The 57671-nt window shown below is 40.5% G+C and carries 63 protein-coding genes (2 of these 63 running past the window's edge); 2 read left to right on the forward strand and 61 right to left on the reverse strand.

Going from position 1 to position 57671, the window contains the following annotated elements:
- The 36 genes from WFI24_RS26245 to WFI24_RS26420 form a co-directional block, all read right to left on the reverse strand.
- Positions 1-556 carry the 5' portion of a MinD/ParA family protein gene (locus WFI24_RS26245; RefSeq protein WP_076208891.1) on the reverse strand. Its footprint begins 332 nt before the window's first position, so only the first 556 of its 888 coding nucleotides appear in the window; its start codon is at positions 554-556; the stop codon falls past the left edge of the window.
- On the reverse strand, positions 553-1905 hold the full coding sequence (gene flhF, locus WFI24_RS26250; RefSeq protein ID WP_336764925.1) for a flagellar biosynthesis protein FlhF: 1353 nt from the start codon (positions 1903-1905) through the stop codon (positions 553-555). The genes WFI24_RS26245 and flhF overlap by 4 nt, the downstream gene beginning before the upstream one ends.
- Positions 1902-3935, reverse strand: coding sequence for a flagellar biosynthesis protein FlhA (gene flhA, locus WFI24_RS26255; RefSeq protein ID WP_336764926.1), 2034 nt, complete (start codon positions 3933-3935; stop codon positions 1902-1904). The genes flhF and flhA overlap by 4 nt, the downstream gene beginning before the upstream one ends.
- Before the next feature lie 25 nt (positions 3936-3960).
- The gene (gene flhB / locus WFI24_RS26260; protein ID WP_336764927.1) at positions 3961-5043 is read right to left on the reverse strand and encodes a flagellar biosynthesis protein FlhB; all 1083 of its coding nucleotides are present in this window, start codon (positions 5041-5043) and stop codon (positions 3961-3963) included.
- A 23-nt stretch (positions 5044-5066) separates the two neighbouring features.
- Positions 5067-5855 (reverse strand): flagellar biosynthetic protein FliR, encoded by a 789-nt coding sequence (gene fliR / locus WFI24_RS26265; protein ID WP_336764928.1) that lies wholly within the window; start codon positions 5853-5855, stop codon positions 5067-5069.
- Positions 5856-5865: 10 nt separating this feature from the next.
- Positions 5866-6135 (reverse strand): flagellar biosynthesis protein FliQ, encoded by a 270-nt coding sequence (fliQ, locus tag WFI24_RS26270; RefSeq protein WP_076330675.1) that lies wholly within the window; start codon positions 6133-6135, stop codon positions 5866-5868.
- Positions 6136-6160: 25 nt separating this feature from the next.
- Positions 6161-6916 (reverse strand): flagellar type III secretion system pore protein FliP, encoded by a 756-nt coding sequence (fliP, locus tag WFI24_RS26275; RefSeq protein ID WP_145318890.1) that lies wholly within the window; start codon positions 6914-6916, stop codon positions 6161-6163.
- Positions 6913-7449, reverse strand: a complete 537-nt coding sequence (locus WFI24_RS26280) for a flagellar biosynthetic protein FliO (RefSeq protein WP_336765005.1) — start codon at positions 7447-7449, stop codon at positions 6913-6915. Before WFI24_RS26280 ends, fliP begins: the two co-directional genes overlap by 4 nt.
- Before the next feature lie 11 nt (positions 7450-7460).
- Entirely contained in the window at positions 7461-7826 is a 366-nt protein-coding gene (locus WFI24_RS26285; RefSeq protein ID WP_017689175.1) for a response regulator, read from the reverse strand.
- 28 nt (positions 7827-7854) lie between these two features.
- Positions 7855-9126, reverse strand: coding sequence for a flagellar motor switch phosphatase FliY (gene fliY, locus WFI24_RS26290; RefSeq protein ID WP_336764929.1), 1272 nt, complete (start codon positions 9124-9126; stop codon positions 7855-7857).
- On the reverse strand, positions 9116-10114 hold the full coding sequence (gene fliM / locus WFI24_RS26295; RefSeq protein WP_145318898.1) for a flagellar motor switch protein FliM: 999 nt from the start codon (positions 10112-10114) through the stop codon (positions 9116-9118). The genes fliY and fliM overlap by 11 nt, the downstream gene beginning before the upstream one ends.
- Before the next feature lie 39 nt (positions 10115-10153).
- Positions 10154-10612: a flagellar basal body-associated FliL family protein gene (locus tag WFI24_RS26300; protein ID WP_145318901.1), complete on the reverse strand. Its 459-nt coding sequence runs from the start codon at positions 10610-10612 to the stop codon at positions 10154-10156.
- Positions 10612-10833 (reverse strand): flagellar FlbD family protein, encoded by a 222-nt coding sequence (locus tag WFI24_RS26305; RefSeq protein ID WP_024630220.1) that lies wholly within the window; start codon positions 10831-10833, stop codon positions 10612-10614. Before WFI24_RS26305 ends, WFI24_RS26300 begins: the two co-directional genes overlap by 1 nt.
- A gap of 66 nt (positions 10834-10899) precedes the next feature.
- Positions 10900-11715 carry a flagellar basal body rod protein FlgG gene (gene flgG / locus WFI24_RS26310; RefSeq protein ID WP_145318904.1) on the reverse strand — a complete coding sequence of 272 codons (816 nt, stop codon included), beginning with the start codon at positions 11713-11715 and terminating at the stop codon, positions 10900-10902.
- A gap of 81 nt (positions 11716-11796) precedes the next feature.
- On the reverse strand, positions 11797-12126 hold the full coding sequence (locus WFI24_RS26315) for a TIGR02530 family flagellar biosynthesis protein (protein ID WP_440131260.1): 330 nt from the start codon (positions 12124-12126) through the stop codon (positions 11797-11799).
- Positions 12127-12176: 50 nt separating this feature from the next.
- Positions 12177-12734 carry a flagellar hook capping FlgD N-terminal domain-containing protein gene (locus WFI24_RS26320; protein WP_336764930.1) on the reverse strand — a complete coding sequence of 186 codons (558 nt, stop codon included), beginning with the start codon at positions 12732-12734 and terminating at the stop codon, positions 12177-12179.
- A gap of 19 nt (positions 12735-12753) precedes the next feature.
- On the reverse strand, positions 12754-14142 hold the full coding sequence (locus tag WFI24_RS26325) for a flagellar hook-length control protein FliK (RefSeq protein ID WP_336764931.1): 1389 nt from the start codon (positions 14140-14142) through the stop codon (positions 12754-12756).
- A 38-nt stretch (positions 14143-14180) separates the two neighbouring features.
- Positions 14181-15122, reverse strand: coding sequence for a MotE family protein (locus WFI24_RS26330; protein WP_336764932.1), 942 nt, complete (start codon positions 15120-15122; stop codon positions 14181-14183).
- Positions 15123-15165: 43 nt separating this feature from the next.
- Positions 15166-15618, reverse strand: a complete 453-nt coding sequence (gene fliJ, locus WFI24_RS26335) for a flagellar export protein FliJ (RefSeq protein ID WP_307413693.1) — start codon at positions 15616-15618, stop codon at positions 15166-15168.
- An 11-nt stretch (positions 15619-15629) separates the two neighbouring features.
- Positions 15630-16949: a flagellar protein export ATPase FliI gene (fliI, locus tag WFI24_RS26340; protein ID WP_036609365.1), complete on the reverse strand. Its 1320-nt coding sequence runs from the start codon at positions 16947-16949 to the stop codon at positions 15630-15632.
- Positions 16936-17799 carry a FliH/SctL family protein gene (locus WFI24_RS26345; protein WP_336764933.1) on the reverse strand — a complete coding sequence of 288 codons (864 nt, stop codon included), beginning with the start codon at positions 17797-17799 and terminating at the stop codon, positions 16936-16938. The genes fliI and WFI24_RS26345 overlap by 14 nt, the downstream gene beginning before the upstream one ends.
- On the reverse strand, positions 17792-18808 hold the full coding sequence (gene fliG / locus WFI24_RS26350; RefSeq protein ID WP_047842476.1) for a flagellar motor switch protein FliG: 1017 nt from the start codon (positions 18806-18808) through the stop codon (positions 17792-17794). The genes WFI24_RS26345 and fliG overlap by 8 nt, the downstream gene beginning before the upstream one ends.
- Positions 18809-18819: 11 nt before the next feature.
- Positions 18820-20409: a flagellar basal-body MS-ring/collar protein FliF gene (gene fliF / locus WFI24_RS26355; protein ID WP_336764934.1), complete on the reverse strand. Its 1590-nt coding sequence runs from the start codon at positions 20407-20409 to the stop codon at positions 18820-18822.
- Positions 20410-20545: 136 nt separating this feature from the next.
- A complete protein-coding gene (fliE, locus tag WFI24_RS26360; RefSeq protein ID WP_145318929.1) occupies positions 20546-20857 on the reverse strand; it encodes a flagellar hook-basal body complex protein FliE in 312 nt (103 codons plus the stop codon).
- Positions 20858-20916: 59 nt separating this feature from the next.
- Positions 20917-21366: a flagellar basal body rod protein FlgC gene (gene flgC / locus WFI24_RS26365; protein ID WP_336764935.1), complete on the reverse strand. Its 450-nt coding sequence runs from the start codon at positions 21364-21366 to the stop codon at positions 20917-20919.
- A 5-nt stretch (positions 21367-21371) separates the two neighbouring features.
- Entirely contained in the window at positions 21372-21779 is a 408-nt protein-coding gene (gene flgB / locus WFI24_RS26370) for a flagellar basal body rod protein FlgB (protein ID WP_145318935.1), read from the reverse strand.
- 986 nt (positions 21780-22765) lie between these two features.
- Positions 22766-24166: an ATP-dependent protease ATPase subunit HslU gene (hslU, locus tag WFI24_RS26375; RefSeq protein ID WP_062833787.1), complete on the reverse strand. Its 1401-nt coding sequence runs from the start codon at positions 24164-24166 to the stop codon at positions 22766-22768.
- 116 nt (positions 24167-24282) lie between these two features.
- Positions 24283-24825 (reverse strand): ATP-dependent protease subunit HslV, encoded by a 543-nt coding sequence (gene hslV / locus WFI24_RS26380; protein ID WP_062833786.1) that lies wholly within the window; start codon positions 24823-24825, stop codon positions 24283-24285.
- A 26-nt stretch (positions 24826-24851) separates the two neighbouring features.
- On the reverse strand, positions 24852-26189 hold the full coding sequence (gene trmFO / locus WFI24_RS26385) for an FADH(2)-oxidizing methylenetetrahydrofolate--tRNA-(uracil(54)-C(5))-methyltransferase TrmFO (protein WP_145318937.1): 1338 nt from the start codon (positions 26187-26189) through the stop codon (positions 24852-24854).
- A gap of 55 nt (positions 26190-26244) precedes the next feature.
- Positions 26245-28344 (reverse strand): type I DNA topoisomerase, encoded by a 2100-nt coding sequence (gene topA, locus WFI24_RS26390; RefSeq protein WP_336764936.1) that lies wholly within the window; start codon positions 28342-28344, stop codon positions 26245-26247.
- Positions 28345-28449: 105 nt separating this feature from the next.
- On the reverse strand, positions 28450-29580 hold the full coding sequence (gene dprA / locus WFI24_RS26395; protein WP_336764937.1) for a DNA-processing protein DprA: 1131 nt from the start codon (positions 29578-29580) through the stop codon (positions 28450-28452).
- Positions 29581-29824: 244 nt separating this feature from the next.
- Complete coding sequence (sucD, locus tag WFI24_RS26400) at positions 29825-30754, reverse strand: succinate--CoA ligase subunit alpha (RefSeq protein WP_036609382.1); 930 nt, start codon at positions 30752-30754, stop codon at positions 29825-29827.
- A 63-nt stretch (positions 30755-30817) separates the two neighbouring features.
- Positions 30818-31978, reverse strand: coding sequence for an ADP-forming succinate--CoA ligase subunit beta (sucC, locus tag WFI24_RS26405; RefSeq protein WP_336764938.1), 1161 nt, complete (start codon positions 31976-31978; stop codon positions 30818-30820).
- Positions 31979-32223: 245 nt separating this feature from the next.
- Positions 32224-32679, reverse strand: a complete 456-nt coding sequence (locus tag WFI24_RS26410; protein ID WP_145318947.1) for a MarR family winged helix-turn-helix transcriptional regulator — start codon at positions 32677-32679, stop codon at positions 32224-32226.
- A gap of 592 nt (positions 32680-33271) precedes the next feature.
- On the reverse strand, positions 33272-34951 hold the full coding sequence (locus WFI24_RS26415) for a recombinase family protein (protein ID WP_336764939.1): 1680 nt from the start codon (positions 34949-34951) through the stop codon (positions 33272-33274).
- Between the two features lie 346 nt (positions 34952-35297).
- Entirely contained in the window at positions 35298-35471 is a 174-nt protein-coding gene (locus tag WFI24_RS26420) for a hypothetical protein (protein WP_336764940.1), read from the reverse strand.
- Positions 35472-35556: 85 nt separating this feature from the next.
- On the opposite strand from WFI24_RS26420, the gene WFI24_RS26425 reads away from it, so the two are divergent.
- Positions 35557-35904, forward strand: a complete 348-nt coding sequence (locus WFI24_RS26425; RefSeq protein WP_124113431.1) for a hypothetical protein — start codon at positions 35557-35559, stop codon at positions 35902-35904.
- A gap of 87 nt (positions 35905-35991) precedes the next feature.
- Here WFI24_RS26425 and WFI24_RS26430 read toward each other — a convergent pair whose 3' ends face one another.
- From WFI24_RS26430 to WFI24_RS26440, 3 genes are read right to left on the reverse strand one after another with little or no spacing between them, the layout of a single operon-like run.
- Complete coding sequence (locus tag WFI24_RS26430; protein WP_336764941.1) at positions 35992-36429, reverse strand: hypothetical protein; 438 nt, start codon at positions 36427-36429, stop codon at positions 35992-35994.
- A gap of 32 nt (positions 36430-36461) precedes the next feature.
- On the reverse strand, positions 36462-36833 hold the full coding sequence (locus tag WFI24_RS26435; RefSeq protein WP_336764942.1) for a hypothetical protein: 372 nt from the start codon (positions 36831-36833) through the stop codon (positions 36462-36464).
- Complete coding sequence (locus WFI24_RS26440; RefSeq protein ID WP_336764943.1) at positions 36826-37194, reverse strand: hypothetical protein; 369 nt, start codon at positions 37192-37194, stop codon at positions 36826-36828. The genes WFI24_RS26435 and WFI24_RS26440 overlap by 8 nt, the downstream gene beginning before the upstream one ends.
- A gap of 166 nt (positions 37195-37360) precedes the next feature.
- Here WFI24_RS26440 and WFI24_RS26445 point away from each other — a divergent pair, with 166 nt between their 5' ends.
- Entirely contained in the window at positions 37361-37981 is a 621-nt protein-coding gene (locus WFI24_RS26445) for a hypothetical protein (protein ID WP_336764944.1), read from the forward strand.
- 114 nt (positions 37982-38095) lie between these two features.
- On the opposite strand, the gene WFI24_RS26450 is transcribed toward WFI24_RS26445, so the two are convergent.
- The 22 genes from WFI24_RS26450 to WFI24_RS26555 form a co-directional block, all read right to left on the reverse strand.
- Positions 38096-38362, reverse strand: a complete 267-nt coding sequence (locus WFI24_RS26450) for a hypothetical protein (protein ID WP_336764945.1) — start codon at positions 38360-38362, stop codon at positions 38096-38098.
- A gap of 21 nt (positions 38363-38383) precedes the next feature.
- The gene (locus WFI24_RS26455) at positions 38384-38521 is read right to left on the reverse strand and encodes a hypothetical protein (RefSeq protein WP_336764946.1); all 138 of its coding nucleotides are present in this window, start codon (positions 38519-38521) and stop codon (positions 38384-38386) included.
- Positions 38522-38956: a hypothetical protein gene (locus WFI24_RS26460; protein ID WP_336764947.1), complete on the reverse strand. Its 435-nt coding sequence runs from the start codon at positions 38954-38956 to the stop codon at positions 38522-38524.
- A gap of 278 nt (positions 38957-39234) precedes the next feature.
- On the reverse strand, positions 39235-39804 hold the full coding sequence (locus WFI24_RS26465; protein ID WP_336764948.1) for a hypothetical protein: 570 nt from the start codon (positions 39802-39804) through the stop codon (positions 39235-39237).
- Between the two features lie 583 nt (positions 39805-40387).
- Positions 40388-40795: a hypothetical protein gene (locus tag WFI24_RS26470; protein ID WP_148089713.1), complete on the reverse strand. Its 408-nt coding sequence runs from the start codon at positions 40793-40795 to the stop codon at positions 40388-40390.
- A gap of 1 nt (position 40796) precedes the next feature.
- Entirely contained in the window at positions 40797-41210 is a 414-nt protein-coding gene (locus WFI24_RS26475) for a hypothetical protein (protein ID WP_336764949.1), read from the reverse strand.
- Between the two features lie 22 nt (positions 41211-41232).
- Positions 41233-41559, reverse strand: a complete 327-nt coding sequence (locus WFI24_RS26480; RefSeq protein ID WP_336764950.1) for a hypothetical protein — start codon at positions 41557-41559, stop codon at positions 41233-41235.
- A 3-nt stretch (positions 41560-41562) separates the two neighbouring features.
- A complete protein-coding gene (locus tag WFI24_RS26485; RefSeq protein ID WP_336764951.1) occupies positions 41563-42126 on the reverse strand; it encodes a hypothetical protein in 564 nt (187 codons plus the stop codon).
- Complete coding sequence (locus WFI24_RS26490; RefSeq protein WP_336764952.1) at positions 42126-42293, reverse strand: hypothetical protein; 168 nt, start codon at positions 42291-42293, stop codon at positions 42126-42128. The genes WFI24_RS26485 and WFI24_RS26490 overlap by 1 nt, the downstream gene beginning before the upstream one ends.
- A 51-nt stretch (positions 42294-42344) precedes the next feature.
- Positions 42345-42632, reverse strand: a complete 288-nt coding sequence (locus tag WFI24_RS26495; RefSeq protein WP_336764953.1) for a hypothetical protein — start codon at positions 42630-42632, stop codon at positions 42345-42347.
- Positions 42633-42635: 3 nt separating this feature from the next.
- Positions 42636-42950 carry a hypothetical protein gene (locus tag WFI24_RS26500; RefSeq protein WP_336764954.1) on the reverse strand — a complete coding sequence of 105 codons (315 nt, stop codon included), beginning with the start codon at positions 42948-42950 and terminating at the stop codon, positions 42636-42638.
- Complete coding sequence (locus tag WFI24_RS26505) at positions 42931-43386, reverse strand: YkyB family protein (protein ID WP_336764955.1); 456 nt, start codon at positions 43384-43386, stop codon at positions 42931-42933. Before WFI24_RS26505 ends, WFI24_RS26500 begins: the two co-directional genes overlap by 20 nt.
- 61 nt (positions 43387-43447) lie before the next feature.
- Positions 43448-43672, reverse strand: a complete 225-nt coding sequence (locus WFI24_RS26510; protein ID WP_336764956.1) for a hypothetical protein — start codon at positions 43670-43672, stop codon at positions 43448-43450.
- 126 nt (positions 43673-43798) lie between these two features.
- Positions 43799-44182 (reverse strand): type II toxin-antitoxin system PemK/MazF family toxin, encoded by a 384-nt coding sequence (locus WFI24_RS26515; protein ID WP_336764957.1) that lies wholly within the window; start codon positions 44180-44182, stop codon positions 43799-43801.
- Between the two features lie 332 nt (positions 44183-44514).
- Positions 44515-44835 carry a type II toxin-antitoxin system PemK/MazF family toxin gene (locus WFI24_RS26520; protein WP_336764958.1) on the reverse strand — a complete coding sequence of 107 codons (321 nt, stop codon included), beginning with the start codon at positions 44833-44835 and terminating at the stop codon, positions 44515-44517.
- 25 nt (positions 44836-44860) lie between these two features.
- Positions 44861-45007, reverse strand: a complete 147-nt coding sequence (locus tag WFI24_RS26525; protein WP_336764959.1) for a hypothetical protein — start codon at positions 45005-45007, stop codon at positions 44861-44863.
- Positions 45008-45269: 262 nt separating this feature from the next.
- The gene (locus WFI24_RS26530) at positions 45270-46037 is read right to left on the reverse strand and encodes a stalk domain-containing protein (protein ID WP_336764960.1); all 768 of its coding nucleotides are present in this window, start codon (positions 46035-46037) and stop codon (positions 45270-45272) included.
- A gap of 74 nt (positions 46038-46111) precedes the next feature.
- Positions 46112-49615: a phage tail spike protein gene (locus WFI24_RS26535; RefSeq protein ID WP_336764961.1), complete on the reverse strand. Its 3504-nt coding sequence runs from the start codon at positions 49613-49615 to the stop codon at positions 46112-46114.
- Positions 49616-49674: 59 nt separating this feature from the next.
- Entirely contained in the window at positions 49675-56367 is a 6693-nt protein-coding gene (locus tag WFI24_RS26540; protein ID WP_336764962.1) for a phage tail tape measure protein, read from the reverse strand.
- Positions 56368-56436: 69 nt separating this feature from the next.
- Positions 56437-56886 (reverse strand): hypothetical protein, encoded by a 450-nt coding sequence (locus WFI24_RS26545; RefSeq protein WP_336764963.1) that lies wholly within the window; start codon positions 56884-56886, stop codon positions 56437-56439.
- 105 nt (positions 56887-56991) lie between these two features.
- Positions 56992-57237, reverse strand: a complete 246-nt coding sequence (locus WFI24_RS26550; protein WP_336764964.1) for a hypothetical protein — start codon at positions 57235-57237, stop codon at positions 56992-56994.
- Positions 57238-57327: 90 nt separating this feature from the next.
- Positions 57328-57671, reverse strand: partial view of a hypothetical protein gene (locus WFI24_RS26555; RefSeq protein WP_336764965.1) — the final stretch only. Its footprint extends 466 nt past the window's final position; 344 of the gene's 810 nt are visible here — the last part of the coding sequence; its start codon lies off the right edge, out of view; it ends in the stop codon at positions 57328-57330.

Consider the following 57671-nt stretch of genomic DNA (forward strand, 5'->3'; position numbering starts at 1 on the left):
GCATAACTTTGACTAAAGCATAAGCATCGGTTATTGAAGTCGGTTCAGGTGTAGTTATAATCAGGCATTCATCAGCAGCACCGATGAACTTCATATTCTCTCTGGAGAGTCCTGCCCCAGTGTCAAAGATGACATAATCCATTTCCTGGGCAATATCCTCGACTTGACTGGCGAAGAACTCCAGATCACGATCAGACAATGAGAACAACTCTTTCATGCCTGATCCCCCAGCAATGTAAGGCAAGCCACTGGCACCCAGTTGTATGATTTCCCTTATGGATTTATGTCGGTACAACAGGTGGTAAAGATTATAGGAAGAAGACGTACCCATAAGAACATCAATATTAGCCATTCCAATATCAGCATCAAATACAAGTACCTTTTGCCCCAAAGCCTGCAATGCCAAGGCGAAGTTCAGTGTGAAATTGGATTTACCAACACCTCCCTTACCACTGGCCACAGTAATGATTTTCGAGGATCGAATATCTCGCTCAATGCCTTCCAATTCCAATGGCGCGGAGACCATACTTCGAAGTGCAGCTGCCTGATCCTTCATTGTGACCATTCTCCCAGCAACTGTTTAGACAACGAATCTGCATCCGGCTTCAACAAATCGTCCGGAACATTTTGTCCATTAGCCACATATGCGAGCTTGAGTGGAAAACGATGCAACAGGTTAAATAACGGACCACAGCTTCCGGTCTCATCCATTTTGGTGAAAATCACCTTGTCCAGACCATATTTACTGAAATGTTCGGTGATCTGAACCATATCAGCACTTTTGGAAGTCATACTCATCACCAGAAAAGTTTCACTATTCTCTACAGGAGCAAGCAAACTTTGCAGTTCAGAGACAAGTAATTCATTTCTGTAGTTTCTACCTGCAGTATCCATAAAGATTAAGTCACAATTCCCTAATCGAGAAATTGCACGCTGCGTATCACCGGGCGATTGTACCACCTCAAGTGGTACATTCAGAATGGATGCATAGGTTCTAAGCTGTTCTACTGCCGAGATCCGATACGTATCTGATGTAATAAATCCAACTTTACGCTGTTTTTTGAACATCTGTTCAGCAGCCAATTTCGCTATTGTCGTGGTTTTTCCTACACCGGTTGGTCCAGCTACGTAGACGATTCGTGTGGTAGGTAGAATACCCTCTTCGATACGTTGTTCCAAAAAGTGCATGACCTCAAGTTTTACCGCTTGTTCTGCTTCCTGTTCATTCAATCCATCCTCAGAAAATTTTGCCTGAATCGAATCGAACCATGATTCCCATACTTCAGGCCAAACATCTTGTTCTGTCAAACGTTCTCTGATTGATTGCAATGCTTCTGGCACAGGGTCCGCAGAAGTACCTTGCTTGGAAAGCTTGGTTACCATTTGTTTAAGATCCTGCAATTCAGTCATTAACTTATCCTGCTGCAGATCTGAGCCCGTTTGCTTCGTGGCAGTAGTTAAACCCGAAAAATCCGCCCCTTGCGGTCGCGGTTTATGATCCGTACTCGAAGAACCTGAGCCGCTGTCTATGTTTGAACCAATATTACTCGATTCAAACATAGACGGCGCAGCCACAGATTTTTCCTGAGCATTCTGATCAGCTGTATTCGTTGTAGCCGACTCATCAGAAGCCGCAACAAACGAACGAGCTGTTTGCCGATAGGCCTCAGGTACAAATGCACGAGGTACAGGTGTAAAGTGATTTTGTACTGGCTTCGTCGTTTGCTTGTTTTCTTCTTTATCCACTGCAGCTACAACTTCGATCCGTTTTTTGCGGAACATTCCCATCACACCGCCCACCTTAATCTCTTTGGTGGACAGAATGACGGCATCACTTCCCAGGTCTTTGCGAATTTGAAGCATAGCTTCGGGCATGGTCTCAACAACGTATTGTTTTACTCTCATAAGTTCACCACCCCGATACTTTGAATTTCAACATTCGGCTCCAACTCGCTGTAGGAAAGTACAGGAATGTCCTGCATAGTACGTTCAATAACCTGACGCAGATACATCCGAATGGTTGGAGAAGTTAATACAACAGGTTGCTGCCCCGATTGAATCAAACGGTTCACTTGTTCACTTAGCTTCTGATACACACTCTGTGTAGATACAGGATCTAGCGCAAGATAGCTTCCTTGATCCGATTGTTGTACACTTTCAGCAATTTTCTTCTCAAGACCAGGTCCAACCGTGATCACGCGAAGTGTCTCACCTTTTTGTGAGAACTGCTGAGTAATCTGACGTGAGAGGGATTGTCTGACATATTCAGTCAACACATCAGGGTCCTTTGTATACGTTCCGTAGTCAGCCAGTGTCTCGAAGATGGTTACCATGTCACGGATCGATACTTTCTCACGCAATAACTTGGCAAGTACTTTTTGCACATCACCAATGGAGAGTAGAGAAGGAATCAGTTCATCCACCAGCGCAGAATAGTTTTCTCTGAGATTATCAACAAGTGCTTTCGTCTCTTGTCTTCCAAGCAGCTCATGTGCATGTTTCTTAATCAGTTCCGTCAGATGGGTAGCAACAACAGAAGGTGGATCTACGACTGTATATCCTGCAAGTTCCGCTCTGTCTTTGGTTACTTCATCAATCCATAGTGCCGGAAGCCCAAACGCCGGCTCTGTCGTTTCAATCCCCGTCACAGACTCCTCTTCATAACCAGGACTCATGGCAAGGTAATGATTCAACAACAGTTCTCCGCCGCCTACCACATTACCCTTGATTTTAATAACATACTCATTGGGTCTGAGCTGGATATTATCCCGAATCCGAATCACCGGAACGACCAAGCCCAGTTCAAGAGCACACTGTCTGCGAATCATAATGATCCGATCCAATAAGTCCCCCCCTTGCTGGTTATCAGCGAGCGGGATCAAACCATACCCAAATTCAAACTCAATAGGGTCAACCTGAAGCAGGTTAATTACACTTTCAGGACTTCTGACCTCTTCAATCTGCTGTTCTTCTTCCAACTGTTCTTCCGCTTCCTGTTTCAAGTTCAGATTATTCTGCATGCGCCATGCGGCAAATGCCAACACACCCGCCAACGGAAGTGTAGTCATAACATGGATCGGTGTGAAGAAACCGAGCATGGCAATAACGAAAGCTACAATGTAAATGAGGATCGGGTATGTAAACAATTGCCCCGTAATATCATCTGCCAAGTTTCCTTCTGACGACGCTCTGGTGACGATAAGCCCTGCTGCTGTGGAAATAAGGAGAGCAGGAATTTGGCTTACCAACCCATCTCCAATAGTCAAAACAGAGTACGTTGACATTGCATCTGCAAAAGCCATCCCATGTACAGTCATACCGATAATAAATCCACCAATGAGGTTGATCAGGAGGATGATAATACTTGCAATTGCGTCGCCTTTGACAAATTTGCTTGCTCCGTCCATTGCTCCGTAGAAATCGGCCTCGCGTTCTATTTTGGAACGACGTTCACGAGCTTGTTGTTCGTTGATCAGGCCCGCATTCAGATCGGCATCAATACTCATTTGTTTACCTGGCATCGCATCAAGGGTGAATCGGGCTGCTACTTCAGCTACACGCTCCGAACCCTTGGTGATAACGATAAACTGAACGACAACCAGGATCAAAAACACGATAAATCCAATCGCAATTTGCCCACCAGCAATCCAGCTACCAAAGGTTGCAACTACAGCTCCGGCATCCCCATCACCAAGGATTAATTTGGTTGTCGAAATGTTCAGTGCCAGTCGGAATAGTGTAGTGATCAACAGCAAAGCTGGAAAAATAGAAAACTGCAACGCTTCCTTGCTGTTCATGGCAACAAGGAGTATCATCAGAGCAATTGAAATATTCACGACCAGCAACAAGTCCAACAGCCAGGGCGGGATCGGGAGAATCATCATTAACACAATGCCAATGATACCCGCAAGGACAGCTATATCTTTAATTTTCAATGAATGTACGGCCTCCGATCCCCTTTTATTTCGTTCTGCCCTTTAGTTTATATACATAAGCCAGCACTTCGGCTACCGCTTGAAACAAATCGGACGGTATGGCGTCACCAATCTCGGCTCTCTGGAACAAAGCCCGTGCCAACGGCTTGTTTTCCATCGTAATAACACCGTTTTCTTTGGCAATTTCCTTAATACGCAAGGCGACATAATCCTGACCTTTGGCAATAATCTGCGGAGCCTCCATCTCGGAACCTTCATACTTTAACGCAACCGCAAAGTGGGTCGGGTTCGTGATGATTACATCCGCATTCGGCACTTCCTGCATCATACGCTGCATAGCCATACGACGCTGGCGTTCCCGAATTTTACCTTTGATCAGCGGATCACCTTCCATTTTCTTGTACTCATCCTTAATGTCTTGCTTGGACATTCGGAGTTTTTTCTCATTATCATACTTTTGATACATGTAATCGAATATCGCAAGTATGATAAGTGCAGCAGCAATTTTAACACCTAGACTTAACGTGATGGTAGCAGCAAAGTGTAAAATAGCATCCAATGAAAAGTGAGACAGTGAGGCAATATCAGATTGGTAGCTAATAATTGTGCTGTAAACAAGATAGCCGATAATGGACATTTTCAAAATGGACTTAGCAAACTCAACCAATGAACGCATAGAGAAAATATTTTTGAATCCTTTGATCGGATCCAACTTTTCCAGTTTCGGCTTCAGTCCTTCGCCCACAAGAAGAAAACCAACCTGCATGTAGTTAACGATCAAGGCAACTACTACCGCTCCCAACAATACAGGAGCAAGCAGTAACATCACTTCAATACCATAACGCATCATAAGCGTCATTACATTCTCACTGTTAATATCCATACTCAGCCGATTGATAAAGATATCCGTGAACAGCCGAACTGTACGTTCCTTGTAAAAATCACTGAAAACTGTCAAGATCAAAAACGAGAACAGGAGAATCGAAGCACCGGATATCTCCATACTTTTGACAACCTGTCCTTTTTTACGTGCATCCTGTCTCTTTTTCGGGGTAGCTTTCTCCGTCTTCTCCCCTGAAAACAACTGGAGGTCAAGTTGAAGTTTCATCCGAATCTTATCCTCCGTTTCACTCAGCCCGGCCTTTGTCCAATGGTTCCAAGCAATTTTTCCATCGATCTAAATATCGCTTCGAACAATTGACCAAATACAAAGGAGAAACTGGGAACCAGCAAAAGCAAAATAGCAAGACCAACGAGTAACTTAAGCGGTAATCCGACAGCAAATACATTAAATTGAGGAGCTGTTTTGGCCAAAAAACCCAAACCCACATCCGTCAAAAACAACGCAACTACAATCGGAGCCGACATCTGGAAAGCTAACATAAAGGATTGCCCTAATGTCCGAACCAAAAATTCAGCAATGCTTCCGTCTGCCAACCGTAGGAAAAATACATTCGATAACGGAACCCACCGGTAACTGTAGACTATCGCGTCCAACAAATAATGGTGTCCATTCATCGTTAGAAACAGTAGCATGGCAAATGCATACTTCAAGTTACCCGTAAGTGGTGCTGAGGCTCCTGTCATCGGATCAAATACATTGGCCATACCAAACCCAATCTGAAGATCGATAAAAGTCCCTGCAGTCTGTACAGCCGTCATCAATAGATAAGCCACAAAACCTAAGATCAAACCAATTAGAATCTCTCTGATGATCAGCAAAACATAACTCAGGTCTGTCGGCACCTTCTGGTCTATTCCATAGATCAGATAGACAGATAATGTTACAAATGCAGAGATACCAATCTTAACTGAAGTTGGCACATTTCGAGCTGAGAACACCGGTGCGGTTACAAAAAATGATGTAATTCGACAAAACATAAGCAGAGCGACAGGGAAACTTTGCAACAATGTCTCCATCTGCTAAAGCCTACCCTATGTATCTGTATAGATTATCGAGGATGTTGTACGTAAAATCGACTAAAATATTCAAGATCCATGGTCCAAACAAAAGTACTGCCAGAAGTACGGCAACAATCTTGGGTACAAAAGCTAGTGTTTGTTCCTGAATTTGAGTGGTCGCTTGAAAAATACTGATTGCAAGTCCTACAACCAGAGCTAGTATAAGCATAGGTGCACTGGCCAGCAATGAAGTGTATACCGCTTTCCCGGCCAGACCGATAATAAATTCCGAAGTCATGACCGTCCTCCTTTAACTTTCCGGCTCAAGTGTTAAAACTCAGCAACAGTGACTTGACTACCAGATACCACCCGTCCACAAGGACAAAAAGTAGTATTTTAAAAGGTAATGAAATCATGACCGGCGGAAGCATCATCATCCCCATTGCCATGAGTGTACTCGCGACAACAATATCTATAACCAGAAACGGAATGAAAATCATAAACCCCATCTGGAATGCTGTCTTCAACTCACTGATTACATATGCCGGTACCATAACCGTAATTGGAATATCCTGATAGGTTTCGGGCTGTTCAGTCTGATTATATTTCATAAACAGCAATAGATCCTTTTCTCTCGTGTGAGTAAACATAAATTTCTTTATGGGATCCGCTGCTTTTTCTAGCGCCTCCGTTTGTGTAAGTTCTCCCTGAAGGTAGGGCTGAAGCGCTACCTGATTTATGGAAGACAACGTGGGCGACATAATGAAAAGTGTCAGAAATAGCGCTAAACCGACTAGCACCTGATTGGGTGGCATTTGCTGTGTACCTAAAGAGGTACGTACAAAACCTAGCACAATCACAATCCGAGTAAAACTGGTCATCAGCACTAGCATTGCCGGTGCAATGCTGAGCACCGTAATTAACAGAATAATGGACAGTGAACTCGTGCTTGGTGTCCCACCATCACCATTTCCGATTTGAATATCAATATTCGGAATGGGTTCGGCAAAGGCAACCGTGACCGATGCCAGACTGATAAGTCCCATCAAAAAACACGCTAACCAAATCTTTTTCTTCATGAATCCCTCGACCGATCTGTAGTATTGTCTTTATCCAGGAGCTTCTCCATCTTCTCTTTACGGTTAGGCATCTGCCGAAGTTTGGATTCAAACATTTCGTGAAAAGAAGTTGTGTCCTCCAGTTCCATTTCCCGCGGCGGTTCATCTTTACGGAAGCGTTTTGCGAGCTTGGTAATGAGAGGCGAGAGATTCCCTTGTTGAGCAGCAGCATCTCGTTCGAATGATTCAATGATTCTTTGCGCCTCTTCCAGATCCGAAACCTTATCTATCAACTGGATGTCTTCACCTACACCAAGCAGATATACACTTCCACCAATTTCTAAAATTTGCAGCGACTTGTTTTGTCCCAGTCCAACCCCGCCCAAGGTACGAATTGTGCCGTGCCGGAACATTTGCTGATTCCGTTTGTTTAAAAAACGGATCAGATAAACAATAAGGACCAGGATGACGGCCAGGACAACAATCACCCATACAAGCTGTAAATAATAATTGGCTCCCGCGCCAGCTCCTTCTGGAAAATCACCCTGAGCCATCATCATGTCTCTTAAACGCCCAGTGTCTTGCTAATTGCTTCGATAACCCGATCAGATTGGAAAGGTTTAACGATGAAATCTTTGGCCCCTGCTTGAATGGCGTCAATTACCATCGCTTGTTGACCCATCGCAGAGCACATAATCACTTTTGCGTTAGCATCAATCTTCTTGATTTCTTTCAATGCTGCAATGCCATCCATCTCAGGCATAGTAATATCCATTGTGATCAGATCCGGACGAAGCTCTTTAAATTTCTCAATTGCTTGTGAGCCATCCTGCGCCTCACCAACAACCTCATAACCATTTTTGGACAGAATGTCCCGGATCATCATTCTCATAAATGCAGCGTCGTCTACGACTAAAATTCGGTTTGCCATCTTGATTCAAGTCCTCCCTAAATTGTGCTTATTGTAATTTCTGAATTCGGTCCCATTGGCTAACGATATCTATAACACGAACACCAAAGTTTTCGTCAATAACGACAACTTCTCCCTTGGCAATCAGTTTGTTATTCACCAAAATATCGACAGGTTCACCGGCCAACTTATCCAGTTCGACAATTGATCCCTGTGACAGTTCCAATATATCTTTAATTTGCTTCTGGGTCCTTCCTAATTCTACGGTGACTTTAAGGGGAATGTCCATCAATAAATTCAAATTGTTTTCGTCTACCTGACCATACGCTCCATTTTGTAAATTGGCGAATTGAACTGGCTGTACGTTAACATTCCTATTTGGCATTCCACCGTAATGTTGAGGTGTACCATAAGGTTGCTGCGGCGGCATGCCATACGGCTGCTGTGGCGGCATTCCTTGCGGCATACCCATTGGAGCCTGTCCATATCCGTTGTAGTCCTGAACAGGCTGTTGTGGAGCCTGTGGAGCCTGTTGCTGAACGGGTGGTTGCTCCGCAACCGGTGGTGGCGTTGCTGGTACAACAGCTGGTGCAGGTTCAGGTGTTGATGCCACTGGTGCGCTGGCAGTTGACTCCTGAGCGCCTCCAATCAGCATCTCAACCATGTTTTTGGCAAAATGCACGGGAAGCAACTGCATCAGATTGGAATCAATCAGGTCTCCGATTAACAAACGGAATGAAACTTGAATCAGGGTTTCATCTTCTGGAAGATTACTTACACCCTCGCCACTCTCCAAATTAAGAATATCGATTCCCGGAGGCGAGATATTCACAAAACGATTGAAGATCGTAGACATAGAAGTAGCGGATGAACCCATCATCTGGTTCATCGCTTCCTGTACGGCACTTATATGGATTTCATTCAGTTCTTCATCAACCGGATTTCCTTCCCCACCCAACATCAGATCAGCGATGACTTGAGCATCTCTCTTCTTGATGACCAGCGAGTTAATACCTTCGAATCCATCCACGTAATTCACATGAACGGCAACATGCGGCTTGGGAAACGCTTCTTCAAACTGCGTTCGACTAATGATGGAAACCTTAGGTGTTGTAATATCTACTTTTAGGCCCAATAGCGTGGACAAAGCTGTTGCCGCGCTACCAAATGTAATGTTACCAATCTCCCCCAAGGCGTCCTGTTCCAGCTCGGTCAAAAAATCATCAACCGTCTTCTCAGCAGGTTCCGAGCTGTTTATCGATTCCGATTGCCTCAGCAAAGCATCGATTTCTTCCTGGGATAAATAATCCTTACTCGTCAAATTCTTCAACTCCTTCGGTGACAATCTCGTCTATTTGCACAGCCACACGGTCCTTGATTGTTCCCGGACTGCCCATGTACTTCAGTTTGTCACCCACTTTAATGGAAAGCCCCTCATCAACTGGTTTGTTCAATGTAATGACATCACCAACAGACAGACCCAAAAATTCTGCAATTGAAATTCTGGATTCTCCCAATTCCGCTACGACGGGTAATTTGGCTTTGTTCACACGCTCGCGTAGAGCTTCATATTCTTCCGGAGCTCTCGTTTTCTTTTCCGAAACAAACCACTGATGAGTTGACAACCGTGACATAATAGGTTCAAGAACGACATGCGGTATACATAGATTGATCATGCCTGTCGTGTCACCAATTTTGGTACTGAGCGAGATCAGAGCAATGGTCTCATTGGGAGATACAATCTGCATAAATTGCGGATTCGTCTCCAGCGCTTCCATCCTCGGGGAAATATCTAGCACGGTCTTCCATGCTTCCTGCAAACTCTCAAACGCACGGCTGAATATCCGCTCCATGATGGTCGTCTCAATCTCCGTCATCGATGCGATCTTGGTCGGAGCACTTCCGGTTCCACCAAGCAGGCGATCCAACATTGCATATCCCACATTGGGATGGACTTCCATCACCATTCGTCCCTGTAGTGGCTCCGCTTCAAAAATATTCAATATCGTCATTTTAGGAATAGAACGGATAAACTCATCATAAGGCAACTGTTCGACCTGAACGACATTGATTTGAACGAACGTCCGCAGTTGGGCTGAAAAATAAGTGGTGAGAAAGCGTGCAAAGTTTTCGTGAATACGAGTCAAGCTTCGAATATGGTCTTTGGAAAAACGCACTGCCCGCTTAAAATCGTACGATCTAATTTTCTTCTGAGTTTCTTCCTTCTTCAATTCTTCTGCGTCCATTTCACCAGAAGAAAGGGCTGCTAATAGGGCGTCAATCTCATTTTGTGATAATACATCCACCATGTTCTCACCCCCTTACAGGTCTACAGCGTGTTCTGTTCATTACATTGGCGCCATCACAAAAGCTGAAAAACTTGTGCTGCTCAACTTGCCTTCAGGTAAAGCTTCATTAATAAGTCCGGTCAATCTCTCATTAAATTGTACTCTGCCCTTCGCTGTAGCGAGTTCCTCAGACTTGGTATCCGCAAACGTCTGAATGATAATAGGCTTCACCGTAATTTCTTTGATTTTCTCAAAATCTTCCTTGGCTTTTACGTCAGACAACTTGAATGAAAAGCTGACGACTACAACATGGTCTGTATCAGCCAAATTGGTTTTAATTTCACCAAGCTCTGAGGAAACTTCTACAATCTCATCCGCAGTCATCTTCTTGGGTTCAGAAGCTGCAGCAGTATGTGTGTCATTCTTCGAATTCTGTCCTTGCATAAATACAAATACAACCACCACAATGAGTGTTATTGCTAACAACATCGTTGCTAGCCAGGGCATCATCTTTTTCATCAGGATTCCTCCGTTTGCTGCACTTTGATAGTGGCTGCCTGAACCCCGATTTCACGGTTGTAATCTTTAATTTTGGAAATAACTTCATCGGCTTTCTCAAGCACAATCAGTCTCTTTCCAGTTACCAGAGTAATATACGTGTCCGGTGTCTCTTCGACAATTTCAACCATCAGCGCATTTAACCACATGGGAGAACCATTTAACCGCGTAACCGAAATCATGCTAAGCCCCCTCGATCAGAGTGGGAGGAGCAAGCTCCCCCGCGTTTTTAAATCACTAATCAGCTATTAACGTTTCAGGTTAACAACTTCCTGAAGTACTTCATCCGACGTTGTAATAATCCGGGAGTTTGCCTGGAATCCACGTTGAGCTACGATCATCTCTGTAAATTCACTAGTCAAATCCACGTTTGACATCTCGAGTTGTCCAGCAATGACGGCACCTGTTCCAAACTCAGTACTGTTAGCAGTTACAATATCGAATGCGCCATCAGCGTTAGCATTGGCCGTTATGCGATACAAGTTACCGCCGATTTTTTCGAGACCCTCAGGGTTTGTTACCTTGCCTATGCCCAATTGAGCACCAGCTTCAGTTGTTCCGTCATCCATCGTCTGATTGATGAAGCCATCCTGACCGATTGTAAATGACACGACAGCTTCGTCAAGTGTGATAGGTTCCCCACCACCATCAACAACGAACAAACCATCCGAAGTAACTAGGTTACGGTTAGCATCCACATGAAAATCTCCTGCACGAGTCAAAAAGGGTACTTCCTGCTCACCACCAAGTGTTACGAGGAAAAATCCATCACCATTAAGACGCAGGTCGGTCGGATTATTAGTCGTCATTGGACTACCTGCTAAATGCAATGTATCGATTGAACCTACAGAAACACCTAGTCCAATCTGCTTCGCATTCACACCACCGTTTTCATCTCCAGGGGCAGTAACACCTGCGGTAGTTTGGCTCATAATATCTTTGAACATAACCCGACTGCCTTTGAAGCCAACGGTGTTTACGTTCGCAATATTGTTACCAATTACGTCGAGTTTGGTTTGAAAACCCCGCATCCCGGAAACGCCTGAGTACATTGATTTCAACATTTTTAAAAATCCTCCCAGTCTTCATTTGGTTACCGCATCAGTCGGTCAGCGGCATTCCGGCTCCCGAGAAGGGCCAACCGGTCAAGAAATGATTACGGCACTATCAATCTGAGTGAACACATTATCCTTCATGCTTTCACTATCCATAGCTGTAACCACTGTACGATTTTTGACATTGACGATAAAGGCCATATCCTGCATCAAAATCAGAGACTCTTTGGCTCCTTTGGCAGCAGCTTTGTCCAAAGCAGAACCAATTTGTTCCATTTGCTCCGTTTTGAGTTCAATACCACGCTGTTCCAAACGTTTGGCAGCATGATTGCTCAATTTCAGAAGATTATCTTCAAGCACCTTTGCAAAAGGTTTTTCGGGTGCAGCTGAGGCTTCTCCCGTTTTGGGTCTTTGAAGCATATTTGGCGTAATCGAGCCTGCATATAATTGTCCAACCGTTATGCGATCACTCATACCGTTTTCCCGCTATCTTCCGTATCACCCGTCTCAGCAGCTGATTCAGCTTCCTGGCTCTCGTTCGATTCAGGGGTTATATCCTGAACGTTCTGTACCGGAGTTTGATTCTCTTCTGCCTGTTTTGGATAATTCACCTGAATAATCTCATCCAGCTTAATCTCGTCATTGCCCACTTTCGCGTATTGAACGCTATCTCTTACAATAATGGAATCCACAATACCCTGACGAAGAGTTCCGTTGTCCGCTTTATTAGAAGAAAGCCAACTTACCTCCATACCAATCATACCGGATACAGCACCAAGTGACTGATTCAACGTTTTAAGTTGAGTTGAAATATTGACCAGTTGTTCCACTGAGCTGAACTGTGCCATCTGGGCGATAAATTCCTTATCCTCCATCGGCTGCATAGGGTCTTGGTTCTGCAGCTGGGTAATCAGAATTTTTAGAAATTGATCTTTGCCTAATTCTTTTGTTGCAGCACTTGTTGTAGCTTTATTAGCTGCGGAATAGTTCGGCCAAGTATTATTTGTTGAAACAATTTCAGTAGCCATTTACTCACCTCATTTCTGTTTAAGCCTCTGCACTAAATGTATCTCTCTGTAATTCGTTTCCTTCTACTTGCTCGCTGCGCCAATTACGCAATTCTTCCTGTATACCCGCGGTAGCTATAGCATCATCCGATTGTTCCTCACGTTCACGTGAACGACGTTGCTGCTGAGAGTTACTTCCCGATTGACGGCCGCCATCCTGATACATCTGTGATCCGATTGAACTGTTCTGCGTAACCTCAAGTCGTTCAACTTGAATCCCCTGAGCTTGAAGTGAAGAACGCAGCTGCATCATTTGTTGTTCAAGCATGTCTTTGGCCATCGTATGCTCTGTCATAAACCGTGCAACCAATTGCCCGTTCTGCAAGGTGATTTGTACATCCAATTTACCTAAATGCTCTGGACGAAGTGAGATGGTTGCCTCGGAAAAACCTTTTTGTTGTACAATATCCAGCTTGCTAACAACAAATTGTGTCATTTCTTTGGCAAATTGTGAAGTCTGCATTACAGGTTCAGCCGGTTTCCCTGCTGTTGTACCTGATGTACGCAAGGACAGTTCTCCTGCCGTAATGATGGTTGAGTGATCCAGTTCTCCACCTGTGTTTGAAGCAGATGCCGTATCTGTGTCACCTTTCACCTGAATTCCAGCATTTGTTGCTGCCGCAACAAGAACTTGAGGTGTGACTGAATCCTGTTTGGACGCTTGAAGTGAAGTAGTTGGAGCGACTTGTACAGCCTGATCCTTAACCGCAGTCAATGTATCCAATATGGACTTCAGTTCAGTCCATCCCTTGTTACTCGTGGTATCCATTCCAGCCTCTTGAAGCTGACTCTGTAGAGATTGCAGCAAATGCTTGAATTCGGGAGCGTTCTTCGCAACAGTACTCTCTGGTTCATTTATCGCAGTTACTAACTGTGTAAGCATATCCTGCAAAACAAAGCGTACTGCTGCTGGATGCTGCGACAATTCAATCGCAGGTACTACACTTGCACTTACCGCTCCATCCGCAGACTCGTCAAAACCTTCTGTATTAGTACCTGAAGTATCATTTAGTTGTGCATACATCTGTTGAATCAGGGTCTGCAGACCTGCGAGTAAAGATGGATCATTTTCCAATGCCTCGTCAAGTGAATCCATGTCCGAAAACAATGAATTCAGAATGTCCGTGATGGAGGTCGTTTCTCCGTCTTCACTTGGAGCAAAGGAAAACACCAGCGGATTAGCAGTTAAACTTCCAGTAGCGCTTGAACCATCACCTTCTGTGTTTCCTCCAGATAACGATTGTGCAAGAGTTTGCAGAAATTCACCACTGGCTCCTGTAGCTGAACCTTTCGATTGCGCTCCAGTTGTCTGTCCTGTCCCTGTGGCCTTTGTAGATGCTGTGGATGTCATTTGATATACGATCGACATTTATTTTCACCTCCTCTCAGATATCACCTGAAACAGATTTACTTGTTGCCCATTAATCTGTTCAAAATTTTTGCAGTTTCAACCGAATCCTCTGAAGACATATTTTCAAGCAATTGAGAGCGTGTTGCGTCATCTACCGAATTCAGGATGGTCAAAGTTTTGTCAGGACTCAACTTGTACGTTTCCAATAGTAGCTTGGCACCACTTGAAGCAGACATCGAAGCAAATGTTTGGCTAAGCTGGTTTTTATCCAGGTTCTTGCTCGTGGTTGTTGATGCAGTTGATGTTGCTTCGGTTTCTTTCTTCAATCTGGATTGCAGTGCATCCAGCGCCAGATCACCGGATGGTTTGGCATCCTTCATCATCATGGTCACATCGGCTGCTGTTTTTGGGTCCATTTTTTCAAGCACTTTCGTCCGAGCAGATGATTGCATGGCATTCAACAACAGGACCATTTCTTCATTCGTCATATTTTGCAGAATCGGTGCAGCTTTGCTCGGACTCATGTCCGCATACATTTTAGCTAAATCTTTTATTTGCTTTTGATAATCGGATTCCGTTTCTGGCGTTGCTGCCGTAGCCGTTTCAGCAGCTTTCTCCGCATCATCCAACTTCTTCTGAAGGTCTGTTGCTTTCTTCGCTTCAGTTGTTGTCGCTTCCTGTGCTACCTTAAGTTCTGTTTCTTTTGCCGTAACTTGGGACTTCAGCTTTTCGATTGTCGCTTCAGCACTTTCTACCTGCTGCTCACTCTTCTCCAGCTTATCTTTCTCAGGGTCCAGCACAGGATCAGGTACCCATTCCTTAACTACCGGAATCTTGTTAGCAAATTCAAATAAATTATTACGAATATCTACATTAAAAAGCGTAAGCAATACGCCCAGCAATACTACGGTGAATACAATCGGAATGGAAATCATGAGAAATTTTTCCCAGCCGCCTCCCGATTCTTTTTCCATGTCGCTATCGTCTTTAACAGCCATCGTTCATTCCTCCTTCACGAGACAACTTCGCGTCCGGCTCACATCAATTCGCGCGTCCGGCTTTGGCAGCGAAGCGTACAGTAGCCATCTCGTCCAGATCGTTCTGTTCCCGGAGGAGCATCTCCTGCTGAAATTTGATCTTGGCCTTGTCTCTCGCTCCAAGCCATACTTTTTCATCAACCATCTTACCGTTCAGAAACGTCTGATTCCGTTGCACATTGACCTGAGCATGTTTAACATCATTGTTTTTACGTGAAATGCACTCGTCAAGATGATGTACATAACGCTGCATCTCCTGCAGACTGTTTACAGACGCTGTATTTTCCGTAGCAGATTGGATAATCCCGACCAGATTATTTCTATCGTTCAGAAGTTGTATCAGATGCTCTTCCTCCGTCTGAAGCTTTCCGATCGCTGTGGATAACATCCACTCTGCCTGTGTTTTTTCATTACTCTTCAGGTCAACAACTTTCTGGAAATGATATCGAAATTTCATCTCTTAACCATTCATCTCCTTGCAAATTCAAGAATCAAACGTTCCTGCACTTCACTTAAGGTGACTTTCTCGTCGACTTTCTGCTTTGTAAAGTTCCATATACTATCAATCTGGTCTATTGATTCATCAATCGCTGCATTTGAGCCTCGCTGATAAGCTCCAATATTGATCAAATCCTCCGACTCTTTGTACACAGCCATCAAACGCTTCATATTATTAACGGCTTCCAGCTGCTCTTCCGGAGCAATATCCTTCATGACACGACTTATACTGGCTAGTACATCAATTGCCGGAAAATGACCTTTATTCGCAATGGATCGGTTTAACACAATGTGGCCATCCAAAATACCCCTCACTGCATCGGCAATCGGTTCGTTCATGTCATCCCCATCAACCAGAACGGTGTAAAAGGCTGTAATCGAACCCGTAGGCCCTGTGCCTGCCCGTTCAAGCAGTTTGGGCAAACTCGCAAATACCGATGGAGTATATCCTCTCATTGCCGGAGGTTCACCTACAGCCAAACCGACTTCCCTTTGAGCCATCGCATATCGAGTAACCGAATCCATCATAAGCATCACGTTCATTCCACGATCTCGGAAATACTCTGCAATGGTGGTTGCGATAACCGCTCCTTTGATACGAATCAGGGCAGGCTGATCTGATGTTGCTACAATTACTACGGAACGTTCCAATCCTTCTGGACCCAGATCCCGTTCGATAAAGTCCCGAACCTCACGTCCACGTTCACCCACAAGCGCGATGACATTGACATCTGCTGCTGTATTGCGAGCAATCATGCCCATCAACGTACTCTTACCAACACCAGAACCGGCAAAAATACCTACACGCTGTCCCTTACCTACGGTCAACAATCCGTCGATAGCTCTTACACCAACACCCATGGTTTCAAGTACACGCGGACGATCCATTGGATTAACCGGTGTATTGGAGGTAGAGTACATCGGCATTCTGGATGGGAGGAGGGAACCGTCTAGCGGCTGCCCAAGTCCGTCCAGCACTTTACCAAGCAATTCGGAGCCTACCTGAACTCCGAGTGGTTTACCAGTACCTACTACATCGCAACCAGGACCGATGGATTGAAGTTCACCCAGTGGCATAAGCAGCACTTTGTTATCTCGAAACCCAACGACTTCGGCTTGTAGAGGTTTGGCCGATTTACCAGGGTAGATGTAACATACGTCACCGATACTTGCATCTGGCCCTTCTGACTCAACCATAAGACCAATGACCTGAGTAACTTTGCCGTTAATGCGAACGGGATCAAATTGCCGCAAATGTTCCATATATCGCTGTGAACTAAGAACCTTCATGTTGATTTCTTCGCTCCTCATCCTCAAGTGCTATGCGGACCAGTTCTTTTTTTATTTCAGCAAGCTGTGTATCAATTCTTGCATCTACACTTCCGAACGAAGAACGGATAACACATCCTTTATCTTTGACCGTGGAATCGGGCAAAATCTGCAATTCTGCTTGAGAGTCAATAGACAGAGATAATTCTTCGCGAGCTGCCTGTACAAATGCAAACTGATCAGGAGCCACACAAAGTGTGATCAAACCCTGCTCACGTTTACGTGACAAACTTTGTCGAATCAGTTCCAAGGTATGATCGGGTTCAATGGTAAGTTGCTTATCAATGACTTTCTCAGCAATCCCACAAGCGAGATCCACAAGGAATGGCTCCGCTTCCTGAATGATCTGATCTTTTGCTACATAAGCCTCCTGGAGAACTTCCTGGGCTTCATTCATCATCTTTTCGATCTGCACCTGGAGATCCAGTTCAGCTTGTACTTTGCCTTCTTCAAAACCCTGTTGGAAACCTTGTGAACGAAGTGCTTCGGTCAGATGTTCATCCTGTTGTCGTTGTTCCTGCCACCAGCTATCGATCTGTTCACGGGCTTCTTGAAGCATGCGCTCTGCTTCTTCCGAAGCTTCACGTACTTGCTTTTCTGCAAACTCCTTGGCATCTTCCAGCATCTCTGCGGTAAGACGTTGTGTTTCTTCGTCCACGCGTGCTTGAAGCGTTTCTGCTTCAGAACTTTCAGCACTCATACCATTTAATTCCGTTTCAGACTCTTCGGCACCACCATAATGATGATGATTCTCAAGTCTTTTACGGTCATCAACCGGTACATACTGGAAAGACTTAATCAAATTAGACAATGATATCATCTCCTCCACCGCGTGCGATAATGATCTCACCGGCTTCTTCCAATCTGCGTATCGTTCCTACGATACGTGTCTGAGCTTCCTCAACATCGCGCAATCGCACAGGTCCCATGAATTCCATCTCTTCTTTGAATGTCTCGGACATCCGTTTCGACATATTCCGGAACACGGCATCCCGAACTTCTTCGCTTGCCACTTTGAGTGCCAGCTGCAAATCTGCGTTGTCGATATCCCGAATAATGCGCTGAATCGAACGATCATCCACATTGACGATATCTTCGAATACAAACATGCGTTTTTTGATTTCCTCTGCAAGCTCCGGATCCTGAATCTCGAGCGAGTCCAAAATGGTACGCTCTGTACCCCGATCGACTCCGTTCAGAATCTGAACGATCGATTCAATACCACCCGCATTCGTGTAATCCTGCGTTACGGTAGAAGATAGTTTTTGTTCCAGAACCCGCTCCACTTGAGAGATGACTTCCGGCGAAGTACTATCCATAACAGCCACCCGGCGAGCGACATCTGCCTGTTTCTCTTGTGGCAAGGATGATAGAATCGCTGCTGCCTGTTCGAATTGCAGGTAAGACAGAACCAGGGCAATCGTTTGCGGGCTTTCATTCTGAATAAAGTTCAAAATTTGATTCGGATCTGCTTTGCGCGCAAAGTCAAATGGTCTAACTTGCAGCGTAGCTGTCAAACGATTAATGACTTCAAGTGCTTTTGATGAACCCAGAGCTTTCTCCAGAATTTCTCTGGCGTAATTGATACCGCCCTGAGAGATATATTCCTGCGCCAGACAGATCTGGTGAAACTCGGCCATGATCATATCCTTTTCAGAAGAATCAACTTTGCGAACGTTGGCAATCTCCAACGTAAGTTGCTCGATCTCTTCGTCACGCAGATGTTTGAAAATCTGAGCCGATACTTCCGGACCTAATGTAATCAACAATATTGCTGCTTTTTGTCTGCCAGTCAAACCTTGACTGCTTGCCTTTGCCAATGCGCTCACCTCTATTCGTCAGCCAGCCATGTACGCAGCAGATTGACGAATTCGTCTGGCTTTTTCTTGGCCAAACTCTCCAATTGTTTGCGCACCTGACTTTCGTTCGTTACACTGTCCAGCGTAATGGACGGGAACTCTGTTGCTATTGGAAGAGGAATCTCTTCTTCTTCTTCTTCTACCTCGTTTTGTTTGCGGCGACGGCGTACTAACAAAATAACAACCGCTGCGATCAATGCTGCTATGAGTGCTCCTCCGCCCCACATCATCGTTGAGGAAAGCTGGAAACCCGTATTGTCTGCGGAGGCAGTCTGGAATCCTTGTGACATGACTGAAACTTTCTTTGTCAGATCGGCGTCACTTATTACAGTGCCTGAGTCTGCCAGTGAAGCACGAACAATGTTAACCAAAATGTTCTCAATTGCGTCCTGAACCGGTCCCTGTAATTCTGTTTCTCCATTCGGTGGTTCAACTGCCACGTTAATGGTTAAATCTTTTACAGTATACGGACTAGATATAATATCCTTGGCGATTCGATTAACATCGTAGTTTATTGTACTTGATGATTCTTCCGAAGTGGAATTCCCTGCTGCATCAGCTGATGGATAACCTGGAACTTCCTCTTGCCCCGTGCCTGCAACACCACCTGTTGGGTTGCTTGCGCCGGTGTAACTCTTCTGAATCTCCTGCACGCTAATCTCGATGCCTTTCATGTTCTCTACATCAACGGGTGTGACTAGATTTTCTTTACGTGTTTCTTTATCAAAATTAAGCTTGGAGGCCACCAAAACATTGACTTTGTCTTCGCCTACAATCTGAGATAGAAATTGCTTCACGTTATTGCGGACATCGTTTTCGAACTTTTTCTGTAATGCCATGTTCTCTTGAACTTCTGAAGACAATCCACCACTACCACCCCGGGCAGTCGGTATCAGTTCTGCTTCATCCGTGTTTGTTATTGTGATGTTCTCAACAGGCAGATTAGGAATTGCGGTCTTAACCAAATTAAAGTATCCATCTACAGCTGCCTGATTTGGGTGATAACCCGGTTTAAACTGGAGAGCTACTGATGCAGATGCTTTATCCTGTTCTTCTAAGCCGGCAAAGATATTATCCTTCGGCATATTGACCAGCACTTTAGCGTCCTGTATCCCTTGCATCCGCTGAAGCAACTGTTCAACTTCTCCGTTTAAAGCATTGTTGTACTTTACATCAAACTCTTTATCCGTCATCCCGATCGGGGATGATGATTCCTCGAATGACTTATATCCCAGTGATCCATTCTGAATAATCCCTTGTGAGCCAACATTCACTTTTGCAATGGCAACACTCGTGCTTGGTACAGATATCGTCTTGCCATCTGAACTTAATTTGTATGGAATACTAGATGAATCGAGATAACTGATAACGCCTGCTGAATCACTTGCATTCAAATCCGTGAACGCAACTTCATATTCGGTCTTGGACAATTGCATCGTGAGAACAACTGCAGCCAAAATCAGAAATAGGAAGGTGGATATAAATAATATTTTTTGCTTTTTGCTGAAACTATTCCAATACTGGGACCCCTTGTCCCTGTACTGGGCGATTCTCTCATTCACTCTGTCACCCCATCCGAAACTTTGCTTAGTCTGTCCTTACGCAACCCTAGCCGTTCCATAGGTCTACGATCAGGAGCAGCATCGCAGCTGCTTGTTGTAATGATCAGCGCTATTGCCTGAGCGCAAGTAGATTATTTTATAACTGGGTTCGCATAATTTCCTGGTACGCTTCGACCACTTTGTTTCGGACTTGAGTTGTGAGTTGTAGGCTTAACAAGGCCTGTTCGGAAGCGATCATCACCTGATCCACGTTCGCTTTGCCGACCAAAAATTGATTCGACATTTCATGCGATTGAGTCTCCTGTGCTGCGACGGACCCTAATGCATTCTGTAAGTATGTACCGAAGCTCTGAATGGTTTCGGCTGGTGTAGAAGGCTTGCTTTCGGTTGCACTCTTCATCTGTAGCGGTTGTACGCCCTGTGTGCTAAACATGTTGTTCTGAATCATTAATGTCCCTCCCCTTCATCTCTCGTTTACATATTTCTTGTTTTTAATTTCAGAGCAGATTATCTTCCTATCTCCAAAGCTTTGGAGATCATTGCTTTGGTTGAATTCAATGCTGTTACGTTTGCCTCATAGGAACGTGATGCAGAGATCATGTCGACCATTTCTTTCGCAATGTCCACGTTAGGCATAAATACATATCCTTCTGCGTTGGCATCCGGATGAGAAGAATCGTAGACAGGCTTCAAGGGTGACTGGTCCTCGCGAATCTCAGTTACTCTGACACCATCTCCCGAACTGCCACCTCGCATTTGATTTTGGAGCATTGTACCAAATGACGTTTTGTTCGGTTCAAGCACAACCATTTTGCGTTTGTAAGGAACTGCCTCACCATTGGTTACGCTCGCGCGCGTCGTCTCTGCGTTGGCAATGTTGGAAGATATAACGTCCATCCGCAGCCGTTGGGCCGTCAGAGCTGATGCACTGATACTAAAACTATTACTAATGTTCAATTAGGTTATCTCCCTTCCACGCCAATACGCATGATTTTAATTTGTTCGTTCACTTGTTGGATATAAGCGTTGTAACGCAACTGATTCTCCGCCAGAAGACTCATTTCTCTGTCTATATCGACATTATTTTCGTTGTTATTCATGGACGTTGACTGGTCCATATTAACTACTGGCGTTGGTACGGAAGAGGAAGGACCTATGACAAAATGCCTTGCATCGGTTACTTTACCTCTAAGAACAGGCATTTCTCCATTCATTTGCCCCTGCAACATCTCTTCAAAAGAAACGTCTGAGCGCTTGAAATACGGGGTATCGGCGTTCGCGATGTTGTCAGCAATCGTTCGTTGTCTGATGTTGGACGCATCGAGTGCACCTTGCAATCTTTTAAAGCTAATATCGTTTAAAAGATTCACAATCTCCCTCCTCTCTTTAGAAGTTATGGAAAAAGATTGAATCTTCTTCCTTGAAAATCCTTATGTTTTTTCGACAAAAACATTCGTCTTTACACGGTTTTCTAGGACTTAAGTAGAATTAACTCTGATGTTGTCGTATAACATAAGTTTCTTCGAGATTGGGATATATTACAATAAGAAAAAAGCCCTATCTTTTCTGAAAGACAGGGCTTTTTGTGTATTTTCTGCAAATTATGAATTTTTTCGTAAATGTTCAGGCCCAAAACAAAAGTATGTTAATACTCTCCCTGATTGTTCTTAAACATTCTTAAAATAAAAAAAACCTTTCTCGTCTCGACAGGACTGTATAATGCCCGTAATTATGTATATTTCCGAAATATTCATCGTTGATAATGTTAGAATTATTTGCCGTTAGATTAAGGGTTTAGCGACTATATGATAGGCATACATACGAAGCTGTGTATTAATCAATTGACAAGTTATCTTTCACGAATTAAGATTTCTCACCATTTCTACACAACACTTTCTTAACAATTAAGTAGGGTTTACGTATTTTAATCTCCAGAAAACAATTGGTGACTTCACACTTTTCTACAAATTCTATTTTTGCGCATTTACGCAACATTTACCAATCTGTCAACTAAACCGATGCCCAGACTTGGAATAAGAAACATTCTTTTAATGGGAATGACTGGATATAAAAATTAGAAATAACTACCACTCCGATAGGTTTTAATACACTTTGCATGCGGCACAAGTCCTAGGTTTTGTCGATTCAGACAATAACCACACATCTTTTATCGGTTATCTCATCAAAATCCTTTAGATAGAAACAAAAATAAACGATATGTCACCAGTCGGAGAGAGAACCTTTTACGATTCGTCTAAGGAATGATTATCCTTCGTCGATCTCGTAAGTGTTCTCTACGGTCCAGTGCATATCGTTCATTCATACGACCTTTTAGCAATTACATTGCAAGCCTATATTACAGGATATACTGACTCAAATCACGATCAAGTGCAATATCATTCAATTTCTCACGGACATACTCCGGAGTAATCACCATACGTTCCAAAGTAAGCTCAGGTGCCTCAAAAGATAAATCCTCCAAAAGCTTTTCAAGAATCGTATGCAATCGACGTGCGCCTATATTTTCTGTATTCTGATTGACGGATTCAGCCAATTTGGCAATTTCACGAATGGCATCATCCGAGAACTCGATTTCAATATTTTCGGTACGCAGCAGATCAACATACTGCTTGGTCAGTGCATTTTGAGGCTCAGTCAGAATGGATACAAACTCTTCCAGCGTAAGACTACTTAGTTCCACACGAATTGGGAAGCGCCCCTGAAGCTCAGGAATCAGATCAGAGGGTTTGGCAACGTGAAATGCGCCAGCAGCCATAAACAGAATATAATCCGTTTTGACAGGACCATACTTCGTCATTACTGTAGAGCCCTCTACGATAGGCAGAATGTCACGTTGCACACCCTCCCGGGACACATCAGGGCCACTACCGCGCCCTTGACTGGCGACCTTGTCAATTTCATCTATGAAAATGATACCTGTCTGCTCTGCTCGACGAATGGACTCTTGTGTAACATCATCCATATCGATCAATTTGCCTGCTTCTTCCTGGATCAACACTTTGCGCGCTTCTTTGATGGCGAGCTTACGCTTTTTCGTTCGACGAGGTAAGAGGCTGCCAAACATCTCCTGCATGTTCATCCCCATCTGATCATTACCTTGTCCAGCAAACATGTCCATCATGTTAGGTGCAGTGTCCTCCACATCAATTTCAATGATGTCATCCTCCAACTTGCCGGACAACAGATCAAACTTGATCTTACGGCGGCGTTCGGCAACCCCAGTATCCGGTTCTGGCTCATCCTGTTCCTGAACGTTGTTGCCATTATTACCAAAGATCATCTCAAAGGGATTCCGCTGATTCTTGGACTTAGACTGTGAAGGAGCCAAAATATGTACAATTCGCTCATTGGCAGCTTCTTCAGCTTTGTCTTTCACTTTTTCAGTCCGCTCCAACTTCACCATCCGCAGTGATGTTTCAATCAGATCACGCACCATTGATTCAACGTCACGGCCAACATAGCCCACTTCAGTAAATTTGGTTGCTTCCACTTTTACAAATGGCGCTCCCACCAATTTAGCAAGGCGACGGGCGATTTCCGTTTTACCCACACCGGTAGGTCCAATCATCAGGATATTTTTAGGTACAATGTCGTCCTGCGTATGCTCAGGCAAAAGGCTCCGCCGATAACGATTGCGAAGAGCTACCGCTACCGATTTTTTGGCTTTCTTTTGACCTACAATATACTTGTCAAGCTCTGCAACAATCTGTCTCGGTGTTAACGCTTGAGTATTCATATTGCTTCCCTCCTACCAGTATGTTGAATTTATTTTACCTAACAAGGACAAAGAATCCCCTAGACGTCCTGGAGCAGATTACAGAATCATGCTCCACTACGGGAGATTTCTTTGGCTTATAACTCTTCTACAATAATATTACTGTTGGTATATACACATAGCTCCGAGGCAATCTGAAGCGATTCACGCGCAATATCTTTCGCTTCCAGGTTTACTGCATGACGTTTCAATGCACGTGCAGCAGATAAGGCAAAGTTCCCACCTGATCCGATAGCGATAACGTCATCATCAGGCTCAATAATTTCGCCACCACCTGAGATTAACAACATGCCTGTTTTGTCCATTACAATCAACAACGCCTCAAGCTTGCGCAAGATCCGATCCTGACGCCAATCCTTGGCAAGCTCTACAGCAGCACGCTGTAGGTTACCATGGTGCTCCTCCAGCTTGCCTTCGAATTTCTCAAACAAGGTAATGGCATCCGCCACAGAACCGGCAAATCCGGCAACAACCTGTCCGCGGTACAATCGTCTTACCTTCTTGGCTGTATTCTTCATCACGACGCTCTGGCCCATGGTCACCTGACCATCTCCAGCAATTGCCGCCTTACCATTATGACGAACAGCACAGATCGTTGTAGCATGAAATGACATATCCATGATATCAGCCTCCTCCCACGAATAATTTATACGCGTTCCGGAACAGTTAGACCTTCTGCCGCAGCAAAACTAGTGATACCATCCAGTGCACGCTGTGCAAGAGCTTCATTTTTTTCCTTTTTGTTACGGATTTTCGTTTCCAGCTTCGGCAACAAACCAAAGTTTGCATTCATTGGCTGGAAGTGTTTGAAGTCAGCTGTTGTAATATACTGAGCCATACTGCCAAGGGTTGTTTCAACCGGCAACACCACCAGTTCCTGCCCAAGAGCTGCTTTGGCTGCGTTCATACCGGCAATAAGGCCTGATGCAGCAGATTCCACATATCCTTCTACACCCGTCATCTGACCTGCAAAGAACAGGTTTGGACGCTCTTTAAACTGGTACGTTGGACGAAGCAGTTTAGGGGAATTAATAAATGTATTACGGTGCATTACGCCATAACGAACGAACTCTGCATTTTCAAGTCCAGGAATAAGGGAAAAGACTCGTTTCTGTTCTCCCCATTTCAGATGCGTCTGGAAGCCAACCAGGTTATACAAGGTTCCCGCTGCGTTGTCCTGTCTAAGCTGTACAACAGCATGTGGCAACTCTCCTGTATGTGGGTTAACCAGACCTACCGGTTTCATAGGACCAAACAGAGCCGTCTGTTTTCCACGTTTCATCATCACTTCGATTGGCATACAGCCTTCAAAGTAGATTTCTTTCTCAAACTCCTTCAATTGAGCAACCTCGGCAGTAATGAGAGCTTCATAGAAGACATCAAACTCTTCTTCTGTCATCGGACAGTTCAGATATGCTGCTTCGCCCTTATCATAACGGGAAGCCAGATACACCTTGTTCATATCAATTGAATCTTTTTCAATGATCGGTGCTGCTGCATCATAAAAGTAGAAATATTCTTCACCCATTAGTGCCTTGATTTGCTCAGACAATGCCGGTGAAGTCAACGGACCCGTTGCCACAACAACGATACCATCTTCCGGAAGGGAAGTGAGTTCTTCATTCACTACTTCGATGAGTGGATGCTGGTGCAACGTAGACGTAATCTCACCCGAGAAGCCATCCCGGTCCACTGCAAGTGCTCCACCTGCTGGAACTGCATGCTTGTCTGCTGCAGACAATACGAGAGAATTGAGCATTCTCATTTCTTCTTTTAACACACCTACTGCATTCGTCAACCCATTCGCACGCAATGAGTTGCTGCATACCAGTTCAGCAAATTTATCTGTATGATGAGCTGGTGTTTTCACCACAGGTCTCATCTCGTATAATTTCACGCGTACGCCGCGACTTGCAATCTGCCAGGCAGCTTCTGTCCCTGCCAGCCCGGCACCAATAACGGTTACTTGTTGTTCATTTGTCAAAATCTTTTACCTCCACAAAACAATTTCATCACTCACTAAAATTGGTTCACATATATTAATCCGCTGACTCGTCATCCGATTCATCCACCGGCTCCTGATGATCACATGATGTACACTGCAATCGTGCTCCCTTTTTGTTCCGCTTCTCAATCATTAAAGATCCGCAACTAGGACATGGTTTGGCTGAAGGTCTGTCCCATGAGACAAAATCACATTCAGGATACTTGTCACAACCGTAGAAAATACGTCCTTTTTTACTACGACGCTCAACAACATGACCTTCCTTACACTTCGGACAAGTTACGCCGATATCCTTGATAATCGGTTTGGTATTCCGGCAATCAGGAAAGCCAGAGCATGCAAGAAACTTGCCAAAACGTCCGAGTTTATAAACAAGTGGTTTGCCGCACTTCTCACAGATCTCATCCGATACTTCGTCTTCAATCTCGATTTCCTTCATTTCTTCTTCCGCAAACTCAAGCCGTTTCTCAAAAGATTCATAGAATTCTGCGAGTACTTTGACCCAATCCTCCGAACCTTCCTCCACATGGTCAAGATCACCTTCCATGTTCGCGGTAAACTCTACATTCAGGATTTCCGGGAAAAACTCTTCCATCTGTTCGATGACCAGTTCACCCAGCTCGGTCGGCATGAATTTCTTTTCCTCAATTGCAACATATCCGCGCTTCTGAATAGTCTCCAGTGTTGGCGCATATGTACTCGGACGCCCTATACCCAGTTCCTCAAGTGTCTTAACCAGCCTAGCCTCCGTATATCGTGGTGGCGGTTGGGTAAAATGCTGTTTCGGCTCGATTTCCTGCTTATCAAGCACATCTCCACTTTTCAGCGGAGGCAGCAGACGATCTTCTTCGGTTGTACCATCGTCGTTTCCTTCAACGTACACCTTCATGAAACCTTGGAATCGAACTTTCGAACCTGCTGCACGGAAAATCGTGTCCCCCGCCGCAATATCCACCGAGAGCGTATCCAGGATAGCCGAAGACATTTGGCTCGCTACAAAACGTTCCCATACCAGTTTATATAACCGGAACTGATCGCGACTCATGAATGATTTGATTGAATCAGGATCCCGTAGAATTGAAGTGGGACGAATCGCTTCATGCGCATCCTGAGCATTAGCTGCTTTTTTGGAATAGTTTCGTGGAGTCTCAGGTGCAAATGGCTCACCATACTTACCAACGATATATTCTTTGGCTTCTTCTTGTGCAGATGCCGCAATTCGTGTGGAGTCTGTACGCATATACGTGATGAGACCTACTGTGCCTTCTTTTCCAAGGTCTACGCCTTCATATAGCTGTTGTGCGACCGACATCGTCTTGGAAGCTCTAAAATTCAATTTACGTGCTGCTTCCTGTTGCAAAGAACTCGTCGTAAACGGGGCGGAAGGGTTCCGACTCCGTTCCTTCTCTTTGACTTCCTTGATCGTAAAGTCTGCACCTTCGATCTGTTTCAGGATCGCTTGCACTTCCGCTTCACTGCCCAACTCTGTTTTGGCACCGTTCAATTTATGAAACTTGGCTTCAAACGGATTGCCGTCTGCTGTCAGTTTAGCGGTAATGCTCCAGTATTCTTCCGGCTCAAAATCATCAATTTCATTTTCACGATCTAAAATGATTTTGACAGCCACGGACTGAACACGACCAGCGGACAAGCCTTTTTTAACTTTTTTCCATAATAATGGACTAATCTTATATCCTACAAGCCGATCCAGAATACGTCTTGCCTGTTGCGCGTTAACCAAATCCATATTGATTTTCCGCGGCGTTTTGAACGCATCTTTGACCGCCTGTTTTGTAATTTCATTAAATACAACCCGGCAATCTGCCGTATCGTCCAGTTCAAGGGCATGGGCCAAATGCCATGCGATAGCCTCACCTTCGCGATCCGGGTCAGCTGCGAGATACACTTTTTTCACTTTCTTTCGTGCATCCTTCAGTTCTTTCAAAATTGAACCTTTGCCGCGGATCGTAATATATTTCGGATTAAAATCATTCTCCACCTCAACGCCGATCTGACTCTTTGGCAAATCGCGAACATGTCCCATCGAAGCTTTCACGATGAACTTGCTGCCTAAATATTTGCCTATCGTCTTCGCCTTTGAGGGCGACTCCACGATTACGAGTGCATCCGCCATAGGTTCATCCTCCTCTCAGTCATGAAACTGTTTCTGTAAGCTTATGCATAGTTAATAACTTCTGCTAATTATATATTTCCACACACTGCGTAGGTTGCAGCATCGTCATACCCTCGCGTATTTAGTGCCTGGTAATTGGCTAATCTGCTTTTTTATGATTAAAGATAACAGAACTGAATGCAAATGTCCAAAATCCCAACCAAGCAGTTCAACCAGTTGATCCAATGATTGTTCGCCCTGTTCCAACAGATAAATCACGCGTTGTTCATCTGGAGAGAGCTTCACCTCAGCGAATAACCCTTGCCCGGAAGGTTCAGGTGTTTCTGTCGAACGTCCTCTATTGTAAGGAAGTTGTTCTGCATTTGGCAAGTCCAAACGATACTCTTCCAAAATGTCTGCTGCACAAGTCACCAATTTGGCACCTTGACGGATAAGGTTGTGCGCTCCCCGACTCTTCGCCGATGTAATAGGTCCAGGGACGGCAAATACATCCCTTCCTGCTTCAAGAGCAGCATCTGCTGTAATGAGTGAACCACTGCGAATGTCAGCCTCTACGACCAATGTTCCCAACGTTAGGCCGGCAATAATTCGATTCCGTTCCGGAAATAGTCCTTGACGGGCACGCGTACCGGGTGGATATTCCGATAAAAGCAAACCCGTCTCAGCGATTCGCTCGGCAAGGCTAGTATTTTCGGGTGGGTATATATGATCGATCCCTGTTCCGAATACGGCAATGGTTTTTCCTTTGGCACGTAATACTGCCTCATGACATACGCTATCAATACCTCGGGCAAGCCCACTTACGATCGTCAGTCCTGCACTGCATAATTGTTCTGCCAGCTTTTCTCCAACTTTGCGCCCATACACGGTCGGCATACGAGTTCCCACCATTGCAATAGACGAATTGTGTAGCAAACTAACATCCCCGCGAGCATACATTACCCAGGGAGGCTGAACGGTTTCCTTCATTAATATGGGATAATTCTGATCCAGATAAGTAATAACCTCTATCCCCAGATTGTAAACCTGTTCTCTTTTACTCTCAATCCAGTCGATAGTAAATTGGCTAGTCAAACGTGCAGCCTGATCTTTGCGCAAGCCTGCTGCGACCCAGTCGCTTTCCCCATAATTCAATAGATCGGGTAATTCATGTTGTCCCAGAATCAGTTTCGAGATTGTTTTCTTGCCAATGCCCTCCATCTCATGCAACCCAAACAAGATCCATCTTTCTTCCATACCATATGCCTCCCAGAGCGGGAAGAGATCTTCCCTCATATTGTGTGTTATGTGATCACGGAATGCAAGCGTTTACGCAGATGAGGAGCAATTCCTCTGCCTTTTCACGTTAAAAAAACGCAAAAAAGCAACCCTTCGCCCTGTTCAAGGACAAAAGGTTGCTTACCTTTTCCGTAACCATAATAGTCGGACTACCAGAAATAGATCATTTCCGAGCCGTTTCTTCTATTATAACGAAAAAGAATTAATGTGTCGTGCACAAATTCAAAATACCGCGTTCCTCAAGTACACTCACCAAAGTCGAACCCATCTCAGCAGGCGTTGGTGCTACTTTGATCCCACATGATTCCAGCTTCGCAATTTTCTCTTTGGCTGTACCTTTACCACCAGAGATAATAGCGCCAGCATGGCCCATCCGTTTGCCTGGAGGCGCTGTTACGCCACCGATAAAGCCAACAACCGGTTTGGTCATGTTCTCACGTACCCAATCTGCAGCATCCTCTTCAGCAGTACCACCGATCTCACCAATCATAATGACCGCGTGAGTCTGTGGGTCTTCATTGAACCGCTTCAGGATATCAATGAATTCGGAGCCTTTTACAGGGTCTCCCCCGATTCCAACTGCAGAAGATTGTCCAATACCACGAGTTGTCAGTTGATGAACGGCTTCATACGTTAGTGTACCACTACGCGAAACAACGCCCACATGCCCTGCCATATGGATATAACCAGGCATGATACCAATTTTACATTCTCCTGGTGTAATGACACCTGGACAGTTCGGTCCGATCAGGACGGTATTTTTACCTTCCATGAAACGGTCAACCTTGATCATGTCTAGAACCGGAATACCTTCTGTAATACAGATTACGAGGTCCAGCTCTGCATCAACAGCTTCCATAATGGAATCTGCTGCAAATGCCGGAGGAACGTAAATGACGCTCGCTGTTGCGCCTGTAGCTTCCTTCGCTTCCTGCACAGTGTTGAACACTGGCAGGCTGGCTACTGTACCGTCTTCCAGCGTGATATCCACATTGGTTCCGCCTTTACCCGGTGTAACTCCGCCTACCATCTGGGTTCCGTAGTCCAATGCGCCCTTCGTGTGGAACATTCCCGTTGAACCCGTAATGCCTTGCGTAATGACTTTTGTATTTTTATCGATCAAAATACTCACGTTGCTTCACATCCTTACGGTTATTTTTCAGTTCCCGGACAGCTCCGGTACTAAGGAATGAACTTATTTTACGAGGGCAACAATTTTCTGTGCACCATCGGCCATGGAGTCAGCAGGAACGATATTCAGGCCAGATTCACCCAGAATACGTTTACCAAGCTCCACGTTAGTTCCTTCAAGACGAACAACCAGCGGTTTGGTCAGACCAAGCTGCTTCGCTGCTTCAACAACACCGTTGGCGATAACATCACAACGCATAATGCCACCGAAAATGTTAACAAAGATTCCGGCTACTTTAGCATCAGACAAAATGATCTTAAATGCTTCAGTCACCTTCTCCGTTGTTGCACCGCCCCCTACGTCAAGGAAGTTGGCGGGGTCTCCACCGTAGTATTTGATAATGTCCATCGTCGCCATCGCAAGTCCCGCACCATTGACCATACAGCCGATGTTGCCATCAAGTGCTATGTAGCTGAGGTCGTATTTGGAAGCTTCGATTTCTTTTTCATCCTCTTCATCCAGGTCACGCAGTTCCAAAATATCTTTGTGACGGAACAGGGCGTTGGAGTCAAAGTTCAACTTCGCGTCCAGTGCGATAACGTTTCCATCTCCTGTAACAACGAGAGGATTGATCTCGGCAATGGAGCAATCTTTTTCGACAAAAGCTGTGTACAACGCGAGCATGAACTTAACAGCTTTGTTCACCAGTTCGTTAGGGATCTGAATGCTGTAAGCCAGTTTACGCGCCTGGAACACTTGCAACCCAATAGCAGGGTCAATGATTTCTTTGAAAATTTTCTCAGGTGTAGCTTCAGCTACTTCTTCAATCTCAGTACCGCCTTCTTCGGAAGCCATCATAACTACACGGCCTGTGGCACGGTCCACAACAACACCCACATAATACTCTTTGCGGATATCGCATCCTTCTTCAATCAGAAGACGTTTCACTTCTTTACCTTCTGGTCCGGTCTGGTGTGTCACCAATACTTTACCGAGAATTTCGGAAGCATAGGCACGAACTTCATCCGTGCTCTTCGCCACTTTTACGCCGCCGGCTTTACCCCGGCCACCTGCGTGAATTTGCGCTTTAACTACAGTCACCGGACTGCCCAGTGCCTCTGCGGCCGCAACCGCTTCATCGACTGTATAAGCAACCTTTCCATTTGGAACGGAAACTCCATACTGTTTCAGTACTTCTTTTCCTTGATATTCATGGATATTCATTCTCGAATCCTCCTATCAACATGACTGCAACAAGGCGGGTTGGTAGACTAACAAAAGACAAATGTTGACTATTTTCACTTAAACCCAATTCATTGTAACACGTTTTTAAAACGCTTTCCTTAAAAAATTAATGGTTAATAGACAGTATTTTGATATGAGTATGATCCCATATTGTGAATGTTTGGGTATATATGGAAAAAAACCTCAGCTAAAAGCCAAGGTTTCTACGATGCAAAGTTACATTATTATTTTTTGGCTGCGTTAGTGTTAGTTTCGTGGACTTTTTCCAGTAGTCCTTTGAACTGACCCAGCAAAGCTTCAAACTCGGTGCTATTCAAACACGCGTCTCCTTGGATGGATGCAGGTATGGACAATGCCTTATTTCGCAGCTCACGACCGGAGTCGGTTAGTGTAATTAATACTTTTCGTTCATCCTGAGCCGAGCGTTCGCGATTAATATGTCCTGCTGACTGCAAACGTTTGAGAAGTGGTGTCAACGTTCCCGAATCAAGGTACAACGCCTCCCCGATCTCCTTAACCGTGCATTCTTCACGTTCCCACAATACCATCAGAACCAGATACTGTGAATACGTTACGCCGAGCACCTCCAGATAGGGCTGGTACATCTTCGTAATCTCACGTGAACAAGCATATATGGCAAAGCATAATTGGTTATCCAGCTTCAAACTGTCAGTCTGCATATGTCTTTCTCACCTGCCTATTGTGCATTCTATTCCTTATAACACAGGAACTATAGATCTATATTATCACAAAATAGAAAAAAAACAGAATAATTGAGCACAAATGATTTTACCTTTCGATTTAATTATGTTAAATTAGATTGTATACAATACATTTTGGTGCAGATGGACATTACCACTTACTCAGGATGCAATAGCAATAATCAAAAGATCCATCGAATAGATTTACGATTTTACATATCAAAATCTCTTAACCATAACGCAAGTTTATACGATGCCATTTTCACAAAAGTTAATTAACTGATTTCTTTTTAAAATATAAAAATTCAGGAATCATTTATAATTACTACAGCGATAACGACAGGTTGACTGCATGATTCCTTTTATATAAAATGCTTAGTAGAAGCTGAGGAAGCACCTTAATTCGTAGACTGGCCCGTATTATGCGGAGTCAAGAATCGAGTGAGGTGTTTCTTTGTTATGTACGGGAAATTGCATAGTGCGTGTTTGTATGGAATTGATGGCGTTCTAATTGAGGTGGAAACTGATCTATCCAATGGCCTACCGCAGACGTCCATCATCGGATACATAGTCAGTATAAATCATATGGGGCAGATACTGAATTATCCGTTTGAACCTTATTCATCCCTGCATACTTCTCAACGATTTGATTTAGCTTTTTAAATATCTTAAATTCGAATGTAAGCATTATTCTCTTTCTTTCTCTTCTGGTGCTTATAAGTTTTCTGATTCTAATTGCATCAATCAGTTTTAATACTTCTTCTTCGCTATAAGTTATTTCTACTTTGAAATTTCTAATCTGTTTTATTACATTATTGATTTCGTCTATTTCTTCTTTTAAATCTTCATTAGATGATGTGCATTCTTTAAGTTCTTGTTCAAGCTTTGATCGATCTTTCTTTATCTCTGACACTAATTCATCCAATGTCTCTTCATCAAAGTTCCCCATACTATATAGCTTAATGATTTTCTTTTCTTGATTAGTCTTTTCATTAATTTGATCTTTTAAGTCTGATGCCTTTTCGACTTGTTGATTATCTATTCTTTCTTCAAGTTCTTTTTTAAATAAGTTCAGTTCCGAGATGTAAGTTTCTTTGAAGTGTCCAATAGTGTCCTTTAGGCGATTTTTCGAAAACTCATGAATTGCTTTTTCTAATAGTTCGCAAGATACATTTGGAGAAGAACACTTTAATACGCCGAACCTTTTCTTAGTAGTACAGTTCATAAAATCTCGACCAGTTTTGTTCTCTTTGTTTTTTGTATAGTTACATCCGCATACATCACATACTAAAAGCTTAGAGTATTTACTAGTTGGAGGTCTTGTTCCAACTCTATTTGTATGACTAACTTTGCCTTTTCTAACATTCTGCGCTAAATTGAACAGCTTTTGATCGATAAGGGCAGGGATTCTATCCTCATGAACTTTCCACTCTGATTCGTCTTTTAGGGTAGCTGTTTTTTTAGATGTAAACACAAGAGGAGAGTCTAACTTATTTCGAATAAGAGTTCCTGTGTAGCCGACATTCTTTAAGATTCTACTAATAGTAGTAGGACTGAAACTTTTACCTTTTCGTGTTTTTATATTCAATATGTCGAGTTCTTGAATTATCTTTCTGAATCCAAGACCGTGAGCATACATATAAAAGATCAATTGAATATTTTCAGCTTCATCTTTCACAATCTCAAGCTCTCTACCTTCTTTTATATAGCGATACCCATAATAATCATCTTTAACCCTAATCCTTCCTTCTTCAGCGCTCCTAGCAAGTCCCCAGATCGTCTTTTCGGATCTATCCTTTGACTCTCTTTCAGCAAATAGTATGAACATTCCCAACATCATATCTTCAGACATATTTTCTGTTGATAGGTTCATATTGGTAAAATCAATGAAAACTCGTTTGTCTCTTAATTTGCGAATAATATCAACCGAATCAATATTACGGGCAAACCTTGATACATCTTTAACTAAAATTCGATTAAATAGTGGTGGCCTATCGCTTATTTCTAGTAATAAATTCCCTCTTTTACTTACCTCAAAATCCAATCCTGCATCATAAAGCATCTTCTTAAATCCCTTACGCTTTTCCCATTTGGTAGCAGATAATGTGTCATAATAAACTTCATGAAGATTGGTATTACTATCCCCATCTATGTAATTATTATAATACTGTACTTGTGCATCCAAACTGTTTAGTTGATCATCATGTTTTGTACTTACACGACAGTACGCTGCAACTGAAAGTTTGTCCATTTAATCTCTCCTTTGTTTAATTCCTGACTTTATTATACCTTAATGGTATACCGTTTTAAACATAAAAATAATACTTTCTGTTTAAATAAAAAGAAGCCCTGTTAAGGCTTCATCGTAAATCTTATCTCACTAAAATTATGTATTCTTACTAATTCTTCAATAACGCTGCTATTCGAAGCAGGTAGTTTTTTTACTGTTAGGTCGCTTTTTATTTCTTCTACCAAACTTATGAACTCATTAGCATCATAATGATTCTTGTTGGTTAGCAACATAGGATATTTGGATCTCTCGTTATATATTTCGTAACAATATGTATTTTTCGTCTTATTCTCCAAGCTAGTCATAATCAATACTCATCCTGTGTCCACAGTGATAAGTGGTCTGCATACTTGGCTGAAATGTAACCAGCATAATAAACGTCATGAATCTTATCTGTTATCTCAAATGACATGACTCCATTTTCACGCAACAGATTGATTAGTGCCAATATTACTTCGTCCTTATTTTCCCGTTTTGCCATTCAAAAACTCCTCTATGTATTTTGTTTACTTTATACTTTAACTTGGTATATAATGTCTTAACCACAATTGAAAGAAGGTTGTTAGATGAAAGGTAATCTTCCCGATAGTAGTCTAGTAGGCAATATGATTTCATTGCCAACTCCAGACGGAAACAGTGTATTCTATCCTGCAAAACTTGCTATGATGGCAATGAATGGTCAATATGTTTTATTCCACACCATTTCTGATAGTGGCAATGCATATCTATGTACTACCCAACCTGACTGTGTAAGAATACGTGCTATTGGTGGTCTATTGGACATTGCTACCGCTTATGAAAGTCGTCCATGGGATGAAGAAACCCTGAGAGACCAAAATGGTATATTCTTTTATAAGATTGCTCCATCACTTGATGAGTTGAATAAGTTTGGCGATAGTCTTTCATCTAACTAGCCCCCTAACAAGGGCTTTTTATTTTGGTGAAATTCGTATTTCATTTAGATTGTAAGGAGGACGATATTTCGCCCCCCATTGACACTATTAGTGTTGACGTGATGTCAACCCATCGTCATCGGCTCTAATAAGAGCTTCAGCAGAATTTTTAATTGATTCTCCAATACCACCAGCCGATACAGCAAATGCATCTCCAACATTGTTATAAATTCTCACCACTTTTTGCTCAGGTGTTTCATTCTCTATTGCATTGCTCCAACTATCGTTCAGTTTACTAAATACCTCGTATGTACTTTGTCCTCGATTTACAATCTTATCTAGCAATAGCAAATCTTCGCGCTTCAAACTCATTCCGGTTAGATCATTCTTTTCAAGAAACTTTTTAATGCTTTGACCCAGTGTATTAATGCTAATGTCTAAACCTAATTTTTGAGCGTCATTTTTGAAATTCTCGAATGCTTGAATAACATTATCGAATCTACTACTCACATTTTCCTCATTAAATTGCTGATTGTTGTTTTCCATTTATATTATCTCCTCTATTATGTATTGTCGTATTACTTCAATTTTGCAAACTGATAAGCTTTAATACTTGGTTCTAACTTCTCAAGGATTTCTTGTACATGTCCACTGACTTCAAATTCTGCGTATTGTAAAGCGATTTCTTTGATGAAATTCTCAGTGCTATATTTCTCTTTGTGAATATATCGCTCTTTCAACGCACACTCATACTGTGTTAAAACTCTAACCAATTTAAAATGATCAACGTTGATTATTCTAGGTGCTTCTAGTCTCAACAGTGCTTGGATTACTACGTCTAACTTTTCTATGTAATTTGTAACTCCTACAAAATCTTTTAGGGATACATGCTTATTGAGAGTGTTACCCATATGATTCAGCGCTTTTGAGTATTTTAGAAGTTTACTCATTGGACAGTTCGACTTTGTTTTGGGAATTTTCAAATGTAATCATTAGATTCTCGTGTAGTTGTTTTTCTAATTCTTTAAGTTTTTTTGATTGCTCAATAGAATATCCCTTTTCAATCCATTCCTTCTCTGTTGAATACTGTTTCTCTGCTAGTTTAACTTTAGTTTTGCTACTGAGATAAGCAAAATTTGAAGCCATGTGTGTAAGTATTGCATAATGTTCTTTTAAACTATCTACCAAACTATTGAACATATCTTGACTTTTCGGTACTTGTTCAGTATTGAACTCCACCTTCATATCTCTAAGCTGTGTAGCCAAATCTTTTAATGATTTTCCTACTTCTGCTGGACTAGCTGTTTTCATATTTAATATTCTCCTCGTTTTTGTATATTTTTTATTTGTGGTCGTTCAAATCGACTGCGAAATCTAAGTCAATTATTCAGCAATCGCATCACCCTTTTCAAAAGTCCCATCCAAACATTGGAATTATGTAGTATAATATAACTACATAAAATTACTGGAGGTTGCCATGTTCATATTTGTCCTAATGATCATTACTTTCATGGTTATTGTAATGGTTATTATTATGAATAGAGATGTTAGAGACACTAACTCTTCTATTCGAAAGTCTCTCAAAGAAACACTACAAGAAAATATGCTCACAGAACCAAGTTACATACCAACTCAACAGTATTTTAATGGGACAATCTTGATTTCATTTGACGAGAACCAAGAAAAATTCTTATTGACAAGTAATGAAAAAAATGAAATCATCAGTTTCAAAGACATCATATCTTGTGAAATAATGCGTGATGATATTTCAATTTCTAAAACTTCGCGTGGATCTCAATTAGGTGGTGCTATCATAGGTGGTGCTTTGGCTGGCGGCGTTGGTGCTGTGATTGGTGGTCTATCTGGATCACAGAAACATGAGTCTAAATCTAAAAGTATTTATCTCAAACTGGTCGTAGATTCTCTTTCTAATCCCATTCGTGAAATTTACTTTTTTCAATCCGCTTTCTACACCGACAATAATGATTACGTTTTAAAGGAATGCTTTAAGCAAGCCAGTAACTGGCACGATATGATTTCAATCATTATCCGAAGAAACATTATTAAGTTTGAAAATTCAAATAGTGTCAGTGTCTAGGGCAGGGGAATTAATCCCCTGTCTTTTTTAATCTCAATTATGTATTACATCGTCATCCATCTGTCTTAATCGTAAGCATCTGGCTATAGGTGTATGTATCTTGCTACTTTTTGATTACTTTAGACCCTTTTGGAACTTGCCGTTTGTATATACCAACAAGCAATCACCCAAATCAAACGAGAAATCAATGTTGTTACGAATCTTATGAACTAAGTCATTAATCCGTGGATCATTCTTTTCTTCCAACTGTGATAAAACTAATTCTTTTTTATCTGAGGATCGATTGTTCCAAAAGTTATCATTCTCACATAATATCTTCAGCGAACTCAATCCTCGTGTGTATTCATTTACCAACTGCTCCATCTCGGTATGTGTATTCAATATGTATCTCCTCTAATAGATTTATTTTTGTAGTTTCTTAAATTTCTCAATCACTTCTTGTGCTACTTGATATCCACTGCTTGTTCGTTGAATATGTTGAACAAGTTCAGGATGATTTTGAATCAGATCATTCATTTGTTGTGCAGTAAGTTTTTCCATCTACTTCACCTCCTCTCGTAACTTTGATTTTCTAATCTCTCTCCTGTGATGCTTCTCGTAATCTACGAAACCAGACACTATTTTATCCCTCTTGCCAAGTTTCAATTTATCAATATCTACAGCTTCAGTTATAAGAATATTGCTGGGTCTTTTGTTTTTATGTAATTTGTTAAAGCTGCTTACCGTATAAACATGAGAATATTGTTTTTTATATGGATTCATCCATCCACTACCCATAATAACTGTCATATTACGTTCAGCCGCAACAAGCACAATCACACCTGATAATAAATTGGGAATATTGAACCCATCTATATCAACTAAGCAAGTTTCATTTGAAATTAATGATTCATTTATGCTGATCTGTAATAAGTGTTTTGCTTTCTTCTTTATTTCTTCTCCAACATTGGCGTAAAGCATCTCATAAAACCGCACAACTCCTCCTTTCTGTGTACCAGATGTACACACTGTGCTACAGAATCGATTAAAATCGCTCTAAAACGCTTATTTTGTGCTACAATGGGCTACCCTGTGTACGCATCTACCGTCAATTTGACGAATGTTCAACTATATATCCACGTTTAAGTAACTCTTTGTGATACTCCATAATAGACATTCGCATGTACATTTCCTGTGCTGATGTAATGAAACTTCTCCTTAAATCAAATTCAACCCGACTATTAATTTCTTCAATTGCTCTATCACTAATATCTTTAAAGTCTCTTTCGTTCATTTACACGTCCCTCTCTTTTCTCAACTCTTAACATTTCCATCCAAAGTATGTTTCCTACTTTCTTCATGCTCCCCATGTTCAGATGCTTCATAACAAAGTAATCTATTTTATCCATTCCTTGTACAGTCTCAACGAACACTTTTTCCTTTACATATTTTCCGTTTACCTTAAATAGATTGTACATAGTAACCTTTTGGACATACTTAGGGTAATCCCCATCTGGATTGGGTATGTCAAAGGAAGTCATATAATATGATCGCTTCGATCTCTTCGAACCAGCAGTAAACACAGAAGTTATTTGATCAATTCGCCTTTCATTTAACACATCAACATGTTCTTTGGCATAGTAATCATCGTCTGGGTAAACTCCATCGTTGTCGATGATCTGAAATGCTTCCTTACCCACATCTGTATTTGGCATAAGCGTCAATCCTTCGTGCAACAAGTCTATGTATACTGAGTCTTTGTATTGTTTGTCGTGCTTTTTAATGAACTCAATTGCAAATCTCATGGCAAGTCTAAACGCTGCTAATTCATCTCTATCACTCAAAAGGTACATCACTCCATTTAATATTTAATGGTCTATGGTAATACAGTTCACGTTGTATGACATCCTCACACTCTCCAATGTCTTGAATTCTCTTGTTGTCAATGAATATGGTTCGTGGATTCTTAGTAACATCATACACAGTTAAGTAGAATGCTTTACCTGTGTTTCCAATACTATTAGAGAAATCATACTCACTTATAACAGCGTAGAATCTTTGCCTGTTAACCTTAAAGCTAGACAAATGCTTACTAAATGGCGTATACATACAGAAAATAAGTTCATCCATTACTTTATGTATCTGACTCTTTGTATAAAACTCACTTAAAAACTCCTGAATGATAATCCTGTGCCGTTCCTTTACTGTGATAAATCTGAGAATGAATTTATCAGGGTCACAAATATCAAGCCTATTAGATTCCAAATAATCATTGTAAGTAATATATACATCTATCATGTCCTCTAAACTCTCTATCTTATCTACAATTCTCTGACTGATATAATTGGGATAGAAACTAATCTCATCACCTCCTTTGATCCCATATGTTATTTATGTATTATTTTTGTGTTAAAACTATCATTTTATTTAAACTACGTTATAATACAATTTTCCTGTTTGATCCATTAAGACTTTTCCCGGATGTTGCTCTAAATGCTGAATATATGAATCTTTAGTGGCTGCTGCAATCCCAGCTCTTTCGAAAATAACTTGAAAAGGTTTCTCTTTTAGAATTAGTTGGTGCAGTCTTTCGCTAAATCCTAATGATGTTCTCTCTTTGATCAAATTTTGACCTCTCGTATCTCCTGATTCTAGGTGTAGTTTGCTAACCGTATATTCATTACCTTCGTTAGTCCGATTTGTATCCACATAAAACAATAATTTGTTATTCATATTCCCATTCTCCTCTTTTCTTTTGGTATTTTCTTTAATTTGTCTTACAAGGTCTTCACATTGTTCTTTTGAGCCAAACATTGGATTGTAATTTGTAATCATTTTATTCAAAGCTCCACTCGTATCTATTCAAAATCTGTTCTTTATCATCCTTGTTATAGAATTGACTAAGAAATTCTTCTGTTGCTTCTTGTGTTGGCATTGTTCCCCAACCACACAATGCATCAATATAGTCTTCAGGTGTCTTCAGATAAAAAGTTAATACACCGTGCAAATCTAAATCTTCGGATTGATGCGCTGCAATTGCCATAGCTCCTACTGCTAACCCATAGTTGACATTAAGTTCTTCAACAGTTGTCATTTGTTCATCTTCCTCAAACTCGTCAAACTCTGGAAAGATATCAATGCCCAATGCCGCCGCTTGCTGATTTTCACTTAGATTTAGAATATAATCTCGATACTCTCGACCTTTTTCGCTTTCAGTCATCATTAAATTTTCTGCAATTTTTTTATCCAAATTTTCATCATCCTTGTATGTATTATTTATTTGTAATTAACTTATCTCGATTTTCCAATCCAACTGATAGCACTTCTGTTAATTGAATCAATTCTTTCATGAGTGGCATAAACTCACGATGATTTCTTAATGTTCTCTTTTCTTCGTTTGTCATATCATTAAATGCTTCTCTAAACTCTTTGATTAATTGAGATCCCTGTTCCAAAAGATATTCAGCATCCACACCAGTAGGGTTGCTTAATAGTTCATTAGCCAAGATCTTGTGATGATCTCTAAAAGTACGTAATTCGTAAATGTTTAGCTTTTGCAACTGTTCACCTCCTTTTAAATCAAATGTTTGTTTCATCAACTCTTAGTACAATCCCCAATTAACCTTTTCTGACATATCATTGATTTTCCCTACTTTAAAATCATTAAGTGAGATATCTTTAAAGTACAGATCAAAATATACTTCTTTTTGACCATCGTTATTGTAGACAAATTCCAATTCTTGAATTAGTTTATATTGATCCTTCTTGGTAGCCCATTCTCGAACATTTTCTAATGTAATTCCAATATTCTTATAGTCAGAAATCGACATTAGTACCTTATCTTTATCAAATGATTCCATAACAACGGCAAATGGCGCTTTTAGTTGATGAGTATACTTAAAGAATTCAATTGAAGTCATATACTTTGCTGCTTTATCAATATGACCTTGCTTGTACATAAACAAGGCGAAATACTTCAATAGCTCTAAATAATCATATTCAAATTCTTCTTGAAACACATGTTTACCTAGTGCCACCATACGACTATGAATCACATTAATGACGTTCAGTTCACCTGAATTCTTGATCTCTCCATTTACAATTCGCAACAATAGACTAGTGATCTGATTGTGGATATCCCGTTCAATATAAAATTTATTGCTCATTAGTTATTTTCCTCCAATACTTTATGTAGTTTCATTGGTTCAACATACGTTTCAATAGGCATCCATGTGCCCATACCTTTACCTCTTGCATTTCCTTTGCTTGACGATTCGTTGCCAGTATTGCTTACACTTGAAATTGAACTTTCATTTGTGAATTTGATTTTCATTATATTTCCTCCGTTGTTATATGTATTTTAATTCTTTATAAAATCCTTATTTTATTGTTCTAATGGCGCAAATGTGAACCAATCAGGATCAAGTTTTGAACCATCACAAACATATCCGCATTTGTACTCCATCTCATTTTTAATTCCTTGAATAAACTCTTCCATACTAATTGACTCAGTAGTAACTGTCATAAATGCATGCATTTTTCCAGCCGCTAATGCTAGTGGCGTAATTATTTGGAAGTCTTCTTCTTCAGTGAATTCCTTACCTTCCAAGAGAATTTTATCCCACTTATCCAATTCTAGCTTACCTTTTTCAGTCAACATAACATGATACATTTACTACCTCCTATTTAATTTTTCGTGATACACTTCAATATCTGCTGGTATCAATTTGTATTTGTTTTGCAATCTTTTAACAAATTTATAGTCTCTCTTAGCCGCCTTCTTGTCATGATGAGGATTCAATAATAGTTTAAAGTTAATCCTACGGTCGTAGAACCAATTAATTAATTTAATAAAGTCGTTTATGTTACTGTACTCCCCGTATTGGCCTACAAAAAGGTCATATTCGGCTTCGGTATAATACTCATCATCAATCTGAATGAAAAAACAGTTATCAAAATCAAACCATTGCTTAATTCTCTTCATCTCCATAATCAAGCATCCAATTATTAATAATTGACCTTGCTTTACTTGTTGTATATTTACTCTTGATATGCTTTGAATACTTCTTTTGTACATACTTCCCCAAATATGGAGCGTTGCGTGTATCATAATGATCAACTGGTACATGAAAATTGTATTTTCCAAACTGATAATATAAAAGATCTTCCCTATTTCCGATTGCATCAAACTTACTATGTATACCTCTAAGTTCGGCTAGGTCAGAGGTCAATGCCTTTTCGATAATATGTCTTTTCATTTCGTACAATTTGTTTAATTTGTTCCCCAATTTCTTCTTGCTACACTTACCACTTTGACAACTACTGTATCTATATATCTTCTCTGCTCGTTTTGCTGCCTTGTTAATAGTAAACAATGCTTCGCTTTCCTTTAGAAGATCGTTGCTTTTGATCTCCTCCCCAATCAAATATCACCCCCCTTCAGGTAATTCATCTGTATATTTATTCTTATTAGTATTATTTTATTATTTATGTCTTATAAAGTCTTCGACTAACGCACTTTAATCCAGTAAATGAATCTTGACCGTTATCATTTACAATATAATAATCTTCTGAAACACTATTTGTACACTCTTCTCTATGTAGTTGATAAACTTTATCCTTTGTTAAGTTGAGCCTATCTGCATTTTCACCAGAAAACACCACATACTTCGCTTCTTCATATGTACTTACTTCTAAAAGTTCAATGTTCATTTGTTTCCTCCTCTTTAGTGATTGTCTACTCTTTCAATATAACCAATAATCATATTATCGTCAAGTATTATTTTTGTGTAATTAAATATATTTATTCTTTATACTATTATTTTTATGTAATTAAGTTTACAAACACAAACTCAAACTTATGTTGATAGCATTTCTAATCTTTTCTATGTAGCTCTTTGGCATATCGAATATCTTATATTGTAGTCTTTCCTTCTTTACAGTTAAAACCTGTTCGCATAGAACGGTACTATCATTGAAGACTTCGCACTCATTAGCATCTACAAATACATGTGTGGGCATTCTTTTCTTTAGTTTACTTGATGTTAAAGGAACTACAATTACAACTGGACTATATTTGTTACCCATGTCGTTACTAATTACAACGCATGGTCTGTGACCACCCTGAACGCTGCCATCTCCTGCTCCTAAATCAACTTCCCAAACTTCCATACGTTTTATTGTTTTCGCATCTACTCCTCTGCGCTCCATTACCATACTCATAGTGCATCGACTCCTTCGTTAATTTATCGTTCCATTACAATGTTTATTTTTACTCTTAAACTCATTATATATTATTTTTGTGTTATTACAAGCGAACATAGGTTCTATTTAATTATCTGTTTTTCTCAAAGTCAATATGTAAATCTAGACATCCAACAATATTTTAGTCACCTACTAAAAAAGCTTGACAAGTAAAAGTATGAGTATGTGATGTTGTCCTTGGAATACTTCTTATTAAACGTAATTATAAATGTTTAAACATATTATTTTATACTTATTGGTGAAAAAAATAGGATCAGGCTTCATTTGCCCAATCCTCTGATGATTAATATCTATAAATTTCTATACAACTTTGATAAAACATTGGTTAAATCTTGACTATGTAATACTCCCAAAGGTCTAATTGTCTTTTCATGATCCAAAGGAATAAAGTGAGAACATCGGGCTACCGATGGTTTGCTTAGGCCAGCTTCTTCCCAATACTCGATCTCAATATCCCCATCATCGTAGTCCCTTTCATCTTTAGAGGTAACTTTGACTACTAGGGATTTTTTGTCTCTAGTATCGATAATGATAGCTGGCCTTCCTTTTTCACTATCCATGTCATCAAAAGGATATAGAACTAAATAAACATCTCCACGATTATGATTCATTAGTTAGGAAATCCTGCATATGCAGTTAGTCCTTTCCTCCTCTCTCTTTTTTATTATTAAACTCCATTTCGAGTTTTTTCAAATTGTCTTCTGCTTTTGCCCATAGATCATCAATTACAGAATCAATTTTTCTATTTGCATTCATTAAGTTTTTTTCTTGGATTGTAGACATATCTTTGTCCTCCTCACACATATTACACACTCCTCCAAAGGCTCATAGTTGGTAAAAGCATTGCCTTCTTTAAATAGGTATATACCCACTTTACCCAACGTAGAACAGGAAGATCGTACCTTTATGATACCATTTTCCTATAACATATACAATGTATATGCGACATTTAGTTGGTAAAAGTTAACTGTTATCTGCACATAGTTGGATAAAAAAAAGCGCCTAGAATTAGTCTAGACGCTTGAGAGGACTTGTTATTGTTTATTTACATCATATACCCTTTTAACATAATCTGTTCTGAGGAATTCTTCTCGGTTAGATCGATAGGACGTTTTCCACTTTTATTTTTTAAAGTAGCATCAGCTTTTAAATCCAACAGTTCTCCAAAATAGAATACGTTGGATTCCAAAATGGCTATATGCAAAGCAGAGTTTCCCTGTTTGTCCTGAATATCAACATTCAGTGCGTTTCTCTTAATTGCCTTGTATGCTTCATAATTATTTTCTTCAATCACGAACATCAACAAGGTCTTTCCTGTGTCATTATCTTGGTCATTAACCCCAAGAGTTCCGCTATTTAGTGCTGTACGAATCTTCTCAGCATCTAGTTTGTCATCAGTTGAGTAAGTCTCTTTCAAATTGTTCACCTTTTTGCTTGAAGTAGAATTGTTATTATTATTACTTGGAGTAGTAACAGTGGTGGTTCCAGATGAACTATTGTTTGATCCGGTTGATCCACTATTTGTTGTGCTACTTGCTGCAATGCCTTCTTTCAATGACACTTGAGAGCTTGTAACTGATTCTACTGAGTAACCCATCGCATTTGCGGTGTCTCTCACCGGGAGATAAAGTTTTCCATTCACGTTAAGTGGCGAATCAGAAAGTTTTGCTTGTGTGCCATCTACCACAATTTTTACACTTGATTGGGTTGCTTTAAGGTACGTAGCTGCACCTACCGCTGTTGCTCCTGTGAACGTAACCCCGACAATCAAACCTAATGTAAACGTAGACATTTTACTAATCATCTTTTTCATTATGTACCTCCAATAATGGTATAGTTTTCATATTTTATCTATACCATTACTATCGGTCATTGGAATGATATAGTTTAGTTCAAATCAATACGTGTACCATTCATTTTTATGTTTCCTGTGGCTTTGATATCGATGTTGCCTTGAATGTCCATTTTTAATCCAGTTGAAGCCAATTCAAACACCGATCCATTTGCTAGTCCTAATTTATACGTCCCACCATCGGCAATAAACTGAAAATCTTTGCTTTGAACTGCAAAAATCCCATCTTCCGAATTGATGGCGATACCATTATCACGTAAATCTATGTTTCTTAATTTTGCTGTATTACTTGCCTTATACTCCTGTTTTAGACCACCATTGTACTTTGTCTCAACAAACTTAGCTCGATCATCAGCCCCACCATCGCCTGTACCCACTTTACGAACAGGTGAAGCTGCATTACCTGAACCTGTAAATGTGATTTCATGTTTAATCTTCTCGTCTGTTAGTTTATAGGCGTATGCAATAATACCCGTATCTTCTGTTGTTAAAATACGCTTCTCGCTATCTTGCCAAAACAAAAGTCTATCACGGGAATCTTTTGCTTGTGCTTTAGACAGAACTTTTGCTGTAATCCATCTTTGATAGTTATCTTGAATGTCAATAAAGTCAATATATTCTCCAACTTCTGCATCTTTACCAATTGTTTTCAACCTATTCACTGTAAGATTATTTACATAGCCATCATCTGCAAGGATCGTATTGACTTCTAACATTTCAGCCATCAACTTACCTACGTTGATAATATCCATTTTATCCATATCCAAATAACCAGCGTCAGTATCAAACAAGATATCCCCAGCTTTACCGTAAAACTTAGCTTTGTGAGCCTTAAGGTTACCTTCCATATCTACTGAAAAGGCCGCTTTATCAAAATCCTCTGCGCCCTCACTTATCAAACCTGCCCACAATCCCTGTGAGGGCCACATTTTCATTACCCCTCCAGCATCACGAAGAGTGATTCTGTTGCCAATTAGGTCACTATCTTTAACTGTTGAGTTCTCAATGAAGGCATTTTTAGCCCACATGTTCCCGTTGAAGTCAACGCGGAAAGGACTTGCAGAGAACGAATCTGCCCCTAGAGATAATCCTTCTGACGTGAGCAACATAATTTCATTGTTGTCACCAACACGTAAACGTAAATCTCCCTCTTGAGACAGACCAAACACATTTGATGTTACTCCATTGCGAATCTTATCAATGTAGAATCCGCGATTATTGTCTATACCTGATACGTTAGTGATAGTCTTGTCATTGCAATTGCTTGATGCATATCGATTAACATTCAATCCGAACACATCTGGAAGTTCAGAAATCATGCCTAGACGTAATACTGGTCGTCCACAACGATCATCAATCATAAGTTTGGAACCTTCGATGGTAAGAACGCCTATCGTGTCCCCAATCACTGCTTTTTGTCCAAGAAGGATTTTTCCGTAGACCATTTCAGCAATGAGTCCAGTTGAATCTAACGCTGTTTCGAAACGAAGGCCTCCTGATCTAGTTACGCCTATTTGAGAATGTGTGATGCGAATGAATCTAAGAGGGTCGTCCGGGTCACTTACTGTAATGCCTTGATTATTTAATTGGACTGTATTATTTAAGTTCATGTTAATTTCATTGGTAATCTTATTCCAGAAATTATCGAACAGTTTACTCATATCAGATGAATCTACAACAGCTTGACCCCATTTGGTTTTATTGGTATCAACTACTACGCTTGTATTTCTAGATTCTCTTATATATTTTTCCAACTTGGATGATTGTTTATTTACATCTTTTGCGTTGCTTAATGTTAGATTGATGCTTGATCCACCGAAGTCATAGCTTATTTCAGTTATCCTAGCTTCAATCTCTATATCTAATGGTTCATATTTAATGTTAACGAAATCGCCAAGATTTAACTTTTTCCAATTTCTTTGCTCTGTGACAATCTCCAGAAAATTAACTGTATCAATCTCGATAGTTAACTGTGGCACTCTTAATTCTTTAAATTTCTCCAAAGTAGCATCGTATAAATCTTGCTCATCTATGTATACATCATCACTAAATTCACGTTCGTAAACGTATTTCTTCAACTCTTGTAACTGTTCATTTGTAAAGTTGTTCTCTGAGTCCAACAATACTTGTAATGCCTTAGTCCTATTCTGCACATTTGTAATCTGATTTAACTTATTACTTACTTCAATTTGCTTTAGGTTGATCTGATTTTCCTTGTTATCTAAACTGTATCTCTCTACAATAGCTGCATCATTTCCAGCCATTTGATGCTCTTCAATACTAATGGTAGCAACCTGCATGAACACGCCAGTAGATGATCCATTAACGGTAATTGTGGTTGTCTCTAAATTGTTCAGCTTTCCTAGCATTACCCATCTACCTGAAGTAATAGGTTTAACAGATCCATTCAACGCAACAGTCACACCAGAAGAGGAGTCAACTTTAATCATTGCTGCATAGTTATATCCTTTGTTCAACTTGAATGTTCTCGATGTACTACCACTATGTTGATACTTCTCAAAGAACATCTTATCGCCAAATTGTTGTGTAACTTTAACTTCTTGGATAACTTTCTCATCATTCTGAAGTTTATTCAGATCAATCTTGAGTTGATTTAACTGTGTCTCGTATCCCTGCAATTCCTCAAGGTACTGTTTAAATAATCCATCTTTACTTTCGACTAATTTATCGTAATCAAGTAAAGCATGACACAGTGAATCCGACATGTAGTAACTTGATGAAATCACAGTTTTATTGGCATCTCGTTCAAATGGATATAAGAAGTAGCTGTAATTTTCAATGTAGTTTTGACCTGTTGAATTTACTTTCTGGATTCCCAACCCATCTTTACCATAAGCAAAGAGCCGAGTCACGATTTCTTTACTATCACTTTTCTTATTCATTGATTTAAGATACTTGCCATACGAAATGGTTAAGCCCATGTTGATCCCTGTTAACTCAGGTTTTGTCATACTCAGAGTATGACTATCTGTATCAAAGTGTAAAATTGCGTTATATGTATCAGCTACTGTGCAGATAGCGTCATAAGCATGAGTAGATGGAAAGTCAAATGCTCTTTTACTCAATTTAAAATCAGCATCAATATAATCAATATTCCACAAAGTATTGGCAAGAATATCAGTTAAAACTTTATCTGCACCATAAGATTCAACAGAATAACTTTTAATTAATGTGTGAGTCAATTCGTGTTCTAATGAAAAGCATGAGACATTCATAATGTCGCTTTCCTGTAAGGAATCTTCAATGTCCTGAATGATAAACCATTCTGTTTTATGTCCAGTAATTGCTTGAATTAAGTACTTTTCTTTAATCAATTCGACATTTTTGTTTGGTTTCAATTTATGATGTCGATCTATAAAATAAGGGATTGAGAGTTTTAGGCTGCTAATATCATTAAATCTAACATCAATTGAATCATTGAATGCTTCACTCAGTTTGCTTATTATTTCTCTATTTGGCTTAGCTAAAAAATACTGAGGGGTAATGGGCTTTTTAGTATAATCAATTCTTCCTAACAAAAAATACATCCTTTCTATTTTAAAAAAACAAAAAAGAGAGGACTAATTCCTCTCTAGTTTTAAAAGCCTCTTCTCTCTAGTTTGTCCATTGCCTCTTTAGCAATATCTCTTGGGTTCTGATTTGGATGTGGATAAATCTCTATCTTGATATCATTCTTAATGTTTTGTTGAGGTGCGGATTGCTTATTGTTGAACGAAGGGATAATGGAGGATAGGTTAACTTTAGAGATGCTATCAATGATACTGCGCGAAATATCAACAGTTTTTAACAAGTTGCCTGTGTCAGACTTATTGAGAATCATCTCTTTCTCATGAGCAAGTAGGAATTTACCGCCAGATCCCCATGATGGAGTCATACCACCAGTTTCAGCAGAGAATATCTTTTGACTTACTAGATCCTTATAGCTACCGTCTGGGAATCCATAGACAGAACGAAGTTGGTCATTTTTGGATTTGAGTTGGTTAAATTGTTGTTCGTATCCTTTGTACTGCATTGAACCTTTCTCAAACTTCTTCATTTCCTCTTTCATGTTCTCAGCAGATTGCTTGTTACTCAAATACTCTGTCCAAGCTTGTCGTGCAGCCATGGTTCCTTTTACAGTACCCGTTGAACCAGATGAATTATTGTTTCCACTTCCACCACTACCAGCTTCGGTAGGTGTGTAATCCCCAGCTTGGAACTTGTTCAGATTCTCCAAAGAAGTTTGAACATCATTGATCATGTTTTGCATCTCTTGTGATGTCTCAAATGTATGATCTTTAATGTTGGCGAACAATTTATCATACTCACCACCAATGATTCCAAGTGTAGCAGTTACAACAATTGCGTCATTACTCATCAATCCCTTTTTCATATCATAGAATTTCTTCTGATCCTCAAGGATATCTTTGTACTTACGCTCAGTCTTTTTCTTTTCCTCATCTAACTTATCAAGAGTGTCATCGTGAAGCTTATCTTCTTCTGTTTTAATCTTGTCATTGTAATTCTTATTGTCATCAAGTTGGTCTTGTAGACCTTGTTTAATTAACTCACGTTCACGGTCACGTTGATACTTAAGAATATCCTCATCTACTGAAGCAAGCTGTTCCTCTAATTCTTTACGCTTGGCCTTTGCTTCCATGGAATTGTCAACAGAAAGAGTGTTAAGTCTATCTTGAATCTTTTGCCGTTCTTCCATCTTCTTCGTAAGTTCTTCTGTATAATCAGTAGATGTATTCTCACGGTCAAATGCTTTGAGTCGAGCATTGATGTAGTTCTCAAACTGCTTTTGCTCATCATCAATGTTCTTGGTACGTTCCTCGTGACGCTTATCTTCTTTTTCACGTTCTTGATCTAATGCATCTAAAGCTAAGTCACGTTGCTTTTCGATGATTTTTTTATACTCATCAATTACGTTGTCAGCAGCAGATTCACGCATATCTTTAAGAGTCTTATTAACATCGGAAAGGGCTGAGTTTGTGCCAAGCAATGAAAGATTAAACTCTTGAAGTTTATCATTGTAATAAGCAGTCAATTCAGCACTCAACTTACCATTAGCAAGTAGAGACTTAGTATAATCAATTTCTTTTGCCAGAACCGAACTCTTATGTTCAAGGATAGGAATTTGACTTTGCAACTCTTTGTTGTACTCAACTGTACCCTCAGTCATCAGTCTGAGATTAGCATCGGATACAGCTAAAGCATCGTCATCAGCTTTGATTTGTTTATCATAGGAGGAGAGTTGACTATCGAATACATTCTTGCGCTTCTCATCGATTTGAGACTGATAATCCCACCATTTAGCACTATTCTCAGCCATCTTCAAATCGAACTCACCACGAGTAATCTTTTGCTCAATAAGTTGTTGACGAATGTCTTTATTCTGTTGTTCAATTAACTTTTGTTCTTGCTGTAGATAACTACTCTGAGCCATTTCCTCTTTACGCCATTCTGGACTGTCCTGCGTAAAACGACTCTGTTTACTAGCAGATAACTCGCGTTTGGATTGAAATTTTGCAATCTCATTGTCTGTTCCAGCAATTATTGTTTCAACAATATCTAAGCCAACTTGATAGAGATTTGCCTCTTTGGATGATAGATCTTGTTTAGCTTCGCGAACAGCATCTTCTCTTTCTTTAGCCGTAGCATTAACAATTTCAGTCGTAGTCTTACCATCAGAGCTAGTAGTCTTAACTTTATTGGTTGAGGTATTGGTCGATGGAGTAGAGGTGGGCGACTTTGAACCTGAGATTTCATTATAGTTGGCTAAAACTTTTGGTGCATATTCTCTTGTTTCTTTAAACGGAATATATCCCAACTGACCGTTTTTTACCCAACTCTTGACGTTTCCGGGGCCAGCATTGTATGCAGCTAATGCGGTCTTAACATCTCCATTAAACATCTTAAGCATTTGGGCAAAATACTTAGTTCCTCCAGCTATATTCTGTTCTGGGTCAAGGCTGTTTTTAACACCTAGTCCTTTAGCTGTTCCCGGCATAAGTTGCATTAAGCCAGTAGCACCTGCATGAGATTTTCTAGTTGGATCAAAAGAGCTCTCAGTCTGAATAATAGCAGCGATGAGTTTTGGGTCGACACCATTCTGAGATGCGTACTTATTGATTATATCTGCATATTTACCAGAATAACTGCCACTCGAAGACGTTGGAGAGGAGTATGTATCAGAAGAGGATGAGGTAGGTGCTGGTTCACCAGAAGCTGTTTTGGTGGTAGTCTTAACTTTTGTAGAAACCAGTTCGGAAGGATTCTGAAGAGCTTTTTTTGTAGTATCTATTGAATCCTCAAGCAATCTTTTTTCTTCTTTGAGGTTTGCCAAGTACTCCTTAGAACCTTTGACCATTGTGCTACGTTCATTTTGAACCTTTTTGATAGCATCGGCTAGATTGAGGAGTCTCTTCTGCGTCTCGGTTAGGATCTCATTGGTGTCAGTGTATGTGTTGTTTAACTTTTCTGTAGTCTTCTTATCTTTATCCTTAGCACTACCAACATCGTTCAACGAACCAGTTAGTGTATTAAATGATGTTTTGAATTCATAAAGTTGATCCAGTAGTTCTTTATATGGATCGGCAGCAGCCATATCCTTTTTAAATTGGTTTAGTATTCTCTGATTTTCTATTCCTAGGCCATCAGAATCCTCGATTTCAATTTCAGAAGCTACCTTTAAATCTACCTGAGCTTTAGCAGCGTTTAATTTTGCAAGCGTTGTAAGAGCATCAATTTCAATACCCCACATTTTCAACTTATCTACTAAAGCCTGTCTGTTGCCAATAACTTCTTTCTGACCAAGAGTATCTAGCGTTTTAAAGTAATCAACTTTGGCTTTCTTTAAAGTCTCCAGTGCAGATTTCTCAATTGTATATCCATCTTTAAGCTTCTTAACGTTCTTAGCCAACTCTGGATATTTGAGAATAAGATTGTTCATTTCATTTGCAGAAAGTGACTGACCCTTGGACAGATTGTATAAAGTATCATTCAGCGTTCCGATTTCACTGATGGTATCATTTACAGCGTCTGCGTATTTCTTTGCTTCTTCCGTAGCTGAGTTTGCAGATCCACCGAACATGTACATTCCATCGGCAGCTTTAGTTGCGTTGTTGAAGATATCTTGCAGACTTTGGACAACTTCTGGATTCCCATTCAGTCCAGAAAATGATGCGATAGAGTTAACTGTCTTTTCAAGATTACTTCCGTCAAATCCTTTTATTTCTTTTGACGCTTCAGCAATAACGTTTTTAAATGTCTCCGTGGGCAATTTGTTGAGTGTCTTACTTACAGAATTAAACAAGTCTTTTTGAGTATCGTTATAATCCTGTTGAGCTACCGTAGTGTTTTCAATTTCTTTCTTTAAATCTGATTGCAATTCTTCTACTTTATTAATTGAAGGTTGCATATCTTCAATTTGCTTGTTAATTGATTCTAGCGCGCTGTTTAAGGCTTCGCCATCTTTAGGCTTAAACAGACTATCAAACTTAATCTTATCAAGATCACCGTTCATGAGATTATCGCGCAACTCAATTAATTTCTGATAATATTGTTCTGGATCATTCTGTTTGTTTTTTCTCTGCGTAAAGTCTTCTTTAACTGAGAACTTATCTCCAATGATGCTTGAAAGAACAGGATCGGCATACCGTTTCTCTTGGATAGCGTTAACAATAACTTGATTCTCTTTAATTTTATCTCTAAGTTGAGCCTGATCTAACTTTTCAAGTATATCGATTTGGTCTTGATAGCTACCATTTACTAAATCAATTCCCTTTGCTTCTGACCCATATGTATCAATAAGCTTGTTCTGAAGTTCAAAGAGCTTATTCTTAATATCATTGTTCTCGTATATTTGATCATAGTTCTCTTTGTAATAGTTAGACGTATCCTGCAATTCAGAACTGAGATCACTATGTTTTTTATTTGTTTTGTCAATCGTGTCATTCATTTTTTCAAATGCATTATTATTGTTAGACATTATTGAGTACAGGATTGTGCCTGCCGTTACAACTAAACCTATTGCTCCAGCAATTCTACTCAGACCAATCACAGCACTGGTTGCAGTTTTCCCAGCCTTTTCAACAGTGAACAGAGACTGAACAAATCCTAACAAACTTGTTCTGGAAGCATACAGTGTTCTTGTTGTCGTCGCAAGACCTGCAACAAATGTTCCCAATCCTACAACTGCTGTCGCTATTGCTTTGGAACGAAACACTAGGAATAGCCCACCTACTAATGTAACCGTCCTACCTAAATTGTCCAGCATTCTGACTGCTTTGGTTCCACCGTCAATCAAGGCATTTAGGAAATCTCTGCTTGCGCTGTTACCCCAATAATCTGAAACTGCATTTTTAAATTTCGCAATGTGACCCTGCATACTTTCCAAGAAAGCAGCATTTTCTTTAGCGGCAGATCCGAAAGAATTAAGTCCTGCTTGTAAAGCTCCTTCTGCATCACTCCAGTTTTCAATCATAGAGGATGCAATGTTACCCTGCATTTTACCTGCTACTAGCTCTAGAATGTCGGCACGTTGAATATCACTAAGCCTATCCCACACACTATGTAAGTCACTAAAGATTTCATATGTATTCTTAAATGTCTTTTCGTCTTTTTTTAGTGTAAGTCCAATAGATTGGAATTTATCTTCCAACGATGGCAACAATCCATCTACTGCTGCACCGTCCTCATCTACACCACGTAAACGCATTGACAAAGTTTTGAGAGAGTTACCTACTTTGGCAGGATCTTGTACTGTTGTATTTGCAGCAGTAATTAGCGCTACAGACTCTTCAATGGTGTTGCCAGCAGTATATAACGACGATGCGGAACGTTGAACGGCTTGACCAATACCATCGGTTGAGATAGCAAACTTATTACCAACTTCATTATAGATATCTACTACTTTGGCTACGTTCTGTGCTTCTCTATCAACTTCAATGTCGAAACCCTTTATAGATGAGATCAACTGTTTAGATGCATCTTCTGGAGTTTTAATGTCACCAACGTTTTGATAAACCAAAGTTTGCTTTGCCATATTTTGTGCTGTCTGAATGTCATAGCCCAGTCTCGACCATTCTGCTCCAGACTTAACAACGTTCAAAGTTGTATTACCGATAGAATCAGCCATTGTTGATGAGGTTTGAACGAACTTTTTATAAGTTGCATCTGTCTCGTCTGTTACTTTCATCAGGTTAGTCATTGCTTTGTCCATCTCATAAATGTCTTGAAGACCACTTCTTAACATACGAATTGGAGCAAAAACACCTGTAGTTGCACCCAACCAAAGAGCTACCTTTTGAGTAGCGCTTGCAAATTGATTACCAAGACTGTTAATAGATTGCCCACTAACTTTTGCATTGGTAGTTATCTTATTGAATTCACTGTTGAGTTGCTGAAGCATAGCTTTATAACCAGCAACTCCCTTTGTATCAGTAAATTGATTTAATCTATTCTGAAGTTCTCTAATTCCGTCTGCGGCTTCTTTGTTGCCCTTACGCTCATAGTTACTCATACTGATAGCTAGTTTGTTGCTCATATTTTCAAGAGATGTCTTATAGCTATCATTAACTTTCTTGTTTATATCTTGTGCTTGCTTATGGAGTTTATCCATTGAGATTTGATCATTAATAGCCTTTTGTTCTTGAGCCGCGATTGCTTTTCTTATCTTACTTTCTTCATTTGCTACACGAGTCATTTCCTGTTGTTGCTTTATGTAATCATTAAGTTGATTGTAGTTCTTAACGTTGTTATTTGCGTCTGTATTTACAGTTAGTTTTTGACCATCACTATTTTGATATGTATTTTTGTAACCTGTAACTTCTCCTGCTTTGTTCTTATTAACCTTTGACTGTGTTAGAGCATACCCTTTCATTTCTTGTTCAAGCTGTTTAAGTGATTTCGCCTGATCATTAAATGCTTTGGTCTCATCTTGGACACGTTTGATATTCTCATCGATCTTTTTATTGGTCTTAGTAATCACTTCACCATTAGCCAAGTGACGCTCAGTGACTTTTTCAATACTACCGTCTAGATGCTTAATTGTTTTTGTTGTTTCATTAACAACTTTATTCTGCTGTTCTAGTGCTTTATTTAACTGTTGAGTCGCCTTAATGAATCCATCTATAGATTTTACAAAGCTTGGATCAACATCAACTTTCAGATTTAGCTTTTGAAGTGACTTTGATTTGGATAATGCTTGTATTCCCTCATTTATATTTTTAATTGAACTTGATTGGTCTAAACTTGCGTCAATGAGTATGCGCAGGTCGCTCATATGTACACTTCCTTATAAATTTAATAAAAAAAATAGGGATGACTAATGTCACCCCCAATGTTTTAATGTTTATTTGATTGCTTTATTTACAAGACCAACAAAGAGAGGTCTATACTGCTTCTCAAAGTCTCTAAATCTATTGTGAATTTTCTTTTCTTCTTTTTTATCTACATGTTTCTTCAGTTCTGAGATAATACCACTATCTTCCAAAGTAATACATAAGCCAATCAACTCCAGAACTGTCACTTTTTTCGGAATTGGAATGTCGGTAAACTCACGCATTACAAGGACATCGATAAATCTACTTGTCATTCTGATAACTTCATCATCGATCTCAATCTCTGATTGTAATTGAGTTAAGTATGTACCGTAATCAACAACAATTCTTTCAATTTTAGAGTCCAAGAAAATCGTATCCATCTGTACCGTATATTCATTTCCCGATACATCTGTAACATCAAATTCTTTTGTCTTAGTCTGGTTCTGTTTAAGTGCTTCCAATGTAATTTTATTTGCCATATATATTCACTCCCGTATAAGTTATCTTCGAATCGTTGCTCCTGATTAAACACAAAAAAGAAGCACCCATTACAAGGTAACTTCTGTCTTCATCAAATTTAGATTTTATCTAGACTTTACATCGTATAGGCGGTACATCAATTCCGTAAATGATTGATCTGTTTCTCCTGCATATTCAATTAGCGCTCTAAGACATTTATCATACTCGTTGTTACTTGTATAACCTTGCTCAAAATCCTCAATCTCTTTCACTGTAAGTGAAGACAGCCTACTGACATCTTTAACTGTTGCTCCGAGTTCATTTCTAATCCAAGTTGTAAGCATTCCTTGATTTTCGTAGAAATGATCCATGTTTACATACCTCAATCGATTCACCTCAGTTATTCATTCAAATAAAGAAAACGAGGGAGTTTAGCTCCCCCGTAATATGTATTCTTACTTTTATGCAAGTTCTTCTGTATCATAAATTGTCATTGTGTACAATTCTTTGCGGTCAACTGGTTTGAGCATTTCCATTGGAATATCAAATACAGATGGATCTCCTTCAGCAGCCATATCAAGATTCCAATTATCTTCCATCTTGGCATCAAAGATATGAACTTGAGCAGCGTAGTCTACTTTATCGATAACATTACGAACCAAGCAATCCAATACTACCTCATATGTACCTGCAAATTTATCAGAGGAAACAGTAATAGTCTTAGCAGATGCACCACTTTGAGTTGTGTAGTAAGCAACAATTTCTGTACCATCGGCAAATTCACCAGCATTAAATGTTAACTCCT

Source organism: Paenibacillus sp. USHLN196 (assembly GCF_037144955.1).
Classification (GTDB): Bacteria; Bacillota; Bacilli; order Paenibacillales; family Paenibacillaceae; genus Paenibacillus; species Paenibacillus xylanexedens_C.

Coding starts and splice junctions, on each gene's coding strand:
- flhF (WP_336764925.1), bottom strand. CDS start 1,905: ATGAGAGTAAAACAATACGTTGTTGAGACCATGCCCGAAGCTATGCTT.
- flhB (WP_336764927.1), bottom strand. CDS start 5,043: ATGAAACTTCAACTTGACCTCCAGTTGTTTTCAGGGGAGAAGACGGAG.
- fliR (WP_336764928.1), bottom strand. CDS start 5,855: ATGGAGACATTGTTGCAAAGTTTCCCTGTCGCTCTGCTTATGTTTTGT.
- fliQ (WP_076330675.1), bottom strand. CDS start 6,135: ATGACTTCGGAATTTATTATCGGTCTGGCCGGGAAAGCGGTATACACT.
- fliP (WP_145318890.1), bottom strand. CDS start 6,916: ATGAAGAAAAAGATTTGGTTAGCGTGTTTTTTGATGGGACTTATCAGT.
- WFI24_RS26280 (WP_336765005.1), bottom strand. CDS start 7,449: ATGGCTCAGGGTGATTTTCCAGAAGGAGCTGGCGCGGGAGCCAATTAT.
- WFI24_RS26285 (WP_017689175.1), bottom strand. CDS start 7,826: ATGGCAAACCGAATTTTAGTCGTAGACGACGCTGCATTTATGAGAATG.
- fliM (WP_145318898.1), bottom strand. CDS start 10,114: ATGGTGGATGTATTATCACAAAATGAGATTGACGCCCTATTAGCAGCC.
- WFI24_RS26300 (WP_145318901.1), bottom strand. CDS start 10,612: ATGAAAAAGATGATGCCCTGGCTAGCAACGATGTTGTTAGCAATAACA.
- WFI24_RS26305 (WP_024630220.1), bottom strand. CDS start 10,833: ATGATTTCGGTTACGCGGTTAAATGGTTCTCCCATGTGGTTAAATGCG.
- flgG (WP_145318904.1), bottom strand. CDS start 11,715: ATGTTGAAATCAATGTACTCAGGCGTTTCCGGGATGCGGGGTTTTCAA.
- WFI24_RS26315 (WP_440131260.1), bottom strand. CDS start 12,126: ATGCTTCAAAGACCCAAAACGGGAGAAGCCTCAGCTGCACCCGAAAAA.
- WFI24_RS26320 (WP_336764930.1), bottom strand. CDS start 12,734: ATGGCTACTGAAATTGTTTCAACAAATAATACTTGGCCGAACTATTCC.
- WFI24_RS26325 (WP_336764931.1), bottom strand. CDS start 14,142: ATGTCGATCGTATATCAAATGACATCCACAGCATCTACAAAGGCCACA.
- WFI24_RS26330 (WP_336764932.1), bottom strand. CDS start 15,122: ATGGCTGTTAAAGACGATAGCGACATGGAAAAAGAATCGGGAGGCGGC.
- fliJ (WP_307413693.1), bottom strand. CDS start 15,618: ATGAAATTTCGATATCATTTCCAGAAAGTTGTTGACCTGAAGAGTAAT.
- fliI (WP_036609365.1), bottom strand. CDS start 16,949: ATGAAGGTTCTTAGTTCACAGCGATATATGGAACATTTGCGGCAATTT.
- fliE (WP_145318929.1), bottom strand. CDS start 20,857: ATGATTCAGAACAACATGTTTAGCACACAGGGCGTACAACCGCTACAG.
- hslU (WP_062833787.1), bottom strand. CDS start 24,166: ATGAATACTCAAGCGTTAACACCGAGACAGATTGTTGCAGAGCTTGAC.
- hslV (WP_062833786.1), bottom strand. CDS start 24,825: ATGGATATGTCATTTCATGCTACAACGATCTGTGCTGTTCGTCATAAT.
- topA (WP_336764936.1), bottom strand. CDS start 28,344: ATGGCGGATGCACTCGTAATCGTGGAGTCGCCCTCAAAGGCGAAGACG.
- dprA (WP_336764937.1), bottom strand. CDS start 29,580: ATGGAAGAAAGATGGATCTTGTTTGGGTTGCATGAGATGGAGGGCATT.
- sucC (WP_336764938.1), bottom strand. CDS start 31,978: ATGAATATCCATGAATATCAAGGAAAAGAAGTACTGAAACAGTATGGA.
- WFI24_RS26410 (WP_145318947.1), bottom strand. CDS start 32,679: ATGCAGACTGACAGTTTGAAGCTGGATAACCAATTATGCTTTGCCATA.
- WFI24_RS26415 (WP_336764939.1), bottom strand. CDS start 34,951: ATGGACAAACTTTCAGTTGCAGCGTACTGTCGTGTAAGTACAAAACAT.
- WFI24_RS26420 (WP_336764940.1), bottom strand. CDS start 35,471: ATGGCAAAACGGGAAAATAAGGACGAAGTAATATTGGCACTAATCAAT.
- WFI24_RS26425 (WP_124113431.1), top strand. CDS start 35,557: ATGAAAGGTAATCTTCCCGATAGTAGTCTAGTAGGCAATATGATTTCA.
- WFI24_RS26430 (WP_336764941.1), bottom strand. CDS start 36,429: ATGGAAAACAACAATCAGCAATTTAATGAGGAAAATGTGAGTAGTAGA.
- WFI24_RS26435 (WP_336764942.1), bottom strand. CDS start 36,833: ATGAGTAAACTTCTAAAATACTCAAAAGCGCTGAATCATATGGGTAAC.
- WFI24_RS26440 (WP_336764943.1), bottom strand. CDS start 37,194: ATGAAAACAGCTAGTCCAGCAGAAGTAGGAAAATCATTAAAAGATTTG.
- WFI24_RS26445 (WP_336764944.1), top strand. CDS start 37,361: ATGTTCATATTTGTCCTAATGATCATTACTTTCATGGTTATTGTAATG.
- WFI24_RS26455 (WP_336764946.1), bottom strand. CDS start 38,521: ATGGAAAAACTTACTGCACAACAAATGAATGATCTGATTCAAAATCAT.
- WFI24_RS26470 (WP_148089713.1), bottom strand. CDS start 40,795: ATGATTACAAATTACAATCCAATGTTTGGCTCAAAAGAACAATGTGAA.
- WFI24_RS26485 (WP_336764951.1), bottom strand. CDS start 42,126: ATGAGCAATAAATTTTATATTGAACGGGATATCCACAATCAGATCACT.
- WFI24_RS26490 (WP_336764952.1), bottom strand. CDS start 42,293: ATGAAAATCAAATTCACAAATGAAAGTTCAATTTCAAGTGTAAGCAAT.
- WFI24_RS26495 (WP_336764953.1), bottom strand. CDS start 42,632: ATGTATCATGTTATGTTGACTGAAAAAGGTAAGCTAGAATTGGATAAG.
- WFI24_RS26500 (WP_336764954.1), bottom strand. CDS start 42,950: ATGGAGATGAAGAGAATTAAGCAATGGTTTGATTTTGATAACTGTTTT.
- WFI24_RS26510 (WP_336764956.1), bottom strand. CDS start 43,672: ATGAACATTGAACTTTTAGAAGTAAGTACATATGAAGAAGCGAAGTAT.
- WFI24_RS26515 (WP_336764957.1), bottom strand. CDS start 44,182: ATGAGTATGGTAATGGAGCGCAGAGGAGTAGATGCGAAAACAATAAAA.
- WFI24_RS26520 (WP_336764958.1), bottom strand. CDS start 44,835: ATGAATCATAATCGTGGAGATGTTTATTTAGTTCTATATCCTTTTGAT.
- WFI24_RS26525 (WP_336764959.1), bottom strand. CDS start 45,007: ATGTCTACAATCCAAGAAAAAAACTTAATGAATGCAAATAGAAAAATT.
- WFI24_RS26530 (WP_336764960.1), bottom strand. CDS start 46,037: ATGAAAAAGATGATTAGTAAAATGTCTACGTTTACATTAGGTTTGATT.
- WFI24_RS26540 (WP_336764962.1), bottom strand. CDS start 56,367: ATGAGCGACCTGCGCATACTCATTGACGCAAGTTTAGACCAATCAAGT.
- WFI24_RS26545 (WP_336764963.1), bottom strand. CDS start 56,886: ATGGCAAATAAAATTACATTGGAAGCACTTAAACAGAACCAGACTAAG.
- WFI24_RS26550 (WP_336764964.1), bottom strand. CDS start 57,237: ATGGATCATTTCTACGAAAATCAAGGAATGCTTACAACTTGGATTAGA.